This is a genomic window from Thermovirga sp., from assembly GCF_017656375.1.
Lineage (GTDB): Bacteria > Synergistota > Synergistia > Synergistales > Thermovirgaceae > Thermovirga.
Genome location: NZ_JACDOB010000002.1, coordinates 1 through 57,671 on the forward strand (window position 1 = coordinate 1; position 57,671 = coordinate 57,671).

General features: G+C 42.3%; 52 protein-coding genes, 1 tRNA gene and 1 other RNA gene (1 of these 54 running past the window's edge). 11 read left to right on the forward strand and 43 right to left on the reverse strand.

Annotated features, from left to right (window positions below):
• The 4 genes from H0Z23_RS01465 to H0Z23_RS01480 all read right to left on the reverse strand — a co-directional run.
• On the reverse strand, positions 1-415 hold a 415-nt coding region (locus H0Z23_RS01465), incomplete at its 3' end, for an Arm DNA-binding domain-containing protein (RefSeq protein ID WP_296867107.1).
• Positions 416-606: 191 nt separating this feature from the next.
• Positions 607-960: a transfer-messenger RNA gene (gene ssrA, locus H0Z23_RS01470) on the reverse strand.
• A gap of 9 nt (positions 961-969) precedes the next feature.
• Positions 970-1,422, reverse strand: coding sequence for an SsrA-binding protein SmpB (smpB, locus tag H0Z23_RS01475; protein ID WP_296867110.1), 453 nt, complete (start codon positions 1,420-1,422; stop codon positions 970-972).
• Between the two features lie 128 nt (positions 1,423-1,550).
• Positions 1,551-1,628, reverse strand: a tRNA-Pro gene (locus H0Z23_RS01480).
• Positions 1,629-1,822: 194 nt separating this feature from the next.
• On the opposite strand from H0Z23_RS01480, the gene H0Z23_RS01485 reads away from it, so the two are divergent.
• Together H0Z23_RS01485 and thiS are read left to right on the forward strand one after the other, a co-directional pair.
• Positions 1,823-3,991 carry an aldehyde ferredoxin oxidoreductase family protein gene (locus H0Z23_RS01485; RefSeq protein WP_296867112.1) on the forward strand — a complete coding sequence of 723 codons (2,169 nt, stop codon included), beginning with the start codon at positions 1,823-1,825 and terminating at the stop codon, positions 3,989-3,991.
• A 10-nt stretch (positions 3,992-4,001) separates the two neighbouring features.
• Positions 4,002-4,199: a sulfur carrier protein ThiS gene (thiS, locus tag H0Z23_RS01490; RefSeq protein WP_296867114.1), complete on the forward strand. Its 198-nt coding sequence runs from the start codon at positions 4,002-4,004 to the stop codon at positions 4,197-4,199.
• Between the two features lie 90 nt (positions 4,200-4,289).
• On the opposite strand, the gene H0Z23_RS01495 is transcribed toward thiS, so the two are convergent.
• Positions 4,290-4,955, reverse strand: a complete 666-nt coding sequence (locus H0Z23_RS01495) for a hypothetical protein (RefSeq protein ID WP_296867116.1) — start codon at positions 4,953-4,955, stop codon at positions 4,290-4,292.
• A gap of 152 nt (positions 4,956-5,107) precedes the next feature.
• Between H0Z23_RS01495 and H0Z23_RS01500 the strand changes: the two genes are divergently transcribed.
• The 3 genes from H0Z23_RS01500 to H0Z23_RS01510 all read left to right on the forward strand — a co-directional run bounded on the left by H0Z23_RS01500 (position 5,108) and on the right by H0Z23_RS01510 (position 7,803).
• Entirely contained in the window at positions 5,108-5,662 is a 555-nt protein-coding gene (locus H0Z23_RS01500; RefSeq protein ID WP_296867118.1) for a hydrolase, read from the forward strand.
• A 4-nt stretch (positions 5,663-5,666) separates the two neighbouring features.
• Positions 5,667-6,470 (forward strand): MBL fold metallo-hydrolase, encoded by an 804-nt coding sequence (locus H0Z23_RS01505; protein ID WP_296867120.1) that lies wholly within the window; start codon positions 5,667-5,669, stop codon positions 6,468-6,470.
• 88 nt (positions 6,471-6,558) lie between these two features.
• Complete coding sequence (locus H0Z23_RS01510) at positions 6,559-7,803, forward strand: NADP-dependent malic enzyme (protein ID WP_296867122.1); 1,245 nt, start codon at positions 6,559-6,561, stop codon at positions 7,801-7,803.
• A 15-nt stretch (positions 7,804-7,818) separates the two neighbouring features.
• On the opposite strand, the gene H0Z23_RS01515 is transcribed toward H0Z23_RS01510, so the two are convergent.
• Genes H0Z23_RS01515 through H0Z23_RS01550 form a run of 8 tightly spaced genes read right to left on the reverse strand, consistent with a single transcriptional unit; the run spans position 7,819 to position 13,593 of the window.
• Positions 7,819-8,319 (reverse strand): methylated-DNA--[protein]-cysteine S-methyltransferase, encoded by a 501-nt coding sequence (locus tag H0Z23_RS01515; RefSeq protein WP_296867124.1) that lies wholly within the window; start codon positions 8,317-8,319, stop codon positions 7,819-7,821.
• Positions 8,313-8,900, reverse strand: coding sequence for an isoprenylcysteine carboxylmethyltransferase family protein (locus H0Z23_RS01520; RefSeq protein ID WP_296867126.1), 588 nt, complete (start codon positions 8,898-8,900; stop codon positions 8,313-8,315). Before H0Z23_RS01520 ends, H0Z23_RS01515 begins: the two co-directional genes overlap by 7 nt.
• Before the next feature lies 1 nt (position 8,901).
• Positions 8,902-9,957, reverse strand: a complete 1,056-nt coding sequence (locus H0Z23_RS01525) for a flippase-like domain-containing protein (RefSeq protein WP_296867128.1) — start codon at positions 9,955-9,957, stop codon at positions 8,902-8,904.
• A gap of 18 nt (positions 9,958-9,975) precedes the next feature.
• Positions 9,976-10,554: a D-glycero-beta-D-manno-heptose 1,7-bisphosphate 7-phosphatase gene (gene gmhB, locus H0Z23_RS01530; protein ID WP_296867130.1), complete on the reverse strand. Its 579-nt coding sequence runs from the start codon at positions 10,552-10,554 to the stop codon at positions 9,976-9,978.
• Between the two features lie 27 nt (positions 10,555-10,581).
• Entirely contained in the window at positions 10,582-11,544 is a 963-nt protein-coding gene (locus tag H0Z23_RS01535) for a GDP-mannose 4,6-dehydratase (protein ID WP_296867132.1), read from the reverse strand.
• 25 nt (positions 11,545-11,569) lie between these two features.
• Positions 11,570-12,319, reverse strand: a complete 750-nt coding sequence (locus H0Z23_RS01540; protein WP_296867134.1) for a sugar phosphate nucleotidyltransferase — start codon at positions 12,317-12,319, stop codon at positions 11,570-11,572.
• Positions 12,312-12,926, reverse strand: coding sequence for an SIS domain-containing protein (locus H0Z23_RS01545; protein ID WP_296867136.1), 615 nt, complete (start codon positions 12,924-12,926; stop codon positions 12,312-12,314). Before H0Z23_RS01545 ends, H0Z23_RS01540 begins: the two co-directional genes overlap by 8 nt.
• The gene (locus tag H0Z23_RS01550; RefSeq protein WP_296867139.1) at positions 12,919-13,593 is read right to left on the reverse strand and encodes a response regulator transcription factor; all 675 of its coding nucleotides are present in this window, start codon (positions 13,591-13,593) and stop codon (positions 12,919-12,921) included. Before H0Z23_RS01550 ends, H0Z23_RS01545 begins: the two co-directional genes overlap by 8 nt.
• A gap of 138 nt (positions 13,594-13,731) precedes the next feature.
• Here H0Z23_RS01550 and H0Z23_RS01555 point away from each other — a divergent pair, with 138 nt between their 5' ends.
• Complete coding sequence (locus H0Z23_RS01555) at positions 13,732-14,469, forward strand: ATP-binding protein (protein WP_296867142.1); 738 nt, start codon at positions 13,732-13,734, stop codon at positions 14,467-14,469.
• Positions 14,470-14,472: 3 nt separating this feature from the next.
• Here the strand turns inward: H0Z23_RS01555 and H0Z23_RS01560 are convergent, their stop codons facing one another.
• The 6 genes from H0Z23_RS01560 to H0Z23_RS01585 form a co-directional block, all read right to left on the reverse strand.
• The gene (locus H0Z23_RS01560; RefSeq protein ID WP_296867143.1) at positions 14,473-15,420 is read right to left on the reverse strand and encodes a SufD family Fe-S cluster assembly protein; all 948 of its coding nucleotides are present in this window, start codon (positions 15,418-15,420) and stop codon (positions 14,473-14,475) included.
• 12 nt (positions 15,421-15,432) lie between these two features.
• Complete coding sequence (locus H0Z23_RS01565) at positions 15,433-16,173, reverse strand: ATP-binding cassette domain-containing protein (RefSeq protein ID WP_296867145.1); 741 nt, start codon at positions 16,171-16,173, stop codon at positions 15,433-15,435.
• A gap of 69 nt (positions 16,174-16,242) precedes the next feature.
• Positions 16,243-17,088, reverse strand: coding sequence for a 3-methyl-2-oxobutanoate hydroxymethyltransferase (panB, locus tag H0Z23_RS01570; protein WP_296867148.1), 846 nt, complete (start codon positions 17,086-17,088; stop codon positions 16,243-16,245).
• A gap of 48 nt (positions 17,089-17,136) precedes the next feature.
• A complete protein-coding gene (gene panC, locus H0Z23_RS01575) occupies positions 17,137-17,982 on the reverse strand; it encodes a pantoate--beta-alanine ligase (RefSeq protein ID WP_296867150.1) in 846 nt (281 codons plus the stop codon).
• Positions 17,983-18,014: 32 nt separating this feature from the next.
• Entirely contained in the window at positions 18,015-19,367 is a 1,353-nt protein-coding gene (locus H0Z23_RS01580; RefSeq protein WP_296867152.1) for a glucose-6-phosphate isomerase, read from the reverse strand.
• A gap of 133 nt (positions 19,368-19,500) precedes the next feature.
• Positions 19,501-19,746, reverse strand: a complete 246-nt coding sequence (locus tag H0Z23_RS01585; protein ID WP_296867154.1) for a glutaredoxin domain-containing protein — start codon at positions 19,744-19,746, stop codon at positions 19,501-19,503.
• A gap of 219 nt (positions 19,747-19,965) precedes the next feature.
• Between H0Z23_RS01585 and nuoE the strand changes: the two genes are divergently transcribed.
• From nuoE to H0Z23_RS01600, 3 genes are read left to right on the forward strand one after another with little or no spacing between them, the layout of a single operon-like run.
• Positions 19,966-20,463, forward strand: a complete 498-nt coding sequence (gene nuoE, locus H0Z23_RS01590; protein WP_296867156.1) for an NADH-quinone oxidoreductase subunit NuoE — start codon at positions 19,966-19,968, stop codon at positions 20,461-20,463.
• 17 nt (positions 20,464-20,480) lie between these two features.
• A complete protein-coding gene (nuoF, locus tag H0Z23_RS01595; RefSeq protein WP_296867158.1) occupies positions 20,481-22,247 on the forward strand; it encodes an NADH-quinone oxidoreductase subunit NuoF in 1,767 nt (588 codons plus the stop codon).
• 16 nt (positions 22,248-22,263) lie between these two features.
• Positions 22,264-25,995 (forward strand): FAD-dependent oxidoreductase, encoded by a 3,732-nt coding sequence (locus H0Z23_RS01600; RefSeq protein WP_296867160.1) that lies wholly within the window; start codon positions 22,264-22,266, stop codon positions 25,993-25,995.
• A 95-nt stretch (positions 25,996-26,090) separates the two neighbouring features.
• On the opposite strand, the gene fusA is transcribed toward H0Z23_RS01600, so the two are convergent.
• The 11 genes from fusA to miaB all read right to left on the reverse strand — a co-directional run bounded on the left by fusA (position 26,091) and on the right by miaB (position 40,344).
• Complete coding sequence (fusA, locus tag H0Z23_RS01605) at positions 26,091-28,172, reverse strand: elongation factor G (protein WP_296867162.1); 2,082 nt, start codon at positions 28,170-28,172, stop codon at positions 26,091-26,093.
• A gap of 74 nt (positions 28,173-28,246) precedes the next feature.
• A complete protein-coding gene (gene gatB / locus H0Z23_RS01610; RefSeq protein ID WP_366928860.1) occupies positions 28,247-29,716 on the reverse strand; it encodes an Asp-tRNA(Asn)/Glu-tRNA(Gln) amidotransferase subunit GatB in 1,470 nt (489 codons plus the stop codon).
• Complete coding sequence (gene gatA / locus H0Z23_RS01615; protein WP_296867164.1) at positions 29,716-31,185, reverse strand: Asp-tRNA(Asn)/Glu-tRNA(Gln) amidotransferase subunit GatA; 1,470 nt, start codon at positions 31,183-31,185, stop codon at positions 29,716-29,718. The genes gatB and gatA overlap by 1 nt, the downstream gene beginning before the upstream one ends.
• A gap of 1 nt (position 31,186) precedes the next feature.
• Positions 31,187-31,480, reverse strand: coding sequence for an Asp-tRNA(Asn)/Glu-tRNA(Gln) amidotransferase subunit GatC (gene gatC, locus H0Z23_RS01620; protein ID WP_296867166.1), 294 nt, complete (start codon positions 31,478-31,480; stop codon positions 31,187-31,189).
• A gap of 3 nt (positions 31,481-31,483) precedes the next feature.
• The gene (ligA, locus tag H0Z23_RS01625; protein WP_296867168.1) at positions 31,484-33,532 is read right to left on the reverse strand and encodes an NAD-dependent DNA ligase LigA; all 2,049 of its coding nucleotides are present in this window, start codon (positions 33,530-33,532) and stop codon (positions 31,484-31,486) included.
• Between the two features lie 31 nt (positions 33,533-33,563).
• Positions 33,564-35,069, reverse strand: a complete 1,506-nt coding sequence (lysS, locus tag H0Z23_RS01630; protein ID WP_296867170.1) for a lysine--tRNA ligase — start codon at positions 35,067-35,069, stop codon at positions 33,564-33,566.
• Positions 35,063-36,055: a tRNA-dihydrouridine synthase gene (locus H0Z23_RS01635; RefSeq protein ID WP_296867172.1), complete on the reverse strand. Its 993-nt coding sequence runs from the start codon at positions 36,053-36,055 to the stop codon at positions 35,063-35,065. The genes lysS and H0Z23_RS01635 overlap by 7 nt, the downstream gene beginning before the upstream one ends.
• Before the next feature lie 3 nt (positions 36,056-36,058).
• Positions 36,059-36,847: a type III pantothenate kinase gene (locus H0Z23_RS01640; RefSeq protein ID WP_366928861.1), complete on the reverse strand. Its 789-nt coding sequence runs from the start codon at positions 36,845-36,847 to the stop codon at positions 36,059-36,061.
• 12 nt (positions 36,848-36,859) lie between these two features.
• On the reverse strand, positions 36,860-38,374 hold the full coding sequence (locus tag H0Z23_RS01645) for a ComEC/Rec2 family competence protein (protein WP_296867173.1): 1,515 nt from the start codon (positions 38,372-38,374) through the stop codon (positions 36,860-36,862).
• A complete protein-coding gene (locus H0Z23_RS01650; protein WP_296867175.1) occupies positions 38,290-39,006 on the reverse strand; it encodes a helix-hairpin-helix domain-containing protein in 717 nt (238 codons plus the stop codon). Before H0Z23_RS01650 ends, H0Z23_RS01645 begins: the two co-directional genes overlap by 85 nt.
• A gap of 12 nt (positions 39,007-39,018) precedes the next feature.
• Positions 39,019-40,344 (reverse strand): tRNA (N6-isopentenyl adenosine(37)-C2)-methylthiotransferase MiaB, encoded by a 1,326-nt coding sequence (gene miaB, locus H0Z23_RS01655; RefSeq protein WP_296867176.1) that lies wholly within the window; start codon positions 40,342-40,344, stop codon positions 39,019-39,021.
• A gap of 26 nt (positions 40,345-40,370) precedes the next feature.
• Here miaB and H0Z23_RS01660 point away from each other — a divergent pair, with 26 nt between their 5' ends.
• Positions 40,371-40,964, forward strand: a complete 594-nt coding sequence (locus tag H0Z23_RS01660; protein ID WP_296867179.1) for a hypothetical protein — start codon at positions 40,371-40,373, stop codon at positions 40,962-40,964.
• A gap of 9 nt (positions 40,965-40,973) precedes the next feature.
• Here the strand turns inward: H0Z23_RS01660 and carB are convergent, their stop codons facing one another.
• Together carB and carA are read right to left on the reverse strand one after the other, a co-directional pair.
• On the reverse strand, positions 40,974-44,132 hold the full coding sequence (gene carB, locus H0Z23_RS01665; protein ID WP_296867181.1) for a carbamoyl-phosphate synthase large subunit: 3,159 nt from the start codon (positions 44,130-44,132) through the stop codon (positions 40,974-40,976).
• On the reverse strand, positions 44,132-45,181 hold the full coding sequence (gene carA / locus H0Z23_RS01670; protein ID WP_296867183.1) for a glutamine-hydrolyzing carbamoyl-phosphate synthase small subunit: 1,050 nt from the start codon (positions 45,179-45,181) through the stop codon (positions 44,132-44,134). Before carA ends, carB begins: the two co-directional genes overlap by 1 nt.
• Before the next feature lie 186 nt (positions 45,182-45,367).
• On the opposite strand from carA, the gene galE reads away from it, so the two are divergent.
• On the forward strand, positions 45,368-46,342 hold the full coding sequence (gene galE / locus H0Z23_RS01675; protein WP_296867185.1) for a UDP-glucose 4-epimerase GalE: 975 nt from the start codon (positions 45,368-45,370) through the stop codon (positions 46,340-46,342).
• Here the strand turns inward: galE and H0Z23_RS01680 are convergent.
• The 11 genes from H0Z23_RS01680 to ald form a co-directional block, all read right to left on the reverse strand.
• Complete coding sequence (locus tag H0Z23_RS01680) at positions 46,335-47,441, reverse strand: Xaa-Pro peptidase family protein (RefSeq protein ID WP_296867187.1); 1,107 nt, start codon at positions 47,439-47,441, stop codon at positions 46,335-46,337. The two genes, galE and H0Z23_RS01680, sit on opposite strands and share 8 nt — an antisense overlap.
• Positions 47,442-47,444: 3 nt before the next feature.
• Positions 47,445-48,431, reverse strand: a complete 987-nt coding sequence (locus H0Z23_RS01685) for an AIR synthase family protein (RefSeq protein WP_296867189.1) — start codon at positions 48,429-48,431, stop codon at positions 47,445-47,447.
• Entirely contained in the window at positions 48,418-48,981 is a 564-nt protein-coding gene (locus H0Z23_RS01690) for an epoxyqueuosine reductase QueH (protein ID WP_296867191.1), read from the reverse strand. The genes H0Z23_RS01685 and H0Z23_RS01690 overlap by 14 nt, the downstream gene beginning before the upstream one ends.
• On the reverse strand, positions 48,982-49,755 hold the full coding sequence (locus H0Z23_RS01695) for a tRNA (adenine-N1)-methyltransferase (RefSeq protein WP_296867192.1): 774 nt from the start codon (positions 49,753-49,755) through the stop codon (positions 48,982-48,984).
• A 43-nt stretch (positions 49,756-49,798) separates the two neighbouring features.
• On the reverse strand, positions 49,799-51,958 hold the full coding sequence (locus H0Z23_RS01700) for an HD domain-containing phosphohydrolase (RefSeq protein ID WP_296867194.1): 2,160 nt from the start codon (positions 51,956-51,958) through the stop codon (positions 49,799-49,801).
• A gap of 108 nt (positions 51,959-52,066) precedes the next feature.
• Positions 52,067-52,717, reverse strand: coding sequence for an energy transducer TonB (locus tag H0Z23_RS01705; protein ID WP_296867195.1), 651 nt, complete (start codon positions 52,715-52,717; stop codon positions 52,067-52,069).
• A 113-nt stretch (positions 52,718-52,830) separates the two neighbouring features.
• Positions 52,831-53,220 (reverse strand): biopolymer transporter ExbD, encoded by a 390-nt coding sequence (locus H0Z23_RS01710; protein ID WP_296867197.1) that lies wholly within the window; start codon positions 53,218-53,220, stop codon positions 52,831-52,833.
• On the reverse strand, positions 53,187-54,122 hold the full coding sequence (locus H0Z23_RS01715; protein WP_296867199.1) for an ABC transporter substrate-binding protein: 936 nt from the start codon (positions 54,120-54,122) through the stop codon (positions 53,187-53,189). The genes H0Z23_RS01710 and H0Z23_RS01715 overlap by 34 nt, the downstream gene beginning before the upstream one ends.
• On the reverse strand, positions 54,100-54,729 hold the full coding sequence (locus tag H0Z23_RS01720; protein WP_296867202.1) for a MotA/TolQ/ExbB proton channel family protein: 630 nt from the start codon (positions 54,727-54,729) through the stop codon (positions 54,100-54,102). The genes H0Z23_RS01715 and H0Z23_RS01720 overlap by 23 nt, the downstream gene beginning before the upstream one ends.
• Positions 54,730-54,758: 29 nt before the next feature.
• Positions 54,759-56,705, reverse strand: a complete 1,947-nt coding sequence (locus tag H0Z23_RS01725) for a transketolase (protein ID WP_296867204.1) — start codon at positions 56,703-56,705, stop codon at positions 54,759-54,761.
• Positions 56,706-56,810: 105 nt separating this feature from the next.
• Positions 56,811-57,671: the 3' portion of an alanine dehydrogenase gene (ald, locus tag H0Z23_RS01730; RefSeq protein WP_296867206.1), read on the reverse strand. The gene runs 255 nt beyond the window's last position; the window shows 861 of its 1,116 coding nt (coding positions 256-1,116); the start codon falls outside the window, past its right edge; it ends in the stop codon at positions 56,811-56,813.

Here is a 57,671-nt window from a genome sequence, read left to right on the forward strand (position 1 = left end):
GAATCTCTGGAGGTCTGATCTCATTTATGTGCTTATGACCTATCGCGGGGAAAACGTATCTTTGAAGCCTGGAAAGAACCCTTGCTGCGTGGTTGTCGCTTCTAACTCCCTCCATTTTGCGGGAATACCAATCCAAAGCTATTTCCTGGAAGGTTTCAAGTTTATTTGGAGATGCAAGAATATTTACACCTTTATCTCTTGCAAGCAATATTTCGTCCCTTTTAAGCCGAGCTTCACGCAGAGAAACATCCGGGTATCTGCCCAGACTGCGTTTGATTTCCCTGCCGTTCTGCCATATTCTAATTCGCCAAAGCTTTGAACCTTTTGGCGTAACCTCAAGATATAACCCTCTCCCATCACGAACGGTATAGGATTTTTCCTTGGGTTTCAAAGCCCGAATTTTCAGATCTGACAACACTTCCCCCACCCCCACCGTACATGTTAGCACAAAAAAGGCTCACATGTACGGTTTCATGTACGGTCTATGTTGTGGAACCCCATGTTTTTAGGCGAACAATATTGGACATAAAAAATCGCTAAAACCTAGCTTTCAAGCGGTTTTAGCGAACTTTTGAGGATTTTCTTGGAAGGCTTAAAATTATCTATTGGTGGAGGCGCGGGGAATCGAACCCCGGTCCGACAGGGGCCAACCCTGTGTTTCTCCGTGCGCAGTCCCTGCTTTAATGTCGAATCAGGTTCCCCAGGGACAGGGCCCCTGATCCCAAGCTTCCTTGATCTTTCCTGAATAGCCGGGAAGCGCGGCTATCAGGGCATCCGCTTTATGTGACGCCCTTTGGAAATCCAAGCGGAGAAGATTTCCAAGGACGGGCTACTTCAATTAAGCAGCCAATGCGTAATTTTCGTTGGCACTTATTGTGCGATTCCGCTTTTTAACGAGATGCGGAGAACTCGGCACGCTTCACAAGGCCCTCCATCCTGCCGTCGAAACCTATCGCCCCCATATATTTGCTAATGCCTCTTTAGAGCTTTTTCCATTGCTCTTCTGGCATCACGCTCTGCTATGCTTTCCCTTTTATCATGTTTGGTTTTTCCTTTAACCAAGGCCAACTCTATTTTTGCCCACTTGTTGTCTTTTAAATACATTTCAAGAGGCACAAGGGTTAACCCTTTCTCCTTTGTTTTCCCGATAAGCCGCTTTATCTCCTCTGACCTTAAAAGAAGCTTTCGCGGCCTCAATGGATCATGATTATAATAGGTACCCTTCTCATAGGGAGAAATATGCACGTTGTAAAGCCACACTTCAGAACCATTTATCCTAGCATAACCATCTTTCAGGTTTACCTTACCAGCTCTTACTGATTTTATCTCAGTTCCCGTAAGTTGTATTCCAGCTTCATAGGTTTCTATTATAAAATAATCGTGCCTTGCCTTCTTGTTTCTGGCTACAACATTCTTTGCCATAATCCCCTCCACCACGGCTATTATACTGCCATTAGCCTTATTGGTCAACAATAATCAAACTTCATTGGCTTGATGTTTGCCCTAAAAAGAAAAAGGACCCCCTATTGGGATCCCTTAGCCTTCAAACTTGGTCGGGGCGAGAGGATTCGAACCTCCGACCTCCTAGTCCCGAACCAGGCGCGCTAACCAGGCTGCGCTACGCCCCGAACGAAGTGCATTCTAGCACCTACAAAGGGTTTCAGTCAACGAAAACATATTTTTTGTAATATCCGATATAACACAAGATTGATAAAAACTACACATAGATGATAGTATATTTAAGGCCTTTCAAACAATTATACACACGATGAAGCCATAAGATTGTATTGTGGCCAATAAATTTAAGGGGGGAATGCAGGAAATGGAGAACATGAAGTTGTTGGCCGAATGGTCGTACGAACCAACAAAAGCCCATAGGGGCTACACAGGCAAGACCTTGAAGATCAACGTAGGAGAAAGGACATTCGAGGCTAAAGACGTAACTGAGGATATGAAAGAAAAGTTCGTAGGCGGAAGAGGTTTCGGGCTGAAACTCCTCTGGGATGCAGTAAAAGATACCACCAAGTGGAACGACCCAGAGAACGAGATAGTCATCTCCGGAGGTCCTCTTTGCGGAATAACCCAGTACCCCGGCACAGGTAAGTTTTACGCTGTTTTCATTTCTCCTCTGACGGAACAGACCTACGACAGTAATGCCGGAGGCCACTTTGGCCCATTGCTCAAGTTCGCTGGCTGGGATGCCCTAGAAATTCAAGGCAAATCCGATAAGGACGTAGTAGTGGTCATAGACGGCGATGAAGGCAAGGTGAAAATTTTCGAATCTCCTTTTGAGGACATAAACGCCTACTCTATTACGGAAACCCTTCATGAGTATTTCAGCGATCCCAACGACATCAATGACAGGAAGCATGTTTCCGTTATAACAGCAGGCAAAGGCGCAGAGCACACATATTGGGGATGCTTGAACAGCAGCTTCTGGGACAGCCATAGGAAGATAGCAAGACTGAAACAGGCAGGCCGAGGCGGTGGAGGAACAGTATTCAGAGACAAGAAGATAGCAGCCTTGGTTGTAAAAACCCACAACCTTTCCGGAACTGCTAACGACCCAGCAGACATAGACACTTTGACAAAAGTGGGACTTAAACTCCACAAAGAAATATTTACCCTTGACTCTAAACAGTGTCGCATGCGCACAGTCGGAACTCCTCATCTCAACGAAATCATGAACGAATATCATATCCTCCCAGTTCATAATTATAAGTTCGGACAGCATCCAGACGCGGACAAAATACACTCTGAAGTTTACGGTAAACTCTTCACACAGGGCATCGCAGACGGTTGTTGGTATGGCTGCACTTTGGCATGTGCCAAAGCCGTAGATAACTACACTATCAAAACCGGCCCATGCAAAGGCCAAGTAGTAACTGTAGATGGCCCTGAATATGAGACAGCAGCAGGCCTTGGTTCAAACGTGGGTGTCTTTGATCCTGAATGGACCATAGAAACCAATTTCTACGCCGATCACTACGGCCTTGATACTATATCTTTAGGTACAGGTATAGCTTTCGTCTGTGAGTGTTACGAGCTCGGGTATATCACAAAAGAGCACACAAATGGCCTAGAACTCAAATTCGGCAACAAAGACGACATATTGGAGCTTATCCATAGGATGGCAGAAGGTAAAGATGAATTTGCCAAGATAGTTGGTTTGGGCATCCACAGGATGAAAGACATATTTGCAGAGAAATTCGGAGCTCCAAGAGACATACTTGAAAAAATAGGTATGGAGGGGCAAGGTATAGAAGTCTCCGAATACGTGCCAAAAGAGTCCATTGCTCAGTGGGGCGGTTACTTCCTCACACTAAAAGGCCCTCAGCACGACGAGGCGTGGCTCATTTTCATGGACAGAGTAAACAAACAGCTTCCTACTTTTGAGGACAAAGCTGAAGCTCTGCACTACTTCCCAAACTTCCGTACGTGGTTCTCGCTGGTCGGGCTTTGCAAACTGCCCTGGAACGACATCGAACCTGCAGATAACGCTACTAAGTATCCTCCACAGGAAGCCGCAAAGGTCCCAGAACATGTACAGAACTACGTGGACATTTTCAACGCCGTGACTGGCAAAAACATAACCAAGGAAGAGCTGATCCTCCAGTCAGAAAGAGTCTACAATTTCCAGAGGGTCTTCCAGCTAAGGCTAGGTAAAGGTACCCGCAAGTATCACAACATTCCAGACAGAGCTCTAGGACCTGTTTTCCCCGATGAGTGGGAAGCCAGAGCAGAATACTACGACAATGAATTGAAAGAAGCAGGCGTAAATCCCGAAGAGCTGTCCACCGAGGAAAAGATAAAGAAATTGAACGAAATAAGAAGACAGCAGTGGGAAGAGCTAGTAGACGCCGTCTATAAGCGCCGCGGTTGGGATAGGAACGGAATACCCACAGTAGAAACTCTTAAGAGGTTGGGTATTGACTATCCTGATGTCGTAGCAGTAGTTGAAAAACACGCAAAACCGGAGGATAGGTGGTAAGTTTAGAATCATGATTACCGTAAATGGAGAACCCATGGAATGGGAAGTAGGCCTAACAGTCAAAGACATAATAACGCGGAAAAAATACACTTTTCCCCTCTTGGCTGTTTGGATTAACGATTCACCTGTTCCAAGGGATGATTTTAACTCTACCAAAGTGCCTGATGGCGCAAAAGTCCAGATCATCCATATGATTAGCGGTGGTTAAAAACAAGAAGGGGAGAAAATCTCAAATTTTCTCCCCTTCTTGTTTCTTGTTTTATGTTTTTTACTTTATTAATCATACCTATTCATTTACTTACCCACTACCATCTTGTTTTCTATTCTTTTGTCCTGGCCTTCGTGTATTATCTTCCGGCCCAATGGCATTTTCCCAATATAGCCTTCCATAGGCGAAAGAATCATTAAATAAAGGGATCTCTGTCCATCCCCAAGGGGTAACCAACAGGAAACGAAAATCTACTCCTTGTTTTCTTAGCACCCTTATATGATGAATATATCTTGCAGTTTCTGGTATAGACCAGCTTTCGCTAACAACCCATACCTTCCTACACTTACCTCTTCCGAATAAAGAAGCGTAATCCACAGCCAGCCTCATGCCCTCTTCCAAATCAATAGTTCCCACACAAAGGACAATTGCGTCACTTTTCCCTTTGGGCATATGAGGCGCTGGCAATATATCCGCAAATTCCTCAAGTCTCCCCAAATTCGCAAAAAGAATCTCAGGATCTCCAATATTTCTGTCCGCATATCCCTGGTAAAATTCCTCTGCCTGATACTCCACATCGCCATTCAGCGCGGAGTACATCCATTCTTGAATGATATATAAAAGATCTTTTATATATGAAGGATATTTCGGCTCTGACATGGCTTCTAAAATATCCCCTACAGTCAAAGTATGATCTTCCCCGTTTAATCGCTTTTGGAAATTTGCTTTGTTATCTTTTTCACCTTGGGTGCTCATAATAACACCTCCATCCTCTTTCAAGTCTGAAGAGCATATCATAAAAACAAATAATATAAAATAGGTTTTTTCAAAATCAGCACTGAAGGTATAATATACATAAATTACAAATTTTTTGCTATACAAAATACTCAAAAGGGGTGGTGATGCAAATGAAATTATTCGACATTAATAGCCAAAAAAGCCAATTTCTTCTGATTGATGCTCAAGAAAAGCTAGTATCAATGGTGGAAAATGAGAGAAAAATCTTAAAAAACATTAAAACCCTTCTAAAGGCCTGCGATGTGATGGAGATTCCCGTAAAATACACTGAACACTACCCTAGCGGTTTAGGCCCCACCGTAAAAGATCTCCTTGACGCCATGCCACAAGATAGCCGTAGTTTTGAAAAAATTCATTTCTCCTGCTGTGAAGAAAAAGACTTTCATACCTTTTTGCAATTTGCGGGAAGAGACCAAATAATCATAGCAGGGATAGAAACCCATATTTGTGTGCTCCAAACTGTCATTGACCTAATAAATAAAGAACACGAAGTTTTCGTTGTCGCAGATGCATGTTCAAGCAGAAGTGTGGATAACCACAACATGGCACTGGAAACAATGAGACAATTCGGGGCAGTTGTTCTGCCTACTGAATCTATAATCTACAGACTCCTCCGCCGTGCTGGAACTCAAGCTTTCAAGGCTCTCTTGCCATATTTCAAGTAAGCTAATGGCTGAGCAACGATCTCTTTTCACTAAGTCATTCATTCGCTTTTTAGGCACCGGCGGAAGCCGTTTTACTGTAATGAGTCAACTGAGAGCCTCGGGGGGCCTGTGGTTCCAGTGGAAGGATCTATCTTTTTCTATAGACCCTGGCCCGGGCTCCCTGGTAAGGATGCATCAGACCCATCCCCCGCTGGATCCTGCCAAACTAGATGGGATACTACTGAGTCACAAGCATTTAGATCACTCTTCTGACTTAAATGTTCTTGTAGAAGCCATGACAGGTGGTGGCTTCCACAAAAGAGGGCTAGTAATTGCCCCATCTGACGCGATAAATGGCAGAGAGAAAATCCTTTACAGCTACTTGCGATCTAAAATATTTAAACTACACACTTGGGAAGATGGGAAAAGATTTCAACTCACGCTAAATGGAGCACTAGATGTCGAAGGTGTATCTCTAATACATCATGGAGTAGAATGCTTTGGAATGGTATTCAGGGAACAAGGCCAACATTTATGGGGCCTAATAAGCGATACGAGATTAGAAAAACACTGGATAGAACGATTTTCCGGTTGTCCAATTCTTGTCATAAACATGACACTATCACATAAACGGGCTAATTTAGACCACCTATCACCTGAAGATGTCAAATATATAATTAGAGAACTCAACCCTCCATTAACAATTATTACCCATTTCGGGCGTGGGGTGCTCAAGGATGGACCAGATAAAATAGCACAAAAACTCTCAACAAAAAACAATAAAGTAGTAGCTGCAGAGGACGGCTTAGTCGTAAACCTAAGTATATAATTCCCAGAAAAATTTTCCTAATTAAAAATTTCTGATAACATATGAGAGTAGATATAAGCTAAACTTTTTAAAGGGGGTATTTAAACAAATGGTCTTGGACAAAATAAAGGCTTTAGAACTTCACAGAAGAGCAAAAGGCAAATTCGACATATACCCTACAATTAACATAAACAGCGAGGAAGATCTCTCCCTCGCCTATATTCCAGGCAGTGTCCCCGCTGCATTAGCAATAAAGGATGACGTAGGGAAAAGCTACGAATACACTGGTAGGGGCAACAGAATTGCCGTAATTACTGACGGCAGCGCGGTTTTGGGGTTAGGTAAAGTAGGCCCAGATGCCGCAATGCCTGTAATGGAAGGTAAATGCCTTATCTTCAAAATTTTCGGTGATGTGAACGCTATTCCCTTATGCCTAGATTGCAATGATGTAGAAGCAATAGTTCATATTGCAGCCACACTGTCTCCTTCCTTTGGCGGCATCAATATAGAGGACATATCATCTCCAAGAACATTCATGATAGTAAGGGAACTACAAAACAGAGTTGACATCCCCATCTTATGTGACGATCAACATGGAACAGCTGTAGTTGTATTGGCGGCCCTTTGGAACGCGCTTGAGGTTCAGGGACGAAAAATAGAAGACCTAAAAATTGTAGTGTGTGGAGCAGGAGCAGCCGGTATATCCGTGACAGAACTCTTACTGGCAGCAGGAGCAAAAAATATAACAGTTTTAAATAGTTCAGGAATCCTATCTGAATCTAACTCCAACATGAACCACATTCAGCAGGAACTTGCTTTAAAAACAAACCCTGAAGGCATCAAAGGTGGACTGCATGAAGCTATTGAAGGAGCTCATTTATTTATAGGGCTATCAAAGGGGAATATTCTTGACCCTCAATTGATACGCCGAATGGAGAAAGACCCCATTATCTTTGCAATGGCCTTGCCTGAACCAGAGATACATCCAGAGCAGGCTTACGCCGCAGGAGCATCAATAGTTGGAACAGGGTTGCCAGAGTATCCCAACGCAATGCCCAACCTTCATACATCTCCAGGTATAATGCGGGGACTTCTTGATGTAAGAGCAACATTTCTCTCAACAAACATGTTGCTTGAAGCATCAAGGGCTCTAGCCAATGTCGTTGATAGAAGAAGGCTGTCTCCCCAAAAAATAACTCCCGATGTTTTCTGTGATGAAGTCAGCCCGTGTGTCGCCGAAGCTGTTGGACAGGCTGCCATCAAGGAAGGATTTGCTTCCCTTAATGTACCCAAAGGACAAATATATAATAATTTATGGGAAAACCTGTACGGTAACAAATTATCTAGACACTAAATATTATAGGCCCTCTTAAGACTTGTTTTTACGTTCGTAGTCTAGGAGGGCCCTTTTCAATTCAATTCCCTTAGGACCACCATACCCCCTCATGCTACCATCAGAACCTATCACGCGATGACATGGCACGAAAAGAGCCCATGGATTATTCCTCATTATAGTACCAACGGCCCTGGATGCTCTAGCATTCCCAGCCAATGAAGCCACCTCAGCGTAAGAAAGAGTGCTTCCAAAAGGTATGGAATAAACCACGTCATATACTCTAGCCGTAAAAAGCGGTGGTTCCCTATAAGTACAAAAAGTAACATTAACTTTAGAGCCGCTCCAAAATTCTGCCCACGCTCTATCAAGCCAATCTGGGATATCTTCAGATAACGTGCAAAAACCAACATTCTCCGCACTTGTAATTCTCACAATTCCCTCTTCGCTCCACAACAAATTCCAAGGCCCTACAGGAGAAGAAAAGGTACTTTTAAAAATTTGTGCTTCTTTAGATATTACTTCCAAATTCACCATAACTCGCTACCTTTAAATAATAAAATCAAAGTGCCCAACACCGTAATTCCCAATGAATATTTCTCGCTGGCCCATAAAATACTTAAATCAAAAGGCCCTTGGACTCTACTTAAATGCATAGGCACTCTGGGAATAAATCTACCAGTTTGTTTCTCATAATAGCTATATTCTTCTGGAAATTTTTCTCTCAAATACTTTTCTTCCCATGGAACTATCAACATTCCATAAAGTAAAACAAAAATCAACAAGAAAACTCCCAAAGCCAACATGCTGCCTGACATCAATGACCATCCAAGACCTATTAGGCCATTACCTATATAAAGAGGGTTTCTAACTAGACCATAAGGTCCCCAGGTTATCAGCTGCTCAGCTTTAACCGATTCTCCCCTATACTTTCTTATCGTTCCAGCCGCCCAAAAACGAACTAGCTGGCCCAAAACCACCAACAATAAGCCTATAGAAGTATAGCCTCTGCCGGGCTCAGCTAAAAAATAAACAACTAAATATAATAAAGTCCATATTCCACCTCTATATTTAAAGGCTAAAGCCCGTAAATCGGCATTATTCATTGCTAAGCTCATGCTACTTTTCCTCCCCATCATCACAGCCAGAATAATCACCTAAAACTTGCTCTGCACCTCTCCACCCAAGCAAAACCACAGCAGTTAAAGCCCCCATAGCAATTGATAGATATTCTGTAAAAAACCTCCAGGTTACAGCTAACACACCCGCCATATTCCAAGGAACAAGAAAGGCAAATATGGCAGTCCCTCCACCTTCCGCTACTCCGCTCGCCCCTGGTGTTGGGACAAAATATAAAATAAACATAAGCAGTGCCTGAGCAAAAAAGCTACCCATGTAAGAAACATCAAAACCAAAAGACCATATAAGAAGCGGCAGTATGGAGAACAACACAATCATTTGAAGCCACGACACCAAGAAGGCTAGGATAAATTTCTTAAGGCCTGTTGTAAAAAATAGCTGAAAGTTTCTGTTGTAATTATCTATCTCCCTATAAGCCCGCCTCACAAACTTAAGCAATTTTTTTTTCTTGACAATTCCCCATCTGTTCAAAAGTAAAATAAATGCTCCTGAAAGCTTTTTCATCAAGGAAGGGCGCAACAAGCTAAGTGCTATGATTACCCAAGAGATCATCACAAAGACAATAACATAATACAATGCACCTTTAAGTAGCAATTTCCCTTTAATTATGCTTGGTTCGTACATCAAAGCAACGGGCACTATTATCCCTATCTGAAGAAGTGTCATGAGAGTACTAACCAACGTAATAGCGACTCCTTTACCTATAGGAATCCCGCTCTTGTAAAGAAAATATACCTGAAAAGGCCCTCCTCCACTCTGCATAGGAGTAATCGCACATCCAAAATATCTTAGCCAATTGAGCAAAAAAGCAAACTTGTATGGGATTCGCTCCCCAGCAGCAGCAACCACCGAATAGAGTTTATAAGCATCTAGGCACCAGGAAAGAAACAACAAAAGAAACACATATCCAAGCTTCCGGATATCTACTCTTGAAAGTATATCCATGGTATTCAAATCCATACTGGACATCAGTACTATAAAGCTTACTATAAAGGAGAGGCCAATGAAAAGTGCCAGGCCCTTTCTTACCGACAACAAGACCACCTCATGAAATCATTTTAACTTCTTGGATTCTAAAATAATTTGAGCCACTTCTTTCATGTCTTTAGCAATCGGGACATCTAGATATCCTTCCTCTACTAGCTCATTCATTGCCTTTTGTCCATAGCCTGTCAAAACAAGCACGGCCTTTATTCCGACATTTTTGCCTGCCATAATATCTGACATCTTGTCTCCTACCATCCAACACTGGCTTAAATCCAAATTATGTTCTTTAACCGCCTGCAAAATCATGCCTGGCTTTGGTTTTCTGCAGTTGCACTGTATCCTATAGCGTCCCCTTCCCTCAGTAGGATGGTGAGGGCAGAAATAAAACCCATCCACAGAACATCCAAATTCCTTCAGCTTACGAGATAAAAATTCATGGGTTTCATGAACGAAGGTTTCATCGAAAAGGCCTCTTGCCACTCCACTTTGGTTCGTGATAACGAACAACTTGAAGCCGCCAGCACGCAAAGCGGACAAGGCTTCAGGGATGCCTGGCAATAATTCCACTTTGTCCAATGAATCCAAATAGCCTACTTCCTCTATTATGGTTCCATCTCTGTCCAAAAAAACTGCTGGATATTTCATTTTGTATTTGTTGCTTTAGGTTTTGCCTCACGCAACCAAAAGCGACTTTTTCCACCACTCTATCATATCTTTAACCGTCTTTTGCAAAGGAATCCTCTGTGACCAGCCAGTTGATTCTTTGAGTTTAGACAAATCACTCCAATATATGGGCTCATCTACTTCTCTTACTAATGATGGATCTGTTATGACCTCCGGTTTGTTAGGACAATCTTCCAACACTAAATTTAAAAGCTCCTTGATGGAAAAAGCCTTTTCGCCAGCCACGTTATAGGCTTCACCTGATTTTCCTTTTTCTTGCAAACCCAAAAATGCCTCTACAGCATCCCTCACATCTAAAAAAGCCCTTTTAGTATGGAGGTTACCAACCGGGAATCCCGCCTTCAATCTACCTAAATCCCATAAAGCCCTTCTATACGTAAAATCTGATACCACTTCTCCAGTCCTTCTAGGGCCAACACAATTACCTATTCTTAGACGTATTATATCAAGCCCATAAGCCCTATAATATGTATCGCCCAACAAATCCTGTCCAGCCTTCGACATTCCATAAACATGCGCCGGCCTGAATGGCTGATTTTCTCCTACCGGCGTTTCTTCAGCTTTTATAAAACCGTAAGCTGCTGTAGAAGAAGCAAGCATTATACGGCATGACGAAAGGCCAACCTTTATGACACTTTCAAAAAGATTAAGAGTTCCAAGAACATTGGTTTCTACGGTATAAGCAGGATATTTAAAGGATTCCATAGGATAACTTTGGGCGGCCAAATGGTAAATAATATCAGGCTTAAAATCTAAAAGAGCCTCTTCAATATGAGGCCTGTGCCTAACGTCTATATTATAAAGTTTCTTCGCATATGCCGAAGGAATATCCATAGTATTTGTCGGCCTAAAATATGATCCTGCTACTATAAAACCTTCTTCTGCCAGTCTCTGGGCTAAATGTCCACCAATAAAACCACCTATTCCCGTAATAAAAACCTTCTTATTCATGGGCTCTCTACTGCTTCCTTTCTTTTTAAATATTTTCGCCAATTTTCAAAATATTCTTACAAACTAAAGGAATACTCTCTTGAGCTCTATGATAATCCTCCGGAACCCCTATATCTATGAAATATTTCCCCTCCTGCGAAAATGCATACAACGCCTTTCCATCGTTTAGGAAACGGGGAATTAGTTCATGTTCCCACGACATCCTTTTACATGGCAGGCCCTCTACTAGTTCCCTTTCCACAACATATATACCCCCATTTATAAACCATTCCCCTCTGTGGTCAGGGGGCAAATCCTTCCTTCCAAAACTTATTACCCTAGACTTTTCATCTATCTCTAAGGGATCAGTCCTATCAATGCTCGGCCATTTTCTTGTAGCTATAGTAAGATCTGACGTTCTTTCCAGATGGAATTCAGCCATAGCACTAAAATTCACATCAAAAAAGGTGTCTCCATTCATGAAGAAAAAATTGCTCGCATTTATCTTATCCATGGCGAGCCTTAAAGCTCCCCCTTTGTCCATTGGCTCATCTTCTACACTGTAATCAATGAAGAGTCCCCACTCTTTGCCATCTCCGCAATAATCGCTAATCTGCTTCGCGCCATATCCTAGAAGCATCAAAACTCTTTTTATGCCACGAGCAGAAAGAAGTGATAAAAGCCAAAACAAAAAAGGCTTTCCTCCAACAAGAGCTAAAGCTTTTGGAGTATCATTTACTACAGATCTCAAGCGAGTTCCAAATCCCCCTGCAAGGATCACAGCATAATCAATCATCGCACAACCACTCCTCAACCAACCCGCAGATGATATGTCCCCACATTATATGAGTCTCTTGAATTCTGGGAGTATTTGTAGAGGGTACGGACAGCAAAATATCGCAATATGGTTCAAAGGCACTTTTATGTCCCCCAACAAAACCTATCGATTTCATTCCTTTCTTCTTTGCTACTTCAAGGGCGAACAAAACATTTTTACTCTTTCCACTGGTAGAAATAGCCACAAGAACGTCTCCTTCTTCCGCCAACCCTTCAAGTTGCCTTGAAAATATTTCATCATAGGACATATCGTTGGCCACCGCTGTTAGGATGCTTGTGTCAACTGTCAGCGCTGCAGCCTTGAAGGGTCTTCTATTTTTCTTGTAACGCCCCACCAGTTCGGCAGCCAAATGTTGTGCATCTGCTGCAGATCCTCCGTTCCCACAAAAATACACACACCTTCCTCCCCTTATCGCTTCAGCCATTATATATGCAGCTTCAGCCACAGGAACGCAGAAATTCATAGCCTTCTTTTTGACTTCTATAGATTCTTTTATCTCGTTCAAAATCTGTTTTCTTGCGTTATCCACAAAATTTTCTTTCACTTCTCTCACTTCCTTAATCATTGCAACATATTTCCTTTAAAGACTTCTCGGCTAAACCTGTTTTCCAACCTAATACCACTATTTGCACCCGATCCTTTAAATCCAATTTTTTTAAAATTCTGCTTATATGATTCCTTACCGTTTTTTCTGACAATATCATGGCTTTAGCTATTTGGGCATTTGAATACCCCTGGCTCAGCCAATAAACTATCTCTTTTTCCTTTTTAGTCAACTCTTCTAAGCATCTTTTTTGATATCCGGACATTTTTAGAACATCTGGGATTTCCTCCATCAGATGTCTATCAAGGTAACTTTCTCCTCGCAAAAGAGCCCTTACGCACCTTATCAACTCTGATGCTCCAGAGGAAAGCATAACACAAGAACAAAAACCGGCATCACACAACGCGTGTGCTTTTTCAATTTCATCATCCTCTAATAGCACAATACAGTTAGCGCCAAGGGCAGCATCTCTCCAGTTAATCAGAAACCTTTCAGGCTCACTGCCCAACTCCCTCGCTCTACAAATAGCAAGTTTTATATTCCCTTTGGTAATAATAGTAAGGGCTTCCCAAATATTAGAAAAACCCACGACCTTCCCAATGTCTTTTTCACAACTCAAAAGTTTTACAAGTGCCTCTCTGTATAACCTACAAGAATCTGCCACAACCACAGTCGCAACGCTAACCAATTTTTACCAGACCCCCAATTAATAAAATCCAAAAGATATGTTATCATTTACGGGCATTTCCAGTCCTATGACTACGATATCAACAGTTGTGATTATAACATCCATAAGATGAACTTAATTCAAGAGGGGATAATTGGCGTGAACTTGAATCCAGGTATAAGAAAAAAAGTAACCAGAGCAATAGCCGACTACAACCTAATTGAAAACAAAGACAAGGTAGTTGTTGGCCTTTCTGGAGGAAAAGACAGTATTCTTTTGCTCCTCGCCCTATCAGAGATAAAGAAAATAAGCCCAATAAAATTTGACCTCACAGCTGTTACTATAAATATAGCCGAAAAAGAAACAAATTTAAGCCCACTTAAAACCTTTTGTATGGACCTTGGAATACCGCACGAAACCATTTCTTATCCAATAATCGAGATAATAAAAGAACGTAACGAGCGCTCCCCATGCAGCCTGTGCTCCAAATTGCGAAACGGAATATTAATAGATTTTGCCACAAAAAACGGATTCAACAAGGTAGCTTTAGGGCACCATTTAGACGATGTAGTAGAAACAGTACTATTAAATCTATTTCTGGCGGGAAGATTCAAGTGCTTTCCACCTCTTTCATGGAGAAGTAGAAAGCAAATATGGGTAATAAGACCTTTGGTATATCTGTCAGAAGAAGCAATCAGGTCAGAGACAAAAAGGCTGGATTTCCCCACAATAAAATGGGAATGCCCTCATGGAGGAAAAACCCAGAGAGCTAAAATGAAACAGCTTATTGCTAACCTTGAACCCCAATTTCCAGCCCTAAAATCGCAGATTCTCCATGCGCTCACTCATCTTAGGGAACAAGATGTATGGAAGATAGAAAAATCTTTCGAAAAATAACGTTTATCGCAAAAGTCCTGAAACGATGACCTCAATAGATTCCTCTTCTGATAAGCCTTTAGCCATTAAGCCTTCTATCTTTTCATCGGCTATTCTACCTATGGCAGCTTCATGGGTTACCTCTGCCTCGGGATGAGATGCTCTTACTACTGGAGAAGCTTCCGCCACTGCTCTTCCTTGAACTACCTCGGTACAATCTACATGCCCTCTTGCGCCAGCAGCAGCTCCATCAACCAAACCCAAAAAGCTTCCCTTACTTTCATCCTTAAGCACAACCCTCGCCTTTACCAGCGCTGAGCTTCCTTCACCATTGAGCAATATTACATCTTTTATTTTGCATATATCGTCATATTTCCCATATATTTTGGAGCGAATATCCACATGGCTATGGGCTCCTCTCGCCTCCACTTCAATCTCAATATCTAGATCTCCGACTCGCCCTTCAACTAACGTAAAATCACCTATGTAGCTAGAATTTCCCCCAACAACAACTTTACTCTTGGGCCTAACCTTTATTTTCCCTTCACGGCCGTGCACGTGAACTTCCCTGTAGGCAAAACTAGCATTTTCTCCTATTTGAATCTCGCCCTCCATGGCGTGCAGAAACTCCACCGCATTGGGGAAAATACAATGAGCCAAAAACTCGGCCCTGGCACCATCTTCAATTACCATTTTACTTTTTATCACCTGTTTCCCTTCATGCCCCAAATGGCCAAAGCACATGTGCACTGGCTTCTCTATTATGGTCCCTTTTGTAACCGTTATTACAGCATCTATGCCTTCGGCAGTTTCTACTGCGTCTATTTCAACTCCTGGCAAGATATTTTTACCTATGATCTTGTTAGCATGCACCACCATGTACACGGTATCTTTATCCCCTAAAGCACTTGCGCCTCCTCCAGTTCTGGAAGCTATCTCCAAAAGCTGGCTATACTCTTCTACAACTTTCAACTTATTACCCCCCTATTCCTGGGTTTCCCCTGTCTCATCTTTATGCTCAGGGCAAGGGATACATTGAGACAAAAAATACCTTCTAACAGCCTCTGCAGTCCCCTCTAAAACTATTTCTCCACTACACATAAGATAAGACCTGTCACATTGGGAAGCTACATCTTCTCTGTGGGTTATTATCAAAACACTTCTGCCATTTTCGGTCATCTTTCTGAACAAACTTATTATGTCCGCCATTGCAAGCAGGTCCACCCCTGAATCTGGCTCATCCAATATAGTAAGTTGCGAATTCATCAAATAAACTGAGGCTAGTTCTATACGTTTTCTCTCTCCTCCTGAAAGGGACTTATCAACTTTTCTCGACAAGTAGGAACTTTCAAGCTGCACTAAATTCAAAGCCTCTTCCATTTTACGCACATCAATTTCTTTCCTGGAGGAGATTTTCAAATATTCCGCAACTGAAATTCCTTCGTATCTGGCTGGATGTTGCCATGCCAATGTAATTCCCGCCCTTGCCCGCTCAGTGATGCCCCAATTTGTAATATCTTGCCCCCTAAAGTACATTGCCCCTTTCTTAGGCTTGTAATTTGGCAAGCCCATAACTGCATAGGCTAGGCTAGATTTACCAGCACCATTCCGCCCAAGTATCCCTGTTATCTCCCCTGGCAGAACCTTTATAGAGACATCTTTTAATACCTCTTTCTCCTCCCGCATAACTGTAATATCATCCACATAAAGCAAAGATTCCTTCAACTTATTTTCACCCCATATCAAAATAAACCTCTGTATATCTTTCCACTTTTCAGCTAAATATCATTAAAACTAAAAGTATTCCGCCTCTATTTTTTTAACTATTTCCGGATCCATCGCAAAAGAATGCTCCTTACCTGGGAAAGTTTTATTCCTAACCTCCTTAACATATTCTTCTAACCCCGAAGTTAAATACTCTACCCCATTTGCATAAGACTTTACAAATTTGGGCTTGAACGCCTCAAAAAGGCCCAATATATCGTGGAACACTAAGACTTGACCATCACAAGCACTTCCTGCACCTATTCCTATCGTGGGAATATCCAGTTTGCGGGTTATAAGTTCCGCCAGCGGCGATGGAACACACTCCAACACTACTGCACAGGCCCCTGCTTCTTGTACAGCTAGAGCATCTTCAAAAACTCTCTTTGCACTAGCATCGTCTTTGCCCTGAACCTTATAGCCCCCAAGCAAGGTGGCCGTCTGAGGCGTAAGACCTATATGCCCCACAACTGCTATACCGGCATTGACAATTGCCCTTATGGCGTTTTTCCTGGATTTGCCACCTTCCAGTTTTACTGCATCCACTCCAGCCTCTTTGACCAACAGGCCAGCGTTTCTGATAGCCTCTCTCTCATCAATTTCATAACTCAAAAAAGGCAAATCACCCACAACAAAGGCCCTCTTACGGGCTCTCATCACGGCCTTACAATGCATGATCATCATTTCCATGGTCACGCCCAAAGTATCTTGTAGGCCATGTTCTACCATCCCTACAGAATCTCCGACAAGAATCATATCTGCGCCAGCTCTTTCCGCAAGATTTGTTTGCCAGTGATTATATGCAGTTAACATAACTATTGGCTCTTTTTCTTGTTTCATTCTCATAAAATCCGGAATAGTCAGTACCTTACTCATTATTCAAGATCCTCCTTAGTTTTTTTGAGGCTTACTTTAATGGTCTTACTACCCCTCCAAAATTTTATTATCTATTAACCTGGCTTTTCCAACATATACTGCCAACGCAACTACAACTCTTCCTTTTATTTCTTCAACTTCTTCCAGGTTATCTGCATCTCTAATCTCAATGTACTGGACTTTCAGGCCCTTGCCTGCACTTAAGACTTCTCTCATCTTAGCCTCCAAAACAGAAGCTCTTCTCTCCCCTTCCTTAAACAGACGCTCTGCTTCCTCAAGAGCTTTGGGAATTCTAAGGGCTTCTTGTCTCTGTTCCTTCGTAAGATACACATTACGACTGCTTAAGGCAAGACCATCATGATCCCTTACGATAGGACACCCTACAACTTCTACAGGAACATTTAAATCCCTAACCATGCGCCTTAAAACCTGAAGTTGCTGGTAATCTTTCTCACCAAAGTATGCTCTCTTTGGTTGAACTATATTAAATAATTTAAGGACTACAGTGCAAACTCCATCAAAATGACCGAGCCTAAAAGCGCCACACATGTATCTACTGAGCCTAGTTTCTTTAACTGAAGTAGAAAAATCAGGATGATACATATCTTGCTCAGTAGGAACAAAAAGAAGGTCTACACCTTCTTTCTCTAAGAGAGCTTTATCTCTATCCAAATCTCTAGGATATGCAGCAAGGTCTTCATTGGGGCCAAACTGTAGGGGGTTAACGAATATGGACACCACACAAAAAGAATTTTCATGCCTGCACTTTCTAACTAAAGAGAGATGCCCCTCATGAAGATAGCCCATGGTTGGAACAAATCCAATTTCCTCTCTCTTTATCCCTTTTTGCTCGATAAACTCTCTAAGCTCTGATGGCTTACTTAGTATCTTCATTTACCTTCTCCCCTCACTATTTATCAATAAAGCTATAAGTTTATTGTCAACAACCTAGTTTGTCTCAAATAAGACTCTGCTTCCAGCCTTTTCTCTTCGTTGCCCTCTTTACCCATGAAAGCACGAGTATACATTTTACCCTGTTCAACGCCTGGCTGGTCGAATGGATTAATGCCCAACAGCTTTCCTGTAACAGCCGTAACATACTCGAAGAAATAAATCAAGCACCCCAAATAATATGCATCAAGTTTTGGTATTTCCATCCACATAACAGGTTTTTTAGATTTTATAAGCGCGGCGATGGTACTTTGGGCTTCATAATTAAGCATAGTTTTCATATCCTTGCCCCAAAGGTAAGATAAAGCATTCAAAGAGTTTTCTTCCACTGATTCAGGGAAAAATACATTCCTTTTGCTTTTTTCTTCCGATAATATTAGGAACAATTTATCATCTGGCCCCGACGTATAAAGCTGAACCTGAGAATGTTGATCTACAGCCCCCACAGCTCTTATAGGAGTCATGCCCTTGCCATTTTTCCCTAAGCTTTCAGCCCACAATTGGGAAAACCACTCAGTAAAGCTACTCATACGGCTCAAATAAGGCATAAACACAAACATATTTCTGCCCTTTAGATAATGCTCTACGCTTAAAGCTGATAAGACCCATGCCGGGTTATCTTTTAAAGATCTTCTGCTGAATAGCTTTTCCTTCATATCCTTGGCCCCGCGGAGGAGTTCTGCAATCGGTATCCTCTGGATAGCCGCAGAAAGCAACCCCACTGGAGACAGCACGGAGAAACGACCCCCAACATTTTGCGGTACATCCAAGCTAACGCAGCCTATTTCCTGCACAAACTTTCGCAAAATCCCCTCCTTGGGATCAGTTATGACAATCAGCTGCTTTGCAACATCAGAACCTCTTTCCTCTTTTAATTTGTCCCAAAACACAAGGAAATTCGCCATAGTCTCTGCAGTGGTTCCTGATTTACTAACAACTATGAAGCCTGTTCTGGATAGCTCTATCATTTCGATAACAGATAAGAATAATTCTGGATCTACGTTATCTAAAAGGTAAAACCGGGGACCTTTTCTTTCCTCCCGGGAAAGCTCATTGTAAAACGGGTGAGTAAGGCATTCAAAAAGCATCTTATTGCCTAAAGCAGATCCACCTATACCTATTTGCACCACAGAATCAAAATCAATCAAAACGTCAGCTACTTCTAGCACTGCCTCGTAATTTTGTTCAGGCAAATTGATCCACCCGCAACCTTCTTTTCCCTCGCAAGCAGCTGCTAATAGCGCCTCTGAAGCACTCAAGATTTTCTCTTCGTACTTTCTTAATTCTTTCTCATTTGACAAAGCTGCTCCACAGGACAACCTCAACATGCGCATAGGATTCCTCCTCTAAGTTAGCTTCTACGTAGATTATATGCCACAAAGCCGGTTTTACAAAAAAAGAAGGAGCCATACGGCTCCTTCCTATCAAACAAATATTCGTTTTGTACCGAAAATAATAGCGTTACATAACCCCATTTTCTTTTAAAGCTTCATCTATAGCTGCCTTGTCAAAACCTACAATATATGTCGATCCTATTTGTACAACAGGCACCCCCATCTGTCGGGTTTTCCTAACCATTTCCATGGCTGCTTCCCTGTCCTTGCTTACATCTACATCCACAAAATCCACATTTATACTCTTCAAATAATCCTTAGCTTTTACACACCAAGGACAAGTGGAAGTAGAATAAACCTTTACTATTGCCATAATATCAACTCCTTAACAATTGCTATTTTTGTATTCGCTACTCAAAAAATACCCCTGTACGGTTATTATATGGCAACAGCTACGCCTGTCAAGCATAAAACCCTCAATTATCTTTCGTAAAATGCATGCATTTACGAAATCTTTCACATTTTGGTGTATAATCTAGAATTGTGTGTTAGAATGCTCACAGCTCTATTACTCCAGGGGGGAGATGTGCGGATGACATGCGTTGTTAATGAATCCACAGCGGGAATGCAACAAATTTTGGAAGGGATTATCGAAAAGTACCGGGGGAAACCTGGAAGTACCATAGGAATTTTGTCCGCCATTCAAGAAAAATTCGGTTATCTGCCCGAAGAAGCTATGGATTATGTTTCCCAGTCGTTAAACATCCCTTCAGCTGAAATTTTCGGTGTAGCATCCTTCTATTCCATGTTCCGATTCAAACCGGAAGGCAAATACGTAGTAAGGTTGTGCAGAGGAACCGCGTGCCATGTCCAGGGCTCATGGCTAATTGGGGAGCAGCTGCAAAGGCACCTTGGAATTGAAGAAGGTGGCACCACGGAAGATGGCCTCTTTTCTTTGCACTATGTGGCCTGCCTAGGTTGTTGCAGTCTGGCGCCAGTAATGATGGTAAATGGAACAGTTCACGGCCGCCTTACGCCAGACAAGGCTGTAGAGGTTTTGGAATCGTACAGACTTGAAGGCAAAGAATAAAGTAGGAGGACTAAAAAATGACAAAAACAGTCATTAAAGTAGGAATGGCAAGCTGTGGTATCGCTGCAGGAGCCCGTCCAGTGTATGAATACCTTCAAGAGAAACTGGGCGACAGAGAGGATGTAGAAATAAAGCAGGTAGGATGCATAGGGTTGTGTTTCAGGGAACCTTTGGTAGAAGTAGAAAAAGATGGTTCAAGAATAATCTACGGAGAAGTTGACATCGAATCTCTTGATAAAATAATAGAACAACACGTTCTAAAGGGAACTCCCGTCAAAGAAAAGGCTATTATAAGCGATTCTTTTGAAGCTCCTGAGAACAAGACATTAGATAAACAAGTTCGAATAGTCCTCAGAAACACCGGCATAATTGATCCCACAAAAATTGACGAGTATTTAGAAAGAGAAGGCTATAAAGGGCTCACAAAAGCTTTAGAAATGGCCCCAGACGCCGTTATAGATGAAATTCTGGAAAGCGGATTGAGAGGAAGAGGTGGAGCAGGCTTCCCCACTGGTTTGAAATGGAGGTTTGCCCGCAAGGCAGCTGGCGATGAAAAGTACGTTGTGTGTAATGCTGACGAAGGAGACCCTGGAGCATTCATGGACCGTTCCGTTCTAGAAGGAGATCCTCATTCGGTCATTGAAGGAATGCTGATCTGCGGTTATGCAATAGGAGCCCAGCACGGAATAATCTACTGCAGAGCCGAGTACCCTCTGGCCATCAAGCACCTCAACATTGCAATAGAACAAGCCAGGGAAAGAGGTTTCCTCGGCAAGAATATATTAGGTTCTGGGTTCGACTTCGATATTTACATCAAAGAAGGGGCCGGAGCTTTCGTGTGCGGTGAAGAAACGGCACTCATGGCATCCATCGAAGGCAAAAGAGGTATGCCTAGGCCACGCCCACCATTCCCTGCTAACAAAGGTATCTTTGGCAAGCCAACAAACATAAACAACGTCGAAACGTTAGCAAATGTAGCATGGATTATTCTTCATGGCGCCTCCGAATTTAACAAGTACGGAACAGGTAAAAGCAGAGGCACCAAAGTTTTTGCCCTAGCCGGCAAAATTGTAAAAGGCGGTTTGGTCGAAGTCCCCATGGGAATGCCCCTAAGAGAAGTGATCTTTGATGTTGGCGGAGGAATACCTGGCAGCAAAAAGTTCAAAGCCGTACAGCTAGGAGGGCCTTCAGGGGGGTGTTTGCCAGAATCAGAATTGGACACTCCAGTAGACTACGAATCCATTAATGCCACCGGTGCGATCATGGGATCTGGTGGAATGATAGTCATGGACGAGGATACATGTATAGTCGACGTAGCAAAATTTTTCCTAAGTTTCGTCCAAAATGAATCCTGCGGTAAGTGTCCCTTCTGTCGTATAGGCACGAAAAGAATGCTAGAAATTTTGGAACGCATATGCGACGGTAAAGGAACACCTGAAGACTTGACCCTACTGGAAGATTTGGCCTATAAAGTCAAAGATGGGTCACTTTGCGGCCTGGGGCAGACCGCTCCGAACCCTGTTTTAACTACTCTAAAATATTTCCGCCATGAATATGAGGCTCATGTCAACGACAAGAAATGCCCTGCGAAGGTCTGTACTAATCTTATCCATTACACAATAGATCCAAATACATGTATAGGTTGCACAAAGTGTGCAAGGGTTTGCCCTGTAAACGCCATAGAGGGACAGGTCAAACAACCTCATAAGATAGATGACTCTATTTGTGTTCGTTGCGGGCAATGTAAGTCTGTGTGCCCAGTAAAAGCTATCTCCGTAGAATAAGGAGGAACTAGAAACCATGGAACGTACTGTTTCTGTAACCCTAAATGGAAAATCAGTAAAGGGATACCCTGGACAAAAGATATTGGACCTGTGTGCGGAAAACGGCATTGAGATACCCACTCTTTGCTATGATAAACATCTTTCGCTATATGGAGGATGCTCCATTTGTTTAGTGGAAGTAAAAGGTGCAAGAAGCCTAGTTAGAGCGTGCGCCACTCCAATTCAGGAAGGAATGGAAATAGAAACTCACACAGAACGCGTAAAGGGAGCCAGAAAACTAGCATTGGAATTGCTGCTTTCAGACCACGTAGGAGATTGCCGACCACCATGTCAATTAGCCTGCCCGGCGAGAACCGACGTAAAAAGCTACGTCAATCTTGCAGCGGAAGGCAAACATCGCTCAGCCCTGGATGTGCTCCATCAAAATATCCCCATTCCTGCAAGTATAGGACGAGTCTGCCCTGCCCCATGTCAAGAAAAGTGCAGAAGGCTTTTCGTTGACGAAGAGCCTGTATCAATTAAAGAGATAAAACGCTATATTGGTGATTGGGGATTGGCACAAGGCAACCTAGGAGATATTCCTCAAATACAAGAAAATGGGAAATCGGTAGCCATTGTAGGAGGAGGTCCCGCTGGCTTATCTGCAGCATATTACCTGCGATTAAAAGGCTATAAAGTGACTATTTTTGAGAAGGAAACAAAATTAGGCGGAATGATGCGATACGGCATTCCAGACTACAGGCTTCCACAGGAAGTGCTTGAAAAAGAATGTCAGTGGTTACTCGAACACGGCATAGAAGCTAAAACGAACACAGCTTTGGGCAAAGATATTACCCTGGAAGAATTAAGAAGGCAGTTTGACGCAGTCCTTTTAGCTATGGGATGCTGGAAATCCACCCCAATGCGGGTGCCTGGCGAAGATCTCCCGGGAGTTATAGGTGGTATAGATTTCCTCTATAAGGTCAACAATAAACAAGAAACTGGCATTGGCAAAGAGGTTGCAATTATCGGTGGCGGCAATACTGCTATGGATGCAGCGAGATGCTCTCTGCGCGAGGGTGCCGAAAAGGTTTACGTAGTATACCGTAGGACCAGAGAAGAGATGCCCGCTGAGGACGTAGAAATAGAGGAAGCGATGGAAGAAGGAATAGAATTCATTTTCCTGGCAGCTCCAACTGCCATAGAAGGCAACGGCAGGGTTGAGTCTATAGTATGCGAGAAAATGGCTCTTGGAGCGCCAGACTCTTCTGGAAGAAGAAGACCTATCCCCACAGGTGAAACATTCACATTGAAAGTTGATACTGTCATAGCTGCTATAGGACAAAGAATTGACCTATCTTCACTACCTGAAGACATTCATGACGGAAAGTGGCTCAAAGCTGATGATCACTTCGCCACGCCGTATGAGGGGGTATTTGTATGCGGCGACCAAAAAACAGGCCCCAAAATAGCCGCTGAAGCTATAGCTAGCGGCCATTGGGCAGCAGAATCCATTCACCATTATCTTACTGAAGGCATACCCCACAGGCCCTTCGAGTGCGATGTCGTAAGAGACGATCTGGGTCCAGAAGATTTCCTTGACGTCGAAAAACAGCCACAGGAAAAACCAATTATTATGGAGCCACAAAAGAGACTCTCTAAACCTTATGAAGAATTCAACATGGGCCTTACTGAGGAGCAGGTGAAAATTGACGGCAGCCGATGCATGAAGTGCGGATGCCCAGATATTCACGAATGTAAGTTAAGGGCTTACAGCATCGAGTACGAAGCCTCACCCGACGTGTTCCCGAAAGAACTCTATTCAAGGCCAGACCGCCCAGAAGAAGCGAATACATACTACATAAGAAATATGGATAAGTGTATCCAGTGTGGCGTCTGTGTCAGGACATGTGAAGAAATAGCTAATTGTCATGCTATTGATTTCCAGAAACGCGGCATCCAAACCTTCGTAGGCCCAGGCATTGATCGCACAATAGAACACTCTGATTGCATCTTCTGTGGTCTATGCGTGCAAAACTGCCCCACAGGGGCTTTAGTTGAAAGGACAGCTCACGGCATCTCCAGGCCTTCTACAACAAAACTTGCCAAGACTATATGCACTTACTGTAGCGTAGGCTGCGAGCTCGTAACCCATACGGATCTTTTGACCGGCAAAATAAATAACGTGACCTCTGATCTTGATAGACAAGGCTCCATCAACAAAGGAAAGATATGTGCAAAAGGGCGGTTCGACTGGCAATTTGTCAACAGCCCTGACAGGTTAAAAACGCCTCTTATCAGAAAGAACGGAAGCTTACAAGAGGCATCCTGGACAGAGGCGTTGGAGTTCATATCCAAAAAGCTTACGGCACTCAAAGAACAAAGTGGGCCTGATGCCATTGCCTTCTGTGCCTCAAATCATTGCACAAACGAAGAAAATTATTTGCTCCAGCGCTTTGCCAGAGAAGTCATAGGTACCAATAACGTTGACGTTGTAGACAGTATCTACTACACTCCGGTTCTCAAGGGACTTAAAGAAACTGTAGGTGTCTCCGCCACAACTAGCGACTTTGATTCCTTCAAGAGCGCTGACGTGCTGTTGCTGATTGGCGCTAACCCCACAGATACCCACCCAGTTGTGGACATGTGGATCAAAGAGCACAAAAAAACAAGCTCCATGAAACTTATAACCTGCAACTCTACTCCGACAGGATTGGACAGGTTTGCCGATATTACAGTACAACATAATAAAGGTACTGATGTAGCTCTGCTAAATGGATTAATGCACATCATAGTAAAAGAAAACCTTCACAACAGTGAATATATAGAAAACAATGTAGAGAACTTTAGGGAATTGAAAAAGGTGCTCTCTGACTACTCACCTGCAAAAGTAGCAGCTATTACCGGAATTCCAGAAAACACACTAAGAGAAGTGGCCAAAACTTTTGCATGTGGTCCTAATTCCACCATAATGTTCGGCGATTATCTCTTACAACTCAAGGATGCCGAAAGCGGAGTGAAAGCAATATCCAACCTAGCATTGCTCTGCGGCATGTTAGGAAGGGCAGGAACAGGCATTTACCCATTAGCAAAGGCGAGCAACACTATAGGGGCCTTTGATATGGGCTGTTTGCCTGATTTCTTGCCAGGCTATTTACCAGTTTGCAACGACGCCGAAACTACACGCAGGAAAGTAGAAGGAATATGGAACTCTTCCATACCAACCAATGCCGGCTACAATATATCTGAAATGGTAGAAAAAGCCGCAAAAGGCCAGCTAAAGGCCATGTATGTTATGGGCTCCAACATAGCAAAGAAGCTATCCTGCAAAGAAGCTCTCTCCAACTTGGAGTTGCTTGTGGTACAAGATATATTCCTTAACGAAACAGCGCAAATGGCCGATGTAGTGTTGCCTGCAGCATGCTGGGGTGAAAAAGATGGAACAATAACAAATAATTGCAGAGTTGTTCAAAAAACATCACAAGCTGTCAATCCACCGCAAGACGCAAAACCGGACTGGTGGATATTGACCCAATTAGCTGAAGCTTGTGGCCATTCATGGCCATTTGAAAGCCCAGAATCTATCATGGACGAAATAAGCCGTTTTGCAGATATTTATGGAGGAATAACTTACGACAGATTGGAATCTAAAGGTATCGCATGGCCATGTTGGAACAGGCAACATGAAGGAACGCCTATACTTTTCGCTGATGGCTTCTCCGGCAGGAAAGCGCACTTTGCTCCTTGCGAATGGAAACAAACTGAATAAGGTTAAAAGAGAAGCTCACAAACAAGAGACGGAGGGCCGGAAATTCCAGCCCTCCGTCTCTTGTTATTCATTTAACCTCTCAATTACTATTTAAATTATTCCTCTTCTTCCTCTACCTGGGCTTGAGCAATTATCTTTTTGGCGATGTCATGTGGAACTTCTTCATAGTGTGAAAATTCCATAGTAAAATTACCTCTTCCAGAAGTCATAGACCTCAAAATTATGGCGTAACGGAACATCTCCGCTAGAGGAACCTGAGCCTTAACCACCTGTAAACGTCCTCTACTATCAATACCCATAATTTTTCCTCGGCGACTATTGAAATCACCCATTACGTCTCCCAAATATTCCTCAGGAACTACAACTTCCACGTTCATTATGGGTTCCAACAATACTGGGGAAGCTTCCTTTATACCCTTCTTGAAAGCCATTGAAGCTGCAATCTTAAAGGCCATTTCTGACGAGTCCACTTCATGGTATGAACCAAAGAACAGGATGGCCTTAACGTCAACTGTCGGGTATCCAGCAAGAACTCCCTTTTGCATGGCTTCACGAAGCCCTTTTTCGACAGCCGGTATGTACGATTTGGGAACAGCACCACCTACTATCTTATCTTCAAACTCAAAACCGGTTCCTCTTGGAAGAGGCTGGAACTCAATATGGACATCTCCATACTGTCCCCTACCACCAGACTGTTTTTTATATTTTCCTTGGGCTTTGGAGGACTTTTTAATAGTCTCCCTATATGGCACCTTAGGTGTTTGCGTCTCCAATTCCACTCCATATCTTTCTTTTATCCTGGAGAGCATAATATCTATATGTAAATCTCCCATCCCGGAAATAACACTATCATGCGTTTCTACGTTTTTCTCAAAATGCAGTGTAGGATCCTCCTCCAACAACTTGCTCAAAGCATTAGCTAACTTGTCTTCATCATTCCTGCTCTTAGGTAGAACTGCCACACTATAAACAGGTTTAGGGAATTTTATTGAGGGGAATATTATGTCCGTTCCTTTTTCAGCCAAGGTGTCGCCTACTACTGTACTGTGTAACTTAGGAATAGCCACTATATCTCCCACAATAATTTCCTTTTCGTCTTCCCCATCTTTGCCCTTCATCATCTTGAACGCACTAATACGCTCCTCTTCACCCTTGTTAACATTATATATTGGACGGTCACTGGTAAGCTTTCCTGAAAACACTCTCAAGAAAGATAGCTTTCCTACATACGGGTCAACCATTATTTTGAAACAAAGGGCAGCAAAGGGACCATTTATATCCGGAGAAAGCTCAATTTCCTCTTCGCCTTTCAAGGCTTTACGTGGAGGCATTTCAACAGGAGATGGGAACAATAAAGCGATGGAATCAAGAAGTTGGCTTACTCCTACATTCAACGTACTTGCACCAGGCAACACGGGGAAAAGCTTTCTCTCTCTTATGGCTTTTTTAAGCGCTGGAAGCAATTCATCCAAACCCAGCTCTTCTCCATCCAGATAGCGCATCATAAGCTCATCATCAGCTTCTACTATTCGTTCCAAGAGCTCTTCCCTTACATCTGACGCTTCCTGAGCTAAGTCCTGAGGTATATCCTCTTCTTTGAATTCCTTGCTGCCATCTGCCTTATACATATATGCTTTTTGATTCAATACATCTATTACACCTTTAAAGTTCGCTTCTTTACCTATAGGAATAAACAAGGGAACTGCCTTATCTGACAAATAACGCCTTATGTCATCTAGAGTCCTGGTAAAATCAGAATTATCCCTGTCTAACTTGTTCACAAAGAAGGCAGCTGCCAAACCCATTTCTTCTGCAAAATCCCAAGCTTTTTCTGTTTGGACTTCAACTCCATCGACACCGCTTACTACAATAATCGTTCCATCTGATACCCTCATTGCAGATCTAAGGTCTCCTATGAAATCCGCGTATCCTGGGCAATCTAGAATATAAAACCTTTTGCCAGCATGATCCATAGTTAAAACAGTAGTATTGATGGATATCTGACGCTTTTTTTCTTCAGCCCCAAAATCACTCAAGGTGTTGCCATCTTCTACTTTGCCTAGCCTAGTAGTCACTCCGGCATTGAAGGCCATAGCCTCCACTAATGAAGTTTTTCCAGCCCCGCCATGCCCTGTAAGGGCCAAAGTTCTCGTGTTTTCAGGTAAGCGTCCCGCCATAAAATCCTACCTCCTCCAAAAATTCATAATTATTGTTTTTATGCTTGATGACTTTGACTACATACAGTCAAAAACTACCCATGAAGCTTGCTTCTTAACATCTCCTCTACATTTTGAGGCTTTGCCTGACCTCTTGTCTCACGCATCACCAACCCCATCAAAAATTTAATCTTTTTGCCTTTAGTATCTTTCCCTTCCAATATTTCTTTTACAACATCCTGATTCTGATCAAGTACCTTACTTACTATGCTCTCCAACTTCTCTGCGCTCAATCCCCCTAGCGTTACGCCGGCTTTTTCCATAGCTTCCTCAAGGCCAACCTTATTATCAAGCATTACTAGCCATACATCTTTTGCTGCAGTGTTAGAAATCTTACCCTCATCCAAAAATTTCACGAGCTTTGCAAGGGCCTGCGGATTAATCTCAGGATTATTAAAATCAAATTTACCTTCTTTATTTGACCTTATTACCTCTGTCTTCATCCAATTAACCAGAGGCTTAACTGGTGCTCCACTAGCAAGGACTTCCTCAAAATACTGGGCAAGTTCCCTTTGAGACGTTAAAATTTCTGCCTCTTCCTCACTCATGGAAAACTCAAAAAGATACCTCTCTTTTTTCTCCCAGGGCAACTCCGGTATCGATTTAGCCATTTTTTCTATCAAGTCCTCACTGACTACTAGTAAAGGTAAATCTGGATCAGGGAAATATCTATAATCATGGGCTTCTTCTTTACTTCTGCTTGATACTGTTATTCCTCTAACATCATCCCAATGGCGAGTTTCCTGAATAATGACCCCTCCAGACGATAAAATTTCCATCTGTCTCTTTTGCTCATACTCAAGAGCTCGCTGCAGGGCACGAAGGGAATTCATGTTCTTTACCTCGACCTTTACTCCAAGAGGTTGTCCTTCCTCGTTCATAGATATATTGGCATCTACTCTCATCGAACCAGACTCCATGTCTCCATCAGATACTCCAAGATAGCGCACTAGTTTCCTTAAAGCTAAAACGTATTCTTTTGCCTCTTCAGGGGTGGAAATTTGAGGCTCAGAGACGATCTCTATTAACGGCACACCAGCTCTATTATAATCAACGTACGAGGAGCTAAAACCATGAAGCCTTCCGTCTGATGTAGCATGTACCAACTTACCAGCATCTTCTTCTAAATGTAGTCGAGTGATACCGATAAACTTCTTCCCATCAGCTGTCCTTATAGGTATCTTGCCTCCAAAAGAAATAGGGCGGTCATATTGGCTTATCTGGTATGCTTTAGGTAAATCAGGATAGAAATAATTTTTCCTGTGAAACCTGCTTTCCTTTTGGATATTTCCTCCAATCGCACATGACATCTTCAACGCCAACTCTACTGCTTTCTTATTAAGAACAGGCAACGTCCCAGGAAGGCCTAGACACACAGGACAAACATTACTGTTTGGTTTTGCTCCTATATAGTCCGAGGAACAAGGGCAAAAAAGTTTGCTGTTGGTTTTAAGCTGCACATGTACTTCTAATCCTATAACGGTTACATATTTTCTAGACACCATTATTCACCTCCTGGAGCAAGAGGACAGGCTCCTATTGTCTCTTCTATCTTTGCAGCTGCCTTTAAAATTCTCACCTCATGCCACTTCGGAGCTATAATTTGCATGGCCATCGGCAAACCTGTACTATTGAGCCCCATCCAAACAGATATGCCAGGCAGACCTGCCAGGTTAACAGGGAGGGTAAAGATATCGCTCAAATACATCTGTATAGGATCTCCAACCAGTTCCCCTTTTTTAAAAGGTGGCGTAGGTGTGGAGGGCATTACGATAACATCCACATTCGAGAAAGCTTCCTTAAATTTCTCGCAAACATACTTTCTGGCTTTCAACCCTCGTAAATAATATGCATCATAATAGCCAGAACTAAGAACAAAAGTCCCTATCATTATTCGCCTCTTCACTTCATCCCCGAAGCCTTTGCCCCTGGTCTTAATATATTGGTCTAATAAGTTGTCCGCATCCTCACGTAGGCCGTAACGTACCCCATCGTATCGGGCCAGGTTGGAGCTGGCTTCTGCAGGAGCAATTATATAGTAGCAAGGCAAAGCACATTCCTTGATATCGCCGAGGTTCAAGTCAACGGGTATAGCTCCATTTTCAACCAATATGCCTAAACCCTTTTCCACAGCCTGGGCTAATTCATCATCTAGACCTTCTTCCATAAAATCCCTAACAACACCAACGCGCATACCTTTAATATTGGCATTTAATATAGCTTCTGAATAAGAAGGCCTATTTCCTGTCCAACACGTAGAATCCCTATAATCATGTTTAGCAATAACATCTAGCGCAAGAGCCATATCCTCAACAGTCCTAGTGAATGGCCCTATTTGGTCGAGAGATGACGAAAAAGCTACTAACCCATACCTGCTAACAAGGCCATATGTTGGTTTCATTCCATGAACACCACAAAAGGCTGCAGGCTGCCTTATGGAGCCTCCTGTATCGCTACCAAAGGCTAAAGGCACATAACCTGCAGCGACAGAAGCTGCACTCCCACCTGAACTGCCTCCAGGTACCCTCTCTAAATCCCACGGGTTCGAAGTAGGCCCAAAAGCCGAATGCTCAGTAGAACTTCCCATTGCAAATTCGTCCATGTTACTTTTCCCTATCAAGATAGTCCCTGCTTCCTCCAAATAATCCACGATCCCCGCGTTATAGGGAGATATCCACTTCTTAAGCATCTTGCTCCCACAAGTAGTAGGATACCCTTCTACACAAATATTGTCCTTTAAAACAACAGGGACTCCCAAAAGCGCTTTCTCTTTCCACTGTCCTTTGGCAACTTTCTCATCTATGAGTTCTGCCCTTTTTAGCGCTCTTTCCTCCATAATGGTTATAAGAGCATTCAACTTCTTTTCATTATTCTTTATCTCATCAAAAACTGCCCTTACAACCTCTGTCGCTTTCAATTCCCCTCTTTTCACCAGACCCGCTATTTCTCTTGCTGATAGCTCGCGAACACTCATATTAATTATCCTCCCCTAGAATGCTAGGCACCTCGAAATATCCTTCCTCATTAAAGTTTGCCAATTCATTAAGGGCCATCACGTTGTCCCACCTAGAGACATCATCTCCCCTCATCGGGCAGATCACATCTTCATCTCCCACAAAAGGATCTACGCTCTCCAAAGGAAGATTCCCTAAAAGCTCAAAATAGCCAAGAATTTTATTAAAGTGTTCCTGTAACGAATCCGCTTCATCGGGCGTAATTTCCAACTTAATTAAACCAGCAATCCTCTCTACTTCTTCTTTATTTATCATAACCTACAAACCCCCTTCCGGAGCGTGTTTATCAATCATGCTCCAAAATTCTTCTTCAGTCAAAAGCTTAACTCCAAGGTTCTGAGCTTTTTGAAGTTTGCTGCCTGGATTTTCCCCGACAACGACGAAAGTGGTTCTAGAGCTCACGCTGGAAGTTGCCTTACCTCCTAAAGATTTAACCATCTCCTCTGCCTCATGTCTCTTTGCCCTCTTGAGTTCCCCTGTGAAGACAAAGGTCATGCCCTCCAGTGCTCCGCTCGTCTTTTTCTCCTTTTCCTCCGTCTTCAATTTAAGTCCCGCATTCTTTAACTTTTCTACTAACCTTAGATTATTTTCGTCCCGGAAAAAAGCATATATTGATGATGCTATCCTGTCCCCCACTCCTGGTACCAGTAACAGGGTCTCTTCTTGGGCACTCATAATGGCATCTAGGCTGCCAAAATGAGCTGCTAATTCTTCCGCCACTTTCTCGCCAACATATCTAATACCCAATGCGGAAATCAAATTTTTCAAAGTTCTATTTTTTGAATTCTCTATAGCTCTCAATATAGTTGCAGCTGCCTTACGGCCTACTTTCCTCTCGTTTTTCTCCCCCACTAAAGTCAAATTAGACAAAGTATCTAAATCCAAATTGTATAGGTCAGCGAAATCAAAAACTAGCTTTTTCTCGACAAGTTGCCTTATTATCTTATCCCCTAATCCTTTAATATCCATACCAGCTCTGGAAACAAAATGCTTTAGCCCTTCCAATATTTGGGCGGGACAGGATCTATTAGGGCATCTTATAACTACCTCCCCAGGCAGTTTCACAGTGGGAGATTTACATACAGGACAGGCATCAGGCATCTTAAAGGGTAAAGCACCCTCTGGTCTTTTAGATTTCTCAACCCTTACAACCTCAGGGATGATCTCTCCCGCCTTTCGAACCCATACAAAGTCACCAACCCTAACGTCTTTTCTTTTGATTTCATCTGCATTATGAAGGCTGGCTCGCTGAACAACTGTGCCGCCTATAATAACTGGTTCAAGAATAGCAACAGGCGTAAGAGCACCTGTTCTGCCTACGGAAACTATTATATCCTTTACCTTAGTTAGCTTCTCCTCTGCCGGAAACTTATAGGCTACTGCCCATTTGGGAGCCTTTGCGGTTTTGCCTACTTTTTCCCATAAAGAAAAATCATCTATTTTTACAACCGCCCCATCTATAACGTACGGTAAATCATGCCTTCGTTCTTGCAAGCTCTCAATGTACTCCCAAACATCTTCAAATGACTGGGCTCTAACCTCTTCACCCTGAATCAAAAAACCTGCCTCTTTAAGCCATTGAAGAGCTTCCCACTGACTCTTTAGCTTCAACTTCATAGGATTAACTACTTGATAGGCAAAAAATCCCAATTTTCTTCTGGAAGTAACACGCGGGTCCAATTGCCTTAGGCTTCCAGCAGCAGCATTTCTTGGGTTTGCAAACAGGGGTAGGCCCTCCTCTTCTCTGTTCTCATTGAGCTTCTCAAAGCTCTTCTTGCTCATAAAAACTTCCCCTCTTACCTCAAGAGTTCCATCAACGTTAACCCTAAGCCTTAAAGGGACAGATCTTATAGTCTTCAGGTTCTCACTTACATCCTCTCCTATTATCCCATCCCCTCTGGTCGAACCACCAACAAAAACCCCGTTCTCATATACCAAAGAAACGGCTAAGCCATCTATTTTAGGCTCACAACAATATGAAGGAATTTCCATACCCAAAAGGTTTTCAGCTCGCATGAAAAACTGTCGCAACTCATCCTTGGAAAAGGCGTTTTCAAGGCTGAGCATAGGCACTTCATGGACCACTTTGGAAAATTCCTCACGCGGTCTCCCTCCAACCCTTTGAGTAGGAGAATCCGGTGAAGCGAACTCGGGAAACGATTCCTCCAGCGCTTTGAGTTCCTTCAAAAGACGGTCGTATTCCTCATCTGTTATTTCCGGTTGATCCAAAACATAATATAGATAATTGTGCCGTTCTATTTCTTTTTTAAGTTCTTCTATTCTTTTCTGGGCTAGTTGTCTATCCATGGAATATTATTCCTTTATCACGTTCCTCCTTTTACTGCTTTGGGCGCATGGTTGGGAAAAGTATCACGTCTCTTATCGATCGAGAATTGGTCAAAAACATAGTTAACCTGTCAATTCCCACGCCAAGCCCCCCCGTAGGAGGAAGTCCATACTCAAGCGCTGTAATGAAATCTTCATCGAAGACATGGGCTTCTTCATCGCCTTCTTCTTTCTTCCTAGCCTGATCCATAAAGCGCTCCCTTTGATCTAATGGATCATTGAGCTCGCTGAAGGCATTAGCAACTTCGTTACCATAAATATAAAGCTCGAACCTGTTAGTGAAATCTGGGTTCTCCGGATTACGCTTGGCCAAAGGTGAAATTTCAGTAGGATGCCCTATAACGAACGTTGGCTGAATTAGTTTATCCTCAACGAACGTCTCAAAAAGCTCCGCTAATATAACAAAACGGCTTTCATTACCCTTTATCTCAAGTCCTTTTTTCTTCGCAAAAGCCCGGGCTTCTTCGTCAGACTCAATACTGCTAAGATCATATCCACAATACTCCTTCACTAAGTCCTTCATTGAAGCCCTCCTAAACGGCGGCTCCAAAATCAACTCAGTTCCCTGGTAATTTATCTTCCTCTGCCCCACAGCATCTGCCGCGGCAACAACTAGCTCCTCGGTCAAATTCATTATATCTTCATAGTCCGCATAAGCCCAATAGACCTCCAGGGCAGTGAATTCAGGATTGTGCATTATGTCGATACCCTCATTCCTGAAATTTTTACCAATCTCATATACTCTTCCTAACATACCAACTATTAATCTTTTCAGATAAAGCTCCGTCGCTATACGAAGATAAAGATTAATACCCAAGGCATTGTGATAAGTTATAAATGGTCTTGCGTTAGCCCCTCCAGCTATAGGCGATAAAATAGGAGTTTCCACCTCTATAGTCCCGTGCTTTTCCAATACATCCCTTATAGCTCTTATTATCTTAGCTCTTTTTCGGAAAGTATCTCTTATGTCTGGGTTAGCTATTAAATCTACATACCTTTGCCTGTAACGTATTTCCGTATCTTTCAAGCCATGCCACTTCTCCGGAAGAGGCCTTAAAGCTTTGGACAAAAGCTTAAACTCTTTAACCAGAATAGAAAGCTCTCCACGCCTCGTTCTAATGGGTTTACCCACTATTCCTATAAAATCCCCTGTATCTACCCATTTTTTGAAGAAGGAATATTGATCCTCCCCCATAGCATTTACCTGAAAACATAGCTGTATGGTGTCATATTCATCAGCCAAATCAAGAAAGGATGCTTTCCCGTGCTTTCTTATAGTCATTATGCGTCCTGCAGTTTCTATATCTTCTTCACCCATTTCATCGGGCTTCAAATACTCATATTTTTCCTTAACATAGCCTAAGGTGTGCTTACGATCCCATTTTTCTACCTTAAACGGATCGTATCCCTCTTCTTCTCTCAATCTTTTCAGTTTATCAGTTCTTTGTTTTAAAATTTCATCTTCGGGCATTAACATGTCGCCTCTCTTTTCTACCATAGCTCCTGGCCCCTTTCAAAATGATCTGAATAATCTATTATTGCTGCTTCAAAATCGTCCCACTTTTTGGCACTACCAACATTTCTACGAAAAGTAGATACGCCATTAAACCCTCTAAAAATACCTGACACAAGCCTCTTTATCAAGATAAGTGCTAAATTTTCTCCCGCTTCTTCCCTAAGGTTATATGCAAAAGTTCTAAAAAGCGCAATGCGCTCTTTGACACTGGGGTCACACAAAGTTCTATTAGCTATTTCATAGTCTAACCTTTGCAGGATGGAAGGGACAATAAAAGGATCTTTCATAGCTCCTCTTGCCAACAATACAGCAACACATCCGTTTTCGAGATAATCCAAAGCATCATTTACAGTGAAAACGTCCCCCGAACCGCTTATATATCCTGGAAATCTTTTTGCCGCTTCAAACACGACATTTTTGTCTGCATACCCCTCGTACTTTTGTTTGGGAGTTCTCCCATGCAGTGAGACATGAACTGCCCCTGCCGATATCATCCTATCTATAAAAGCCAAGGTATCTGAATAATTATCTGAAATTTTGCGGATTTTTATCCATACTGGCTTTTGAAAAACCATTAAGCCCTTTATCATCCTCTCGGCTCCCTCTATGTTCTTCAAAAGACTGGCCCCGGCCCCCTTTTTCAGTACTTTTGGCATAGGACACGCCATATTTATGCTTATAGCAGCCCACTTATCCTGCTTTAAGGCAAGTTCCGCACCTTTCAGAAGAGTATCAGTATCTCCAGCAAAAAGCTGGATTACCACAGGAGGAGCTTCCCCAAAGGTTTCCATCATCCTGAAAGTTTTCTTGCTGCCGTGCACCAACCCTGCACAGCTTATCATTTCTGTATGCGTTAGTCCTGCTCCAAGAGCCTTATAAAACTTTCTAACCGCAGGTATGGTTATTCCGGCAAGGGGGGCCAACCATACAGGGTTTAGATCTTTTCCAGCAAACCTAGTGTCCAGCACTAGCTACACCTCTTCGAGCCTATTAGCGTTTTGTTCATAGATAAAACGAAGGCCTTCCAAAGTTAACCACGGGTCTACATATTGAATTTTCCCTGAGAGAGAAGCTATTTTCTGTGCGTCCCCTCCAGTTGCTATGACTGTAAGTTCTCCTCCTAGTTCACCCTCTATTTTCTCTACAAGATGATCTACTAGCCCCGCAAAGCCGTATAAAATTCCAGACTGAATAGACTCCATAGTGTTTTTACCTATTACAGTTTCAGGAACATCAAAGGATACTTTAGGCAGCTTTGCTGTCTTTCCAAAAAGAGCCTCTACGCTAGTAGCAAGCCCCGGTGCGATAATTCCTCCTAAATACTCCCTATCCTTTGAGACTACATCCAACGTTATGGCCGTTCCAAAGTCTACTATAATCATAGGTGCATGATATTTTTTTATACCTGCCACGGCGTTAACAAGTCTATCCGCACCAACTTCCGTTGGGTTTTTATAAGCAATTCTTATACCTAAATTCAGATTACTACTTACCTTAAGACAGTCCACATTCAAATATTGCTTTATCCCACAAGCCCACGGATAATCTAACGGAGGGACAACGCTGCTCATTACGGCTCCCTTTATTTGACTTGTAGAAATCCTTCCAACCTTAAGAAGGTTCAAAAGGTACACCCCTATCTCGTCTGCTGTCCTATTGTGGGATCTCAACCTCCAATGACATATAAGCTCCTCTTCCTTAAACACTCCGACCACTGTATGAGTGTTGCCTATATCCACCACCAACAGCATAAAAATCATTCCTTCCATAAGCTATGGTAAAACAACACCAAGAAAGACTACAAAAATAGCAGCACATGCAGCAAGTAAAACCGATAATAACCAATTTCCCCATACATTTTTATATACAGAATACATTATCATCAACACTACGATCGGAAAAGGGAAAAAGCTTACCCCTATTTTAATAGGCAATAGAGAAACCATCATATCTGCTAAATTATGCCAAAGCGCCAAGACAAACTCCACTGGCAATACAACAATGTAGCTCCAGTTCGCTGTTCCACTAAAGACGGTAGGCAAAATAGCCAAAAAAGACCCTACAGGTAAAAGAACGCTAAAAAATGGAATAGCGAACATGTTTATTATAATACCCACCAAAGGGACCTCGCCAAAAGCTCTTGAAACAACAGCCCCTGTAGTGAACCAAATAGCTGGCAAAGCGGCCAATTTCCTCCAGCTATTTTTATTTATCCCTAGAACACTCAAAGTAAGAACAGACAAAACAGAAAGCCTAAACCCCAGATCCCAGAACCAAAGCGGTTTGATTAACAACAATATAATTGAAGCTACACAGACCGTATTCAAGAGTTTAGGAGGCCTCCCTACCACCCTGGCTAAAAGAAAAATTTGAAACATTATGGCCGCCCTTATAGCACTAACTTGCGCTCCAGAAGCCAGCACATAGAGCCAAAGAAGAAAAGATTGTATCCATATATTTTTCTTTATAAAGCACGACACCAAAAGCACAACTAGGCCAACATGGAACCCTGAAATAGCCAATATATGAGAAGTGCCCCATCTGCTATGAGCCTTTTGCAACTCGGGGTCCCTCACGCCCAGCCATGCTGCCAAAAGATATCCCCTCGTCAAGGGAGGTAAAGATAATAAGATCCTTTCCTTAAGAGTCCTGCGCCATCTAGCCAAAGAAAACCTGCTCACGCCATCCAACTCAACATTCTCAGGAACTAGAATTTTCTTTACTCCTCGCACCTTCCAATACAGGCCCTCATTGAAGCCTTCTTGAAAGTCATACTCAAGCGGCTTGGCTTTACCCGAAAACTTAGCTATATCGCCTTCTCTAAAAGTGCTAATAGCTGGAAGTTTCATCAAATACTTTTCTCCACCCATTCCGCCAACCACCACCGCTCGACGCCCTCCCCATGCTCTTTCTAGCAGCACGATCCCTCTTCCTGCGACGTCATGCGATCTTTTCTCTTCCCTTCGATCAAACTCTAATCTCGCACATAAGGAAAAGGCAATAAACAAGAACACCATACTAAATAGAACCGAAAATGAGATGAATCGAGGAAAAGTCTTTTTAGTATTCGAAAGCACGATAAACCAAAAAACAAAAAAAGCTGAGGCACAGCTTACCCATATAGGTAGCCTTTTACCGTAAAGATACAAGGCTACCCAAAGCCCTACAGCTACAGGGAATCCAGGAGCAAAAGACAGTATGCTTATGGCATTACCACTACGTGCTCCTTTATTCTTTCCAACTTCTTGGGACCAATCCCCTTTACAGAAAGAAGATCTTCCACACATTTGAAAGGCCCATTACTACTTCTATATCTAACTATTGCCTCAGCTGTTTTGGGACCTACGCCAGGCAGAGATTCCAACTCCTGCAAAGTTGCCTTATTGATATCTATTTTTCCTTCCGTATGCCCAACAACTTGGTTATTTAGCTCAATAAAAGTGCCAGAATCATAGCCCCCAGATATAGTTTGTCCCTCAGAAATAGCCTTATCTCCCTTTCTTGGTACATGCAAGTGAGCACCATCAAATAAAGGAGCTGCCATATTAAAGGCTTCGCTATCTGCTTCTTCCGTCAGCCCTCCAGCTTTCTCTACCAGTTCATATACCCTTGCTTTTTGATGAATTTTATAAACTCCAGGGTACCTAACCGCCCCCGTAACATAAACTACCCAAAGTTCTAATTCTTTATTCTCTACCTTTGGTTCTGAATAAGAATCTTCATGCAAGGTAACCTGTGCAACGTCTGGAGATTTATCATCATAAAGGTTAAGGGCAGGACCTGCTACGTTTTTAGGTTCCTCCTTAACCCAAGAACCGGCAAATAAAGCTATCATACCTGCCGCCAACAAAAAACATAAGAATCCTCCTAGCAACAGGAGCAAGGCTTTCCATCTACTGAACTTACTTCCTAACTGCATATCAGCCACCCTCTAATTGAGAATTTTCTCCAGCCTGCCACGAAGGCACCAATGTTCTGCTCCAGTTATAGTTACTTCAACAAAGTTACCGAGAAGCTCCGGTGTGCCCTTGACTAAAACCACCTTATCTGTAGGTGTACGGCCTTGTAAAAGTCCCTCCCCCTTAGGTGGAAGGCTATCGAGTAACACTCGGTATCTTTTACCCTTCAAACTCAAGTTGATCTCGTAAGATATTTGATTTTGCAATTCATTGGCCATGTTAAGTCTTTTATATTTTTCCTCCTCTGATAGCTGATCTTTCATCTTAGCACCAATGGTTCCCTCTCTGGGCGAGTATGCTGCCGTATGCACCAAGTCAAACCTGAAGTGCCTAAGTGCATCCAATGATGCCTGAAAGTCCTCCTCCGTTTCCCCAGGAAACCCCACAATTAAATCACTGGTTATAGCAACATCTTCTAATTTACTTCTTATCGCCTCAATAATCTTCGCATACTGCTCTACGTTATATCCTCTATTCATTAAAGAGAGAATCCTGTCACTTCCGGATTGAATTGGCAAATTTATGGCTGGGCAGATCTTGGGATTTTCTGCCATGACATCAATTATGTCTTCTGTAAAATCCTTGGGATGAGAGGTTAAAAACCTCACCAAATCCACTCGCTTATCTGAGGCTACATCTTTTAACAAGTTTGAGAATCTATATCCATCTTTAAAATCCGTTCCATAAGAATTGACATTCTGTCCAAGAAGAATTATTTCTCTAACTCCATCGGACACCAGCAAATCTATTTCTTTGAAAATTTCTTCTGGAGCCCTGGAACGAAAACGGCCCCTTGTATAGGGCACTATACAGTATGTGCAGAAATTATCACAGCCATGAGCAATAGTTATATAGGCTCTCCAAGGGTTCTCCCGCCTCAATGGAGGACAATCAAGGTCCGCAAGTTCTTTGGGATCATCTAAGATCAACACACGTTCTTTATCTTTTAAAATTCTAGAAATTTCTGATGGTACTCTACCAAGATTTCTGGGGCCTGCCACCAAACAAACACTCTTGAATCTATCCATAAACTTACTGCCCAATCTCTGAGCCATGCACCCTACGACAGCTATCAGGGGCTTACCTTTCCCTCTCCACCTAGCATCCAGCCTTCCTATCTCACTCCACACCTTCTGTTCCGCTTTTTCTCTAATGCTACACGTGACAAACATTACTAAATCAGGCTTATCTTCTACCGAAACCTCACAAAAACCTTCTTTGGCCATAGCTGTCCTTAACCTCTCAGCATCATAAACATTCATCTGACAGCCATATACTTTTATCGCATAACTCTTCAATTACAATACCTCCATTATCAACTAAGTTGTTTATCAAAACCAATGGAAATGATACCATTTTTATGGTCTTTTTGATTGCTAGGACACTAAATTTTTTAAACACATATAAGGAGGAAGCTTTTTTGAAAAGTATCACCTTCAATGGCTTAATTATTTTTTTCTGGATGTTATTAATAGCAATGTCACCCACCCCTTCTCAAGGATCAGACTCCAAAGAAGTCTTTCCTATATTGCAGGGTTGGAAAATTCAGGACCAATTTTACGTGCCTATTAAATCAGCGAAAGGCATAGAAGGCCTCTGGGCTGAAGCAACTTACAAAAAAACACCTATTCCCCCAATGAAAGTGGTGATCATTGAAGGGAAAAATATAATCTGGAAACAACTTAAAAATACAGCCCCATCTGAGAGTAAAGGGCTTTTTGATGCTGAATCAACATACGAAACAGTTATAATTAAAGGGAAAAAGGGCATTATGGAAAGTCACCCAATTCTGGGTATTAGCCTTGTACTTCCCATGACGCCCCAAAAAACAATAACCTTCGAAACTAAAGGGTCGAAAACATTACTCCTTGAATTTGTCCAATCTTTCCTAAAAGAAATAACAAAAGACAAAAAATGATTGCAAACATTACTTTTTATACCTAGAGACTATAGACATAGCTACAGCTTGCAGTGCTTCTATACTGTTTATACATGGGATTCCTGACTCTATCGCCGCCCTCCTTATCTTGAATCCATCACTCAAGGAACTCATATTATTCGAGGGAACGTTAAATACGATGTCCCATTTTTTATTCATTATGTCCTTCAATAATCCTTCCCCCTTGGCTTCTTTCTTGCACGGAATCCCCCATTTTTCCAAAACTTCTCCAGTTCCCTCAGTCGCGTAAATCTCCCATCCAATGGCACTAAAAGTTCCTGCAGTTGGAGCTATTTGAGACTTATACTCATCGCTCACCGTTAGCAATATTTTTCCTTTCAGCGGAATATGCCAGCCCGCTCCCTCAAAACCTTCTCTAAGAGCCTCAGACACGGTATCCGAAACACCAAGAGACTCTCCTGTAGATTGCATAGCTGGACCTAACCGGTTATCCACACCAGGTAACTTCTCAGTCGAAAAAACGGGCACCTTAACTCCGAAAAGCCCCTTCGCTGGACATACGCTGCCTCTAATACCATAATCGGAGATTTTACTTCCCAGAGCCACAGAAACGGCTATTTCCACCAATGGAATACCCGACAGCTTTGCGGCTATTGGGACAGTCCTGCTGGCTCGTGGGTTAGCTTCTATTACATAGATCTCACCGCCAGAAAGCACAAACTGAATATTTATCAAGCCTCTCACACCCAAAGCTTTTGCCAGAACCGCCGTTATATCCAAAACCCTATCTTTCTGCCTGGAAGAGAGAGATACATCTGGGAAAATCGCTATAGAATCTCCTGAGTGAATTCCCGCCGGATCAAGATGCTCGAAAATGCCTGGCACAAAAACTTCATCTCCATCACAAAGGGCATCTACCTCAAATTCTTTACCTGGGATGAACCTATCTATAAGTACCTTTGCTTTTTTGTCAGTCCCAAGAGCTCTTTTCAATACCTCTTCCAGTTCTCTTTCTCTGGAAACTACCTGCATAGCAAGCCCACCTATGACAAAACTAGGCCTGACCATTACTGGGAAACCATTCTCCCTTACCCATGACAGGGCTTCTTCAACAGAAGTTACAGAAATCCCTTTAGGCTGAGGAATATTCAACTTCTCAAGAAGTCTTGAGAAGCTATCTCTGTCTTCAGCTGTCCTTACTGCTGAAGAGGGCATGCCCAAAAGCTCAATTCCTCTTTTCTCTAATTCTAATCCCAACTTGAGGGCAGTTTGGCCTCCAAAGCAAGCAAAAACTTTCGAAACGTTTTCCCTATCTAAAACAGGCAGTACATCTTCTACCGTCAATGGTTCAAAATAAAGTGCATCAGACATATCGTGATCCGTACTTACGGTTTCAGGATTATTATTGATCATTATTGCCCTGTATCCCAACCTCTTTATAGCCTCTACTGCCTTAACACAACAATAATCAAATTCAACGCCCTGGCCTATCCTTATAGGTCCTGAACCCAAGACCGCTATGGCCTCATCTTCATCAGCAAAATTTAAGCAATCACTTGATCCCAAACAAGTACCATACCAATAGCCAGAAGCAGAGGGAACTTCACCAGCAGTTCCATCCACCTCACGAAAAACCTTAGATATAGAAGACCAACTTTCATGATTTTCAAGTTCCTCTACACTTAAACCACAACAATGTGCCACATCTTCCACCGAAAAGCCAAATCTTCGAGCCTTGCTCAAAACCTCCTTGCTAGGTCCTTTGCTTGAAAGCTCCTTGAAGATATCCGCTACGATTTCAATCTGGCCTATAAAAAATTCATGTATTCCAGATTCTTTTGATATAGCTTCCTTACTGTACCCTCGTTTTAAAAGTTCCAGTATCGCCCACAGCCTTCTGTGAGTTGGACGACTAATTTCACTTAATAATTTTCCCTCGTTCATTGAAAGCACTTCATGGTTATGGATGTCATAAGGCAAATCCAGAGATCTTATGGCCTTCAGTAGGGCTTCAATAAATGTAACCCCAATCGCCATAACCTCACCTGTAGATTTCATTCTGGTCCCAATAAAGGGGTCGGCCTCAGGAAACTTCTCAAAAGGCCATCTTGGATACTTTACCACTACATAATCTAAAGCAGGTTCAGCCAGGGCACTACCAACTCCCGTCACGGGATTAGGCATGTCAGTCAAACTTATACCTAAAGCTATCTTAGCTGCCATCCTCGCTATGGGATAACCTGTCGCCTTGCTAGCTAAAGCGCTGGACCTACTTGCCCTTGGGTTTACCTCTATCACCACATATTCCTCTAAAGACGGAGAAACAGCAAATTGAACGTTACAAGCCCCTCTCACATCAAGAGCATCAACTATCCTGAAAGCAGCCAAACGAAGTCGCTGCCAAAAGTCATCAGGTAAAGTAAGAACAGGCGCCACAACCACACTATCTCCAGTGTGAACCCCCATAGGATCTAAATTTTCCATTCCACAAACACAGAGCTTGTTCCCAAAGCTATCCCTTACTATCTCGAGCTCAATTTCTCTCCAATTTTTAAGATATCTCTCAACTAAGACTCTTTTAACTGGGGAAGCTCGCAACCCTTCCTCAGTTATCTTGCGAAGCTCGCAAACATCAAAAGCCACTCCGCCTCCTGTGCCACCAAGAGTAAAATCTGGCCGCACTATGAAGGGGAGAGCCTCACAAGTGGCAAAATCCAAGGCTTCTTGAGGTGTAGAAACGTAAATACTGTTGACTACTGGCTCACCTATAGATTTCATCAAATCACGGAAAACATTTCTACCTTCAGCCTTTTTAACTGAATCAGCTGACGTTCCTAAGATAGAAACTCCATATTTTTCCCAAAAACCTTTTTCTTCCAAATCAACTAGAAGGTTTAACGCTGTTTGTCCCCCGAGAGTAGCTATCACTCCATCAGGCTTATGAGTTTTGACGATATCCTCCACTACTTCCGCAATAATTGGCCTTATATAGACCACATCAGCCACACTAATATCTGTCTGAATGGTTGCTGGATTGCTATTCAACAATATAACCTTATGGCCTTCTTCTTTAACTGCCCGACAAGCCTGGCTACCTGAATAATCGAACTCTGCAGCCTGACCCACCCTTATGGGGCCTGAACCAATGATTAGAACACTACGCTTCTTGGAGCTTCCTTTTGTCATCATAAAACCCCTTTCGTAGAAGCCACGAAATTGTCGAAGAAACACTCGTAATCTAAAGGGCCAGGGCTTCCTTCCGGATGAAACTGAACTCCCCATATAGGCAACCTTTCATGCATAATGCCTTCCACACTACCATCACCTAGATTTACATGAGTTACAATCATCCCTGTCCCCCTTAATGAAGATTCAACTACTGCATATCCGTGATTTTGGCTCGTAACAAGTCCTTTGCCTGAAATGAGATCTTTGACAGCATGGTTAGCGCCTCTATGCCCATATTTAAGCTTTTCTGTCATACCGCCAACTGCTAGTGCCAATATCTGCATGCCAAGACAAATACCAGCTATTGGCTTTTGCCCAATTAAATCACCAACTGTCTTTATTTCCGCCTCCAACAAAGACGGATCTCCCGGCCCATTGCTCAACAATATGCCGTCAGGATCCTCTCTTAGAATTTCTTCTGCCTCAGTGTTATGGGGAAAAATAATCACAGTACAATCTCTTTTTTGCAATTCTCTAACTATGTTTCTCTTTACCCCATAATCTACTAAAGCGATCTTAGGGCCTCTTTTCCCTTCCAGCCTTATAACTTCTTTAGTTGAAACTGTTTTCACCGGGTGTTCCTCTTGGGAGAGGGGAATCTCTTTCCTTTTATCCAAACACATGGCTCCTCTTAGGCAGCCACGCTCTCTCAAATGTATGACTAACCTTCGTGTGTCCACAAATTTCATCCATCCTACGCCATTTTCTATAAGCCATTCAGAAAAAGAAGGCCCCTCAAAAGCACCTTTTTCCATGCTCGTTACTACAACTCCACTTGCCCAAGGCTTATTACTTTCAAGGCGCTCAGGGTCAACGCCGTAATTCCCTATCATAGGAAACGCAAAGACTACTATCTGTCCTGCAAAAGACGGGTCAGACACTGCCTGGGGGTAGCCTACAGGAGTTGTATCAAAAACCACTTCTCCTTTTACCTCTATGCCCGGGCCAAAACCTTCCCAACACGAACCGTCCTCAAGAACAAGATACATAGGTTGCAGCTCACCCAAAAAAACACCCCCATAATAAAACCTAGTTTATGTAAATAAAAATAAGTACCAAAAGTTTACAATTCTAGATGATTATATTTGTTTCTACTCTCTTGTCAAGCTGCCTTGTTGCAAGAACACGATTGTGTTATAAAATGCACTAGTTTCTCTTAAAATTAAGTTGCTTACTCATAGGAGGCGGGGATTTTGATATTAGTAACTGGCGGAGCAGGGTACGTAGGAAGCCATACTGTCTTAGCCTTACTTGATAAAGGAATGGACGTAGTAGTTTTAGATAACCTTTCAACCGGACATAGAGATCTTGTGGGAAATGCAACCCTCGTTGTTGGAGACCTAACTGATAAGTCTTTCGTGGAGTCAGTTTTCGAAAAATTTCCAATAGAAGGTGTCTTTCACTTTGCAGCCAAAAGCATAGTTCCTGAATCTATGGAAAACCCCGATACTTATTACAGAAACAACATTATAGGCACTATAAATCTACTTTCCACAATGAAAAACCACGATGTCGACAAACTAGTATTTTCATCAACCGCCGCAATTTATGGCGAGCCAGACCAAATCCCAATAACCGAAGAGTCTCCTAAAAAGCCTCAAAACGTATATGGACACACAAAACTTTTTATAGAAGAAATACTGAAACAATATTTTAGAGCATATGCCTTAAAGAGCGTATCATTACGATACTTTAACGCTGCTGGAGCAGATCCCGAAGGAAGAGCAGGAGAGGACCATAACCCTGAAACTCACCTTTTACCCATAGCTTTTAACGTGGCCCTGGGCAAAAGGAAGGAATTTACTATATTCGGAAACGATTACCCTACTACAGATGGAACATGTATAAGAGATTTCATACATGTAAGCGATCTGGCAGAAGCTCATCTACTTGCCTTTGAAAAGTTAGAGAGCGGCGAGCTAAGTTGCCATTCCTTCAATCTGGGAAGTGAAAAAGGTTATAGTGTAAACCAAATAGTACAGACTGTAAAAGATATTACAGGCCGTGATTTTCCCGTCACATATGGTGAGCGAAGAGCTGGAGATCCAGCTATATTAATAGCTTCATCCCAACAGGCTCATGAAAAGCTACAATGGCGCCCTAAATACTCAAACCTTGAGTCCATAGTGTCTACTGCCTGGATGTGGCATAAAAAGCGTTTCAAATAAAGGCTGCTATATTCTTGGGTATCATATCAGAAATACATTCAGCACCATCAGGGGTTATGAGATAATTGTCCTCTATTCTCATACCCCCTACACCATTAACATATATACCGGGTTCCAGAGTTATAACATCCCCTACTTGAAGGGCATCTTCAGAAGAAAAGGATACGATTGGAGACTCATGGACATCCAGTCCTATTCCGTGGCCGGTACCGTGAGTAAAAAACTTTTCATATCCTGCCTTTTCCAAAACACGCCTGGCGGCCCAATCTACATCTTTCGCTTTTACCCCTGGCTTCAAAATTTGAGCAGCCGCATCTTGAGCCTCCAACAAAAGTTCATGTCGGTCTTGCCACTCTTTGGGAATCTCACCTAAAAAAATATTCCTAGTTATATCGCACACATATCCCTCATACCTGGCACCAAAATCAACTGTGATCCATTCTCCCTCAGTAAATTCTTTATCGGAAGCTTTTCCATGGGGCAATGCACTTCTAGCGCCAGATGCCACTATAAACTTGTGATCCTGCCAACCACCATCAGCGCCTACCATAGCGAGATTATATTCTAAAAGTGCGTCAAGCTCTTTTTCTCTCTTCACACCCTTTATTCCATTTACTGTTCTCCCTAAGGCAAGATGCGCTAACTCACATGCCTTTCTTATTAATGCAACTTCCTCTTTTGACTTTGTCCTTCTAATCGTTGCAACTTCACGAGAAACATCAAAGATTTCAGATTCTTTCTTTAACGACCAATATATTGTTGTCGGAATTTTATCTCCCTGTATACCTATCCTCTTGACGGAAAGTTTTTTCATAAGCTCCACAGATGCATCTAGCAAACGATTTCTCTTGCGGTCCACCACCTCAAAGGGAACTTCACCGGAAGCCTGAAGAGTATAACGGGCATCTGTAAGAAAGAAAGCCCTATCCCTAGTTATTATGACGGCACCGCTAGAACCCCTGAAGCCTGAAAAATAATAACAACTTTGCCAATTATAACCTTCCAACACAGGGATAAAAACTGCATCTGATACACCTAAATTAGCGTTTTTACGTAATTTCTCTAATCTTTCATCTATCAAGCCTCGAGAAAATACCATTTATCATTCTACCTCCAATAATCTCCAAAGTTCTTCAGTATAGTCACAATCTATATTCCCATTTCCTTCAATAAAACGTCCTACAATTGCACAATCCACCTCTATACGGGCAAGATCACGTAAAGCAGTATCAGCATCTTCTTCCGGTATTACAGCTATGAGCACTCCTGAAGAAATAAGATGCAATGGATCGAAACATAAAGCCTCAGAGGTTTTTCTCGTTATAGGATGTATGGGAAACTTTTCCTTGAAGAGCTCTATGCCCAGATTTGTCAATTCCATCAACTCGGAGAGACCACCTATTATGCCACCTTCCGTTGGATCATGCATAAATCTCGCATACTTTCTGAGTACCTTTGCTTCTTTTAAGATGCTAGTTCTAGAAATCCAACTCTTTGCCTCCTCTATTTCAGAGGGAGAAAGAAATTTACCTAACAAATCCGGTCTGTCAGCTGCCAGAATGGACATGCCTTCTAACCCCGCATGTTTGGTCACTAATATCAAATCCGAAGAGACAATATGATCTGCAGAAAGTACTCTATTTGCTTTCCCTACCATAGTCCCACATATTACAGGGAAAGTATATCGCTCATTTATTTCGGTATGGCCACTCACTACGGCCACTCCCATCTCTTGGCAAGCCTCATGTATTTCTCTGGCAACAGCTTCTATCGTGTCCTTAGTGGTGTGCTTTGGGAAGATCATGGTAGTCGCAAGGTAACAAGGATCTCCTCCTTTTGCGGCAACATCATTTGAGTTCACCGTAACGAGGAGTCTACCAGCCCCCTGAGTGGCCCCAACTATGGGGTCTGTTGTAATAACCAGATAATCTCCCTCTCCCCACTTAATAACAGCCGCGTCTTCCCCAACCTTAGGGCCGACAAGCACTTCCGGCCTTTTAGAGCCACAAAAGGATAACACCACACTTTTTAGGGCTTCTGGGGGAAGTTTTCCGCTGTTAAATTCTTGTAAGACTTTATTTGGCACCATTTTTTTCACCTCTGATGCTCAAGATGCAGCCACAGTAATTTTGTCTATACAAACCCAACTTCTTGCTCATTTCTACAGATCGTAAAAATCCGTTGTTTTTCCGCCATATGACATCTATCCAGCGCAGGCCATACCTTCGTGCTACACTCCTACCTATGCCGTTTATTAGACCTGGTTTCTTATGAGGACTTATGGTAAGCGTAGTGCCCAAGCAGGTAAATCCTTTACTGTTAGCAATTTGGGCCGCTCTCTCGATCTGGGTTTTTATACACAAAGCGCACCTTACTCCTCCCTCTGGGAAATAAAGGTTGCCTTTTAACTTTATAAGCCACGATAGTGGATCATAAGAGTCGATCAAAACAGGAGCTCCAAAAAATTCAGATAACTGAATTACAGCATTTAACCTTTTTTTATATTCATTTTCAGGTTGAATGTTCGAACCATAAAAATACCCTACAGTCTCCATACCACTATCAAGAAGCTCTTTCCAAGGTACCGTCGCATCTGGCGCACAACATATATGCAAAAGGGCACGGCCCTGTATCTTCATCTAAGTTACACTCCTCACAGTAGATGCAAATACAAGATAGCCTGTGTGCCCAATCATCATATCTTCTGGCCTTATTCTTTGGGCATTAATTTTATAATAGCGCACCAACAACTCCATTACTTGAACATCCACATATTCATGTTTTTTGAGACCTTCAAGAGTTTTTTCTATTTGATTCGTTGTAGGAACCAAAATACCCAATCTGCTTCCACCTGCTAAGGCTTCCTTCGCACGTTCTAGGTAGTCCCAAGGGTTAGGCACATCCAGAAAAAGAGCATCCACATTCCTCTCATCAAACCCCTCAGCAATATCCTTCACTTTAAATTCAACCCTATGAGCAACATTCCATTTTTCGCAATTACGTCTGGCTAAGCGTGAAAATTCTTCTCGCTTATCATATGTATATACTCTTCCTTCATCTCCTACAAAATGGGCCAGCGCAGCAGTTAAACTTCCAGAACCTGTTCCACACTCTACCACTGTTGAGCCAGGGCCTATCCCCAGAGATACAATTATCATGCCAATTTCCTTAGGGTAAATAATTTGTGTTTTCCTTTTTATTCTTCTACTAAACTCCAGCATATTAGGCCTTAATATATAAAATATACTCCCTAAATGAGTTCTAACCTCCTCGCCATACGAGCGGCCTATTATGTCATCATGTTGTATCACACCAAGTCGCGTGTCTATTTTGGAACCTTTTTCCAAATTTAACAGAAAAGTATCCCCTTTATCAGGTGACCACAAAAAAACAATATCCTTGTCTTTAAGCATATCATCAACTCCATATCTTAATTTTCTTCAGCATGTTTCATGTTTAAAGACTTATTACACCTTCTGGCTCTTCAAAAGAATTATATATTTCATCAAACTGATGACCAATTTCTTTGAATAAAGAGACCATCGTTGGGTCAAAATGGAAAGGCTCTATTCTTCCATCTCCCTGCGTTATTATCTTATAAGCTTCTTCATGAGTCATCGGCTTCTTGTAAGCCCTCTTAGAACGCAAAGCATCGTAAGTATCGGCCAGAGAAACTATTCTGGCCTCGATAGGAATGTCCTCACCTGCTAATCCGTAAGGATATCCACTACCGTCCCATTTCTCATGATGATAAAGACATATAGATCTGCCTATTTCCAACCAACTCGCATCACCTAATATCTCAGCACCCCAAATAGTATGTTTTTTTATAATATCAAACTCTTCTGTTGTAAGAGCCTCACTTTTAGTTAATATGTCCAATGGCACCTTCATCTTCCCTATATCATGCAGCCTCGAAAAAAGGGCTATGTCCTCCACATGGTCCGCTGGCAACGACAAAGATTTAGCCAATAAAAAACAGTATTTCTCCACCCTTTCCAGATGGGCTGAAGTCTCCTCGTGAAAAATAGAAGTTATTGCCTGAATTCTTTCGACCATGTATTGGTAAGATTGTCTCAAATTCTGCAATGTGCTCTTTGAGTCTATCATTCCCCCTATATAAGAAGCTATAGGCAAAAGAAGATCTAATATTTCCCGATTTTCCCTTTTGTGTTCACTCCAGCCTAAATAAATAACGCCTACAGGCCTACCTAGATGAAAGATAGGGAATATGGCCTCGCTCTTAACAGGAGCTCCCAAAGTCAAGGATAGAGGATCAGAATATACATCCTCTATCCATATTACTGTATCTTCTTTTAACGGTGTACTTTTCAATCTAATATCCAAACTCTTTTTGACTTCAGACAACTTAACACCATAACCGCTCTCAGTATAAGGCAAATATTCATTTCCTTCTTTTTTCGAAATCACCACTTCACCTGCGCCTGCAACCTCCTTAACAATATCTGCAATCCTACCCAGTCCTTTGTGAAACCCTGTGTTCATGGTAACAGTTTTAGAGACCTCAATTATCCTCCTCCAAGCTCTATCTCTTATAACTAAAGCCTCATTAGTAGCTTTGAGGGTTTTGTTAAGGTCGGCCATTTTTTCCCCACTTGCCAATAGTTTTTCCTGTTGATAAACGTAACTCTGGAGTGCGCTGGAAAGGGCTTGGCATAGTATACCCACTTCCTTGAGTCTGCTGCGAGAAACTATCTCTCTTACTCCCCTAGCAACTCTAGAAACCGTGGTGGATAAATCTTTGGGGGACGTAGCAGTGAACAATCTGTCCTGCATATCTGAAGCTAAAGCCGTAATCTCTTCCATTGGAGCAAAAACATACTTGAAGATCAAAAAGCTCATGCCTATTATCATTATAATCAACAAAATATCAAAAGCTGCCATCCCTATAATACTATCGCAAAGCAAATACAAAAAGTTTCTCAAAGGCAATAACACATAAAGAGCAACGGTACCTCCTATAATTGCTTTACTTTTACCCCAATATATCTTCCCATAAAGGTCCTTAAACCAAGGGCCTTTAACATTGTAGATTGCCGGCCCATCCGCCCCTCCAGGGCGATTTAAAAAATAAGGCGGGTCCTCCCATAATACTTCTCCCTCAGGCCCCAAAAACACTAACATCCCTTTTGTGCTAGTTAGATGCAAAGCTCTCCTTAGCCACTGAAAATTAGGCACAATCGGCAGAAGGCTGATTTTACCATGTGAGGAGCTTCCCAATAAAAGGGTATAACCCCTCCCTTTTTGGGGAATCTTATAAAGGACATAACTTCCTTCCACAATAGGCAATTCATTATTCAACAACTTAGAAGTTAACGAGTAGTCATCCTCGTTAGTAGAAAGCCTAAACGCCCTCAATCCTGAAGCATTTATGCTCCTTGAAGTTCCCGTATCTCCTCTAGGGAGGGAAAACTCCTTCAAGTAAAACAAATCTTTTTCCATTTGCTTTGATACAACATTAAGCCCGCTTAGTAGTGATTCGTTAATCTGTTTATATTTCCATTTTATTTGGACATAATAATTCAATGAGAAATTGCCCAGCGAAACAAGAAGCAAAAATCCCATGAATGCCGCAAACAGTTTACGGATACTCATTTAAAGTCCTCCAACATAATTCTATGCGAACCCCATAAGCTTTCTCTTTATATTGTACACTATACACCCCTACTGAAACTATTATAATTAAAGTGAAGATTATCTATCTTAAGGCTGTTTCAGCTTAAAAACTACGGGGACTAGAACTTTACCTTCAATATTTGGAACAAAAAGCCATTTTTTGATAGCTAGTCTCGCAGATTCGTCCAAAAGCTTGTATCCGCTACTTTTGTTCACCAGTACATTTACAACCTCGCCATCTTTGTTGATATCCACTTCCAAAAGGACTTCCCCTTCCATACCTTTTCGCCTAGCAATCACAGGATAAAGAGGAGAAATTTTCTTAAGTATCATATCTTCACTAACTACTCTCAGGTTTTGAGCTTTCCCTTGAGTATTAGGCCCTGCTCTGTCCTTTGACAGTTCATTATTCAAATCAGTTGCACTCTCATCTGTAGTGTCTGAAGAGTTTTCTGTTTTACGGTCTTCCACAATCTTTTTCTGAACATTAGAGGGTTTAGATACTAATTCTTTTGATGAATGGGGTTCAATTTTCTTCAACGAAGTAACCGTTTTCGTTTTTTTATTTATTACATTTACACTCTCTTTCTTAGGCTGTTGCGCATCTTTTTCCTTTTTTCTAACCTCCCTGAGAGCTTTTTCATCAGAGGCTACAGGCTTTTCCTTCTCCTGAGAAAGAGGTTGTTCTATCTTTGGAGTGACTTTTTGAGTTTTATAATTAACAAATTCCAACTTCACTAATATCTTATTAGTGATATTTTTTGTTTGCTGGGGTTTAGAAATCCCCGGCAGGAATTTCAAAAGTAAGCAGTGAACAATAATACTCACTATTATAAATACAGCGAAACGCTTCAATTTTCTCTTTGCTCCTCTACTAGAAGCCCCGCTTCTGAAATCCCGGCTTCCTTAAGCACATCAAGGACAAATATCACTTTTTCATAAGGCAAGTCTTTATCGGCAGCAACTACTATGGCTCTACCTTTAGTAGTCATATTTTCTATAGCTGTTTTAAGGTTATTTCCCTTCACTTCTTGATTACCTATCTTTATAGCTCCACCTTCAAGGATCTCAATAATGATTGGTTCGGATGTAGAAGGCACACCCTTCGCTTTTGGCAAGGTGACATCTATCTGCCCTTTTGCAAAAGTGGTCGTTAGAACCAAAAAAACTATCAACATGAACAAAACGTCAATTAATGGAGTAAGCTCTACTTCTGGAGAAGTTTTTGGCCTTCTACGCACATTTCTACCTTCTTTCCATAGAGACTACTTAAACTTTTTACTACAAGTAACGCTGTTTCGGGTATCTTAGGGCCAGGGTGAAATAAAAGATCACTCTTTACAAAAGTTACCCTTTTCTTTTTAATCGCTTCAAGTGGCAAATCTCCAAATACGTTTAAGAAATCATCAACATCAATGGACATTCCCGTTTTAGCAGACGCAATCAATATAACGTCGGGATTCAATAAGAGAAGTTTTTCCCTATCTATAGTAGGAAAAGTGAATTTTATGTTTCCCGCTGCATTAGGCACTCCTATCAAGTCCAATATATCATCTATGTAGTTATAACCTCCAGCAACCGTAAGAGGATCATGCCACACCACAATAAGAACTGAAGGGCTGCCCCCAGGGAAGGTGTTTCTCACCATTGCCTTTACATCATCAAGATGCCTAGTAATACTGTTCCAATTTTCTTTAGCCTGTTGGATGGAGTCCAGAGCCTCTCCAATTTTATAGAAGCTGACCTCAACCTCACTTAAACGCCTATGAGGTTCTATTTCTAGGGTGTGGATGCCAAAGTTATCTAATTTTTTTAATATCTTATGATGAAACGTAGATATACCTATCACTAAGTCAGGCTGTAATGACACTATCTTTTCGAGTGAAGGGGTAGAAAACCCACCAACAACAGCAATCTTCCTCTCGCATGTGCTTCTAAAACTATCATATTTCGTGACTCCTACTACCTTTGATGCAAAGCCCATTACTTCTAAGGATTCAGTTATGCTAGGTGCCAAAGATACAACTCTCTTAACAGCCGACTCCCCTCCTACAGAAGAAACGGGAAATAAAAGGTCCTTAAACAGCATAAAAGAGCACAAAACTAAAATCAACGTTGTTTTATTGGTTATTACCCTTCTCATTCTCTCCTCTCCTCAACAATTTTTCCCTTATAATGAAATCTACTCCCCTGTAAAGGGTTTCCTCCATGTCTTCCACCTTTGATTGCAAATAAGTCAAGCTCAAAATGACTGGCACGGCAAGAGATAATCCTGCCACAGTGGTAATTAATGCTTTCCAAATTCCCTCAGCCATAACAGCCATATTAGCGCCACTAAACCCAGGCAAATTTCGGAAAACATCAATCATTCCCAGTATAGTTCCCAAAAGGCCCAAAAGCGGGGCAATCCTTGAAATCACTGAAAGAAAACTCAGACCCCTTTCGAGCTTGAAAAGTTCTCTTCTCACCTCTTGCTCAAGTAAAATCTGCAACGCATCTGAATCTGCCTCCCAATGATCCACGGCTACGCTTAGCACTCTATGAAGAGACGACTTCCCAGATTTCAAGAGATCTGCTGCACCTTTGGAATCCCCCAGATACAGCCGCTCCCCCAAAGCAAGTTCCAATTTTTGTGGGTCTGTAGAGTGAACTTTGAAAAACCAAAGCCGCTCCAAAACAATAGCCAAAGATAAAACAGACAAAAACAGCAGAACCCAGATGATGGGTCCGCCGTAAGAAAAAATTTCCATGCTAATTACCCCTTTTTAAAATTTTAATCCTAGGCTAAATGTCTACTAATTACCTTTATCAATTTATCCGTGGACAACCCCATCATGTCTATCACTTCTTCAGCCGTCCCAGAGTCTCCATATCTATGAACCCCAAGTTTTACTAACTTGGACATACAACCTAATTCCACCATCTTCTCAGAAACTATTGAACCAAGCCCACTACCACAATGATGATCTTCATAAGTAACCACTAACCCTGTCTTAGTGGCCTCATTTATAGTATGTTCGTCTATCTGCAACGGACAACTTACGTTGAAAACCTTGGCATAAATCCCCTTAGCCTTCAGTTTTTCCCAAGCCTCCACAGCTCTGTAAGCCATATGGCCACAACACAAAATTGCCACGTCCGATCCATCACGCAGCAGGTCTGACTTCCCATATTCAAACACATAATCTTCATCATAATATGGGGTGCCATCTTCTTTGGTTATAACCGGCACCTTGCTTCGTCCCATAGCCACACATATATTACCGTAAGTACCAATAGACCATCTCACTGCCCTGTCCGTCTGGTTAGGATCAGCAGGAACGACCAACTTCCATCCAAACATATTTCTCAACAAACCAATATAATCTATGCACTGGTGGGTCTTCCCGTCCTCTCCTACATCAAGTCCCACATGGGTTAAAATCAACTTCAAGTTCGTCCCATTAATGTCATTCAACCTCTGCTGGTTGTAAACCTCTGACAGACCAAAAACGCCAAAATCAGCCCAAATACTTATAACACCACTGCAAGAGGCAGCACCAGCGACTGTCGCCGTCGCATGCTCTTGGATTCCCATCTCAAAGAACCATTCTGGACAACTTTTCGCAAAATCCCCAACCTTTACGGAGCCGGCCAGATCACAATCAAAAACCAAAATTGGAGTTTTACCTGCAATACCGTAATTAGCAGCTCCTATATCCACTAGAGCTTTACCAAAAGCCGATCTACAATCTGTTTTTATGTCTGGAAGATATATTCTAGGGGTTCCAACATCCACAACAACTTTATCTTCCCTGGATACTTTAGCAATTTCTTTGCTAGCATCCGAAGCCCTGTAGGTTTTCGCCTGAACTAATAATTCTGAAGATCCGCCCAGCTCAGCTACGGCCTTTTCATATTCTTCATCAGAAGCAGCCTTTCCATGATAGGCAGGGGTTCCCTCCATAAAGGAAATACCTTTCCCCATAATGGTTCTACATAAAACTACAGAAGGTTTACCATCTTCCATAGCTTGCCTCAAAGTTCTATAAAGAGAGGCAAAATCGTGCCCATCCGCTTCGTAAACAGACCAACCATCTGCAATCCAAAGCTCCTTAAGATTAAAAGGCATCACTTTTTCCAATCTACCTGATATTTGTATATCATTCCAGTCCACCAACACAGTTACATTGTCTAAACAGTTTTTAACAGCTACCCTACGGGCCTCTGCAACCTGCCCTTTGATTTGTTCTCCATCTCCCATTAGCACGAATACATGATTGTCCAACTTTTTCGCTCTCTGCGCCAATCCAAAACCAACACCGGCTGCCAACCCTTGCCCAAGGTTGCCACTGCTCCAATCTATACCAGAAACTTCCCTTTCAACATGGCCTGGAAAGGGGCTACCGGCTTTCCTGAAAAGCGCCATAGCCTGATTGGGATCCAAAAAACCATAATATGATAGGACGGCATAAGCTGCGGGAGAGGTATGACCATGACTTATTACAACATGATCCCTTTCTATATTCTCTACATTTTGCGGTGTTAAATTAGCAAGACCATAGACAAGAAGATACATTTCCATACTGGATAAAGATCCACCTATATGACCGCTCTTTGCCGTTGTAGTCATAGTAAGGGCCCATAACCTGCATTTTTTTGCTGCTTTTTGCAGTTGTCTAATGAGGTCCTCACTAAGATCTTCCTCTTTATAATTACATAAAACTTCCTTGATATTCGGCTTCATTATTCAAACCACTCTCCTTTCATTCGAGCACTGAAATTATACCCTCTAACGAGCATAAAAAAAACGGCGGTCTTAAAAGACCGCCGCGCTACTTTCGATTGTTTATTAAGCAAGCACTTCTTCCGCAGGAGTATAAGGCAATCCCCATGCATCAGCAACGCCCTTAAAGGTAACCTTGCCTTTGTACATATTCAAGCCCTTTAAGATAGCTGGATTCTCCTTACACGCAGCCTCCACACCTTTATTAGCCAATGGCAATCCATAACGGATCGTGTAATTGTTCAAGGCAAAACTGGCAGTTCTAGCATAAGCACCAGGCATGTTAGCCACACAATAATGGATCACTCCATCAACAACAAAAATTGGATCGCTATGAGTAGTAGCCTTAGAAGTCTCTGCACAACCACCTTGATCAATAGCCACATCAACTATGACCGATCCTGGTTTCATCATCTTCAGATGGTCCTTTTTAATAAGCTTCGGTGCCTTCGCTCCAGGAATAAGAACTGCTCCCACAGTAATATCTGCTTCCTGTAAGGCTTTCTCCAAGTTCACCTTATCGCTGTAAACTGGGAACACGTTGGCTGGCATTATAGTCTCAAGATACTCCAACCTATCTGGATTTATATCCAGGATAGTTACTTTACATCCTAAACCAGCAGCTACTTTCGCTGCGTTAGTTCCAACGGTTCCGCCCCCAACTATGGTCACATTTGCTGGCGCCACACCAGGCACGCCCGTGGGAAGCAACCCCTGACCACCGTAAGGCCTGGCAAGGTAATAAGCTCCCATCAGCACAGACATTCTTCCCGCTATCTCGCTCATGGGCTTGAGAAGAGGCAACGAGCCATTTGACTCAGTAACAGTCTCATAGGCTAGTGCTATTATCTTCTTTTCCATGCAAGCCTTGGTCAACTCTTCATCAGCAGCAAAGTGGAAGTAGGTATAAACAAGTTGTCCCTCTTT

Excerpts from the sequence above, each read along its gene's own strand:
- H0Z23_RS01700 (WP_296867194.1), bottom strand. The coding sequence starts at position 51,958 with ATGAGTATCCGTAAACTGTTTGCGGCATTCATGGGATTTTTGCTTCTT.
- H0Z23_RS01695 (WP_296867192.1), bottom strand. The coding sequence starts at position 49,755 with ATGCTTAAAGACAAGGATATTGTTTTTTTGTGGTCACCTGATAAAGGG.
- fusA (WP_296867162.1), bottom strand. The coding sequence starts at position 28,172 with ATGGCGGGACGCTTACCTGAAAACACGAGAACTTTGGCCCTTACAGGG.
- nuoE (WP_296867156.1), top strand. The coding sequence starts at position 19,966 with ATGACATGCGTTGTTAATGAATCCACAGCGGGAATGCAACAAATTTTG.
- H0Z23_RS01520 (WP_296867126.1), bottom strand. The coding sequence starts at position 8,900 with ATGAGCTTAGCAATGAATAATGCCGATTTACGGGCTTTAGCCTTTAAA.
- H0Z23_RS01690 (WP_296867191.1), bottom strand. The coding sequence starts at position 48,981 with ATGAAGATACAGGGCCGTGCCCTTTTGCATATATGTTGTGCGCCAGAT.
- H0Z23_RS01600 (WP_296867160.1), top strand. The coding sequence starts at position 22,264 with ATGGAACGTACTGTTTCTGTAACCCTAAATGGAAAATCAGTAAAGGGA.
- H0Z23_RS01505 (WP_296867120.1), top strand. The coding sequence starts at position 5,667 with ATGGCTGAGCAACGATCTCTTTTCACTAAGTCATTCATTCGCTTTTTA.
- gmhB (WP_296867130.1), bottom strand. The coding sequence starts at position 10,554 with ATGAAATATCCAGCAGTTTTTTTGGACAGAGATGGAACCATAATAGAG.
- gatA (WP_296867164.1), bottom strand. The coding sequence starts at position 31,185 with ATGAGTGTTCGCGAGCTATCAGCAAGAGAAATAGCGGGTCTGGTGAAA.
- H0Z23_RS01495 (WP_296867116.1), bottom strand. The coding sequence starts at position 4,955 with ATGAGCACCCAAGGTGAAAAAGATAACAAAGCAAATTTCCAAAAGCGA.
- lysS (WP_296867170.1), bottom strand. The coding sequence starts at position 35,069 with ATGGTAGAAAAGAGAGGCGACATGTTAATGCCCGAAGATGAAATTTTA.
- H0Z23_RS01515 (WP_296867124.1), bottom strand. The coding sequence starts at position 8,319 with ATGGTGAATTTGGAAGTAATATCTAAAGAAGCACAAATTTTTAAAAGT.
- H0Z23_RS01650 (WP_296867175.1), bottom strand. The coding sequence starts at position 39,006 with ATGCAGTTAGGAAGTAAGTTCAGTAGATGGAAAGCCTTGCTCCTGTTG.
- nuoF (WP_296867158.1), top strand. The coding sequence starts at position 20,481 with ATGACAAAAACAGTCATTAAAGTAGGAATGGCAAGCTGTGGTATCGCT.
- thiS (WP_296867114.1), top strand. The coding sequence starts at position 4,002 with ATGATTACCGTAAATGGAGAACCCATGGAATGGGAAGTAGGCCTAACA.
- panB (WP_296867148.1), bottom strand. The coding sequence starts at position 17,088 with ATGAGTAAGGTACTGACTATTCCGGATTTTATGAGAATGAAACAAGAA.
- H0Z23_RS01485 (WP_296867112.1), top strand. The coding sequence starts at position 1,823 with ATGGAGAACATGAAGTTGTTGGCCGAATGGTCGTACGAACCAACAAAA.
- H0Z23_RS01645 (WP_296867173.1), bottom strand. The coding sequence starts at position 38,374 with ATGTGTGGAAGATCTTCTTTCTGTAAAGGGGATTGGTCCCAAGAAGTT.
- H0Z23_RS01715 (WP_296867199.1), bottom strand. The coding sequence starts at position 54,122 with ATGAGAAGGGTAATAACCAATAAAACAACGTTGATTTTAGTTTTGTGC.
- ligA (WP_296867168.1), bottom strand. The coding sequence starts at position 33,532 with ATGGATAGACAACTAGCCCAGAAAAGAATAGAAGAACTTAAAAAAGAA.
- H0Z23_RS01580 (WP_296867152.1), bottom strand. The coding sequence starts at position 19,367 with ATGTTGAGGTTGTCCTGTGGAGCAGCTTTGTCAAATGAGAAAGAATTA.
- smpB (WP_296867110.1), bottom strand. The coding sequence starts at position 1,422 with ATGGCAAAGAATGTTGTAGCCAGAAACAAGAAGGCAAGGCACGATTAT.
- H0Z23_RS01680 (WP_296867187.1), bottom strand. The coding sequence starts at position 47,441 with ATGGTATTTTCTCGAGGCTTGATAGATGAAAGATTAGAGAAATTACGT.
- H0Z23_RS01720 (WP_296867202.1), bottom strand. The coding sequence starts at position 54,729 with ATGGAAATTTTTTCTTACGGCGGACCCATCATCTGGGTTCTGCTGTTT.
- H0Z23_RS01540 (WP_296867134.1), bottom strand. The coding sequence starts at position 12,319 with ATGATTGATTATGCTGTGATCCTTGCAGGGGGATTTGGAACTCGCTTG.
- H0Z23_RS01640 (WP_366928861.1), bottom strand. The coding sequence starts at position 36,847 with ATGATTTTTATGCTGTTGGTGGTGGATATAGGCAACACTCATACAGTG.
- H0Z23_RS01585 (WP_296867154.1), bottom strand. The coding sequence starts at position 19,746 with ATGGCAATAGTAAAGGTTTATTCTACTTCCACTTGTCCTTGGTGTGTA.
- carB (WP_296867181.1), bottom strand. The coding sequence starts at position 44,132 with ATGACAAAAGGAAGCTCCAAGAAGCGTAGTGTTCTAATCATTGGTTCA.
- H0Z23_RS01510 (WP_296867122.1), top strand. The coding sequence starts at position 6,559 with ATGGTCTTGGACAAAATAAAGGCTTTAGAACTTCACAGAAGAGCAAAA.
- H0Z23_RS01535 (WP_296867132.1), bottom strand. The coding sequence starts at position 11,544 with ATGAATAAGAAGGTTTTTATTACGGGAATAGGTGGTTTTATTGGTGGA.
- gatC (WP_296867166.1), bottom strand. The coding sequence starts at position 31,480 with ATGATAAATAAAGAAGAAGTAGAGAGGATTGCTGGTTTAATTAAGTTG.
- gatB (WP_366928860.1), bottom strand. The coding sequence starts at position 29,716 with ATGGTGTCTAGAAAATATGTAACCGTTATAGGATTAGAAGTACATGTG.
- H0Z23_RS01725 (WP_296867204.1), bottom strand. The coding sequence starts at position 56,705 with ATGAAGCCGAATATCAAGGAAGTTTTATGTAATTATAAAGAGGAAGAT.
- H0Z23_RS01685 (WP_296867189.1), bottom strand. The coding sequence starts at position 48,431 with ATGGTGCCAAATAAAGTCTTACAAGAATTTAACAGCGGAAAACTTCCC.
- H0Z23_RS01500 (WP_296867118.1), top strand. The coding sequence starts at position 5,108 with ATGAAATTATTCGACATTAATAGCCAAAAAAGCCAATTTCTTCTGATT.
- H0Z23_RS01545 (WP_296867136.1), bottom strand. The coding sequence starts at position 12,926 with ATGATTAAGGAAGTGAGAGAAGTGAAAGAAAATTTTGTGGATAACGCA.
- panC (WP_296867150.1), bottom strand. The coding sequence starts at position 17,982 with ATGAAGATACTAAGTAAGCCATCAGAGCTTAGAGAGTTTATCGAGCAA.